The sequence below is a fragment of the Psychromonas sp. MB-3u-54 genome (assembly GCF_002836415.1).
Taxonomy (GTDB): domain Bacteria; phylum Pseudomonadota; class Gammaproteobacteria; order Enterobacterales; family Psychromonadaceae; genus Psychromonas.
The window spans coordinates 1-57,671 of sequence record NZ_PJBP01000175.1 but is presented as its reverse complement, the minus strand read 5'-3'; the positions used below and the strand labels follow the sequence as shown (position 1 = coordinate 57,671).

The following is a 57,671-nucleotide window of genomic DNA, read 5'->3' as shown; positions in this document are numbered from 1 at the left end:
TCCTCTATATAGATAAGGAAATCCTTTATAGGCTTAGGGCGCATAATACACTCCTTAATATGAACGGTTCGAATAACCTCTACTATAGAAGTTATCATTAATTTTGCCGCTAAACAGGAGTAAGTTCTCAGTACCGTAAAAAACAGTTATATAAAGTTTAATTAAGCTTTTTTCATTTAAACATCAAAAATATCAATATATACTCGATTTTCACCTTATATTGATACAACTGCCTATGCTATCTCTAGGCGAGCGTAAGCGGTCATTAACCATTTACTGCCGACACCCATGAAATTCACTTGTAAGCGACTGTTTTCTCCGCTGCCTTCCTGCGCAATAACAGTGCCTTCTCCAAATTTAGGATGTATTACCTGCTGGCCAATATTAAAGCCTGAAACCCCCTGACTTTCCCGAGTAAATGCGGGCTGCTTAATGCTTGGTTGCTGGACTCTTCGTACCTGAGTTTTAAGACGAATATATTCAATATCCTGTTCCGGCAGCTCGCTAATAAAACGCGAAGGAGAATGAAATTTTTCTTGTCCGTATAAACGGCGGCTTTCCGCATGACAAAGGGTCAGTTTTTGCATCGCTCTGGTCATACCAACATAACAAAGGCGACGTTCTTCGGCTAGACGCACTTCATCATCGGCGGATTGCTGCCCGGGAAACATCCCTTCTTCGACACCCACCATAAAGACTTGCGGAAATTCCAAGCCTTTTGCTGCATGCATCGTCATTAATTGTACGGCATCATCAAACTCATCGGCCTGATTATCACCTGATTCCAGCGCTGCATAGGCTAAAAATGCTGTCACTTCACTCATCTCCTGCTCTTCGGCAGGGATCACAAAGGATTTAGTTGCGGAAACCAGCTCTTGTAAATTTTCTATACGGCTGCGTGATTTTTCACCTTTTTCATTTTCGAACATGCTATGCAGACCGGAGTGACGGATAACATGATCAACGGTCTGAAATAAAGGCAGCTCAGAGGTTTCACTTTCGAAACGCTTTATTAATTCAATAAACCCGGATAATGAAGTTTTCGCACCCGCACTCAGTTGTTTTTGTTCAATTATAAACAGACTCGCCTGCCACATGGTATAACCCTGCTCGCGGGCACAAAGTCGAATCTTATCAAGGGTGGTATTACCAATTTTACGTTTAGGTTTATTGATAATACGTTCAAATGCCGCATCATCTTGATGATTATTGATTAAACGCAGATAGGCGATACTGTCTTTTATCTCTAAACGATCAAAGAAGCGCTGACCACCATAAATATGATAGGGGATCTGCTGTGCCATTAACTGTTCTTCAAAAAGACGAGATTGTGCATTGCTGCGGTATAAAATGGCACACTCAGCCAATTTTTTACCGCTATTTTTCCATAATTTTAGCTGCGAGGTAACATAACGTGTTTCATCATAATCATTAAATGCGCTGTAAATGGCAATCGGCTGGCCATCTTCGCCGCTGGTCCATAACTCTTTCCCCAATCTATCACTATTATTTTTAATCAGCTGGTTAGAGGCATTTAATATATGCCCCGTTGACCGGTAATTTTGCTCTAAACACACGGTGACCGGATTGTGCTTTTCTCTTAAAAAACGTTGAATATTCTCAACGTCAGCGCCGCGCCAACCATAAATTGACTGGTCGTCATCTCCGACTATGGTCAAATAACTGTTGTTCTCGGTCAGCAGGTTTAACCAGGCATATTGAAGTTTATTGGTATCTTGAAACTCATCGACCAGCACATGACGGAAACGTTGCTGATAATGTAATAACAGAGAAGGGTTATTTAATAACAATTCGTGGGCACGTAATAATAATTCTGCGAAATCAACTAATCCGGCAAGTTGGCAGGCCTCTTCGTAGGCTTGATAAACCTGCAGGCGTTGTTTTTCTTGCTGGCTATAACCAACCTGAATATGTTCTGCCCGTAAACCCTCATCTTTTTTATCGTTGATGTACCATTGTAGCTCTTTAGCGGGGTAATATTTTTCATCTAAATTAAGACTTTTGATAATACGTTTAACCATTTTTTTCTGATCATCGCTATCAATTATTTGAAACTGTTCAGGTAAATTGGCTTCTTGATAATGCAGACGCAATAAACGGTGGGCAGTGCCATGGAAAGTACCTATCCACATCCCACCTATCTGTTGCGGGCAAATATCGGTAATACGGCCACGCATCTCCTTGGCGGCTTTATTGGTAAAGGTAACCGCCAAAATAGAATATGTTGGAATGTTTTCTACCTGCATCAACCATGCGATTCGATGCGTTAATACACGTGTTTTACCACTACCGGCACCGGCTAAAACCAGCATGTTTTGCTCGGGTGCGGAAACAGCAGCACGCTGGTGATCATTTAAATCATCAATTAAGTAGGAAACATCCATAACAAAAGACCTGTTTATTTATTCAGTAAAAGAAAATTATAGCAGTTTATATAGTTGATCTAAACGACTGATTTCCACCGTTGGCAATAACATCGCACCACTCAGAGACTGCTTATTCGGATTAAACCAAACGGCTTGTGCTCCATTGTTTTGAGCGCCATAAACATCACTGATTAAATGATCACCGACATGTAAAATATCACTGACTTCAATATTCAAACGTCTAGCCGCTTCAATGAACAGATCGGCTTCCGGTTTGGATTTAAAACCATTACCGGCTTTTAAAATAAACTTAAATTTATCATTAAGTTGGATTTTAAATTCATCAACATTACCATTAGTAATAGCGATTACCGGGTAAATTTTTGCGAGCTTATTCAATAGTTGTAAACTGTCTTTTGGGACTACAAAATCACTGCGCAGTTTTAGAAACTCAGAAAATGCATGCTGTGCGTACTTTATGGCCTTATACTCTGGAATCCCGTAAATGATCATGATTCGAGTCAGTGTCTGGGTTCTCCATAAAGAAACATCATGTCTTATTTCGGGAAATTCCGCCACTTCAATTTCTTTGTATAATAACCACTGTTTTTCGGTCAATTCTGCCAGTTCAGGATAGGTCTGGTTAAGGTGCTCAATAATAGATTGATTAGCTTTTTTGATGATTGGGTGGTTGTCATAAAGGGTATCATCAAGATCAAAACTAATGGCTTTAAAAGGTCTAACTGTTCGGTAGTATTTCATAGTGACGTATCCATCTCTGTGGTTATTTTTTACGTTTAGCACGCGGGTGTGCCTGGTCATAAATTTTGGATAGATGCTGAAAATCCAGGTGGGTATAAATCTGAGTTGTGGCTAAATCTGCGTGACCTAGCAAGGTTTGCACTGCACGCAGATTACCACTTGATTCAAGCATATGGGTGGCAAATGAGTGGCGTAATTTATGCGGATTTATATGGCCCGGCAAGGCTTGTTTTAATCCCCATTTTTCCATTCTAGCCTGTACATTACGCGCTGATATGCGCTTTTTTTGTTTAGAAACAAACAGTGCTTTTTCGTCCTTTATACAAAATTCAGGACGGATTTTAAGCCAAATTTTAACAGTCGCAACCGCTCTATCGGTAATAGGTAATAATCGTTGTTTACTTCCTTTACCCGTTACCATGACCTCTTTTGCAGATAACTTTATATCTTGTAAATTAATACCCACTAACTCACTCAGGCGTAATCCAGAAGAGTACATCAGTTCCATCATGCACTGATCACGGATACTGAGCGGATCTTTTTCATCTATATCAAGCAATTGAAACATATCATCAACGGACACATTTTTAGGCAGTGGTTTATCCAATTTAGGTGCTGATATACCCTTTGCCGGATTGTTGCTTAAAATATCAAACTGCACTAAATAGTCTAAAAAAGAGCGTAAAGCGGAAAGTTTGGTTGCAATGGAACGGGCTTTAAGGCCCTTTTTATGCAGCGTTTTAACCATTAAGCGCACCAGTTGACCATCTAGCTCTGTCCAGCAGCCTATTTTGTTTTCATTTAATAAGGTAACAAATTCAGCTAAATTACGCTGATAGTTTGTGATGGTAACCGGGCTCAAACCACGCTGGCTGGCAATATGATTTAAGTAGTTATCAATAAGAGGTTGTAAAGCACTCATAGTTTTATTCCTGCCAAAATAAAAACATTTAAGTCATCTTGGTTTTGGAGAATGAAAGCGTTATTGCTGGTGATATCAATTTTATTATTTATAACCGAGTTAAACAATAAACTCTAACCAATTTATTGTTCTTTTGGGCTTAATAACTGAATAATTTATAGGGGAAACGGGAGAGCTGAAGCCATGCATGTTCCGCATGGGTAATTTCACGGTATTTTTCTGCCCCATGTTCAGATTTTGATCACAATTAGTTTTTTTTTAACCTGATATCAGGTTTTAGTTCGTTTTTTATACATAATTTTCACACATAAAATCAGAACCCCTTGCTGGTAGACTGTAAAAAATTATTTTCCAGACGGATAACGTGATCAAACTCTATTTATAAAGAAGTTAATACAAATATATTTTTTTTTAAAATCCATTCCATGTTACTTTCTAAAGAGAATTTTTATATTATTTTTTTATATGAAAATGGTTTTTTATATCTTTTTGATATAATTGATTAATTGCTTTTTCTGTTACCTCATCAGCTGAGTCGCAGAAGTTAACATTATAATTTACTGGAGGATAATATGTCTATGAAAGACAAACGTTCAGGTTCAGTTGCACCTAAAGAGCGTATTAATATATCTTATAAGCCAGCGGTAGGTAACGCTAAAGAAGCCGTTGAACTTCCTTTCAAACTGCTAGTTTTAGGAGATTTCACTCAAAATCAAATAGTTACTTCTCTGGAAGATAGAAAGTTAATTAATATAAATAAATATAACTTCTCCGATGTCATGAATAGCTTTGATCTTAAAGTTCAATTTAGTGTAGAAAATAAAATCACTAAAGGAAATGATGAGCCAATTGATATATCTCTAAACATCAACAAGTTAAGTGATTTCGAGCCTGATAGCATTATCCAACAAGTCGATGAATTGAAAAAAGTGCTTGAGCTTAGAGAGGCTTTAAAAGCATTGAAAGGTCCAATAGGTAATTCCCCTCAAATGCGTAAACAAATACGCCACCTTTTAAGCGATGAAAAATCACGAAATGAGTTAAAACTTGAGCTGGGTTTATCTGCTAATAAATAATTAGGATATGCACCTGTAAGTGGATGAAATTATTCTATTGCTGATCGGCCTAAACAGATATGGCTTAGCAGATAATGACAAAACATCGGTGCCTCTTAGGAGTAAAAAATGGTAGCAATAAAAGAAAAATCATTAATTGGAAGTATATTAGGTTTAAGCAAGCTTTTAAGTGACCAATATAGTTATGATATTGCAAGTCAAGGGATGGAAACTCTGCTTACCCAAGTACTTGAAGCTGATTGCGATTTTGATGATCTAAGAGTCGATAAACGCTATGTTGAATCTCTAATTGATGAGCTTGATGAAAAACTCAGCAAGCAAATGGATGAAATTATCCATAATAGTGTTTTTCAAGCACTGGAATCGCCATGGAGAAGTTTAAAACTGCTAACCGATAGAACAGATTTCAATGAAAATATAAAAGTTGAAGTCTTATCCGTATCCAAAAATGAGTTACTGGAAGATTTTGAAGATGCGGCTGATATAATTGAAACAGGCCTTTATCGTAAGGTCTATACCGATGAATTTGGGCAATATGGTGGCGATCCCTATGGCGTGATTATTGGAAATTATTATATTTCCCCTTCAGCTCCTGATATGAATTTACTGAGTCATATGTCCAGTTTAAGTGCGATGACACATGCTCCATTTATAACAAGTGCAAGTGAAGCATTTTTTGGACTGGAAGATTTTTCAGAATTGCCTGAGTTAAAACAATTAGAAGCTATGTTTGAAGGCCCGCAATATTTAAATTGGCGTAACTTTAGAAGCAGTGATGATGCCAGAAATGTCGGCCTTACTTTACCTCGATTTATGTTGAGGCGAACATATGGTGAAAATATTCCGGTAAGTGCTTTTAACTATAAAGAAAGTATTAATAATAAGTCAGAGTACCTGTGGGGCAATGCGGCATTTGCTTATGCAACTCGATTAAATAACAGTTTTGCAAAATATCGTTGGTGTCCAAATATCATCGGTCCACAATCAGGTGGTGAAGTAGCTGATTTACCTATTGATATCGTTAATGATAGCGGCACAGATAAAGTTTTCGGACCGGTGGAACTTAAAGTTTCAGATAGGAAAGAATTTGAATTGTCTGAACTTGGTTTTATTCCTTTTACACTCCGAAAAGACTCTGACAGTGCGGTCTTTTTCTCCTCTAATTCAACTCAATTGCCTAAAAAATTCACCAATGATGATGAAGGACGACAGGCTGAAATTAATTTCCGTTTAGGTACACAACTACCTTACTTATTTATAGTAAACAGGCTGGCTCACTATATTAAGGTATTACAACGCGAAAATTTAGGCAGTTGGAAGAGTAAAACAGAGCTAGAAACAGAGCTTAATAAATGGATAAGACAATATGTTGCCGATCAAGATAATCCTTCTGCAGCAACAAGAAGTCAACGACCATTAAGAAAAGCTGCAATTTCAGTTAGTGACATTGATACTGAAGTAGGTTGGTACTCTGTAGGTATGGAAGTTACTCCTCACTTTAAGTTTATGGGAGCCAGTTTCACACTATCTCTCACCAGTATTTTAGAACGAGCTTAATTTTGTGCGACTTAAAAAAATAAAGGAATAATTATGCCAACTGAAATTTATATGTCTATTAATGACCCTGATGGGTGTTTAACTGAAGAATCTTGTTCAAAAGAAAGTATCGGTTCATTCTTTAAGGCCGATCATGAAGAAGAATCGTTAATTCTAGCTTACGATCATAAAGTAAGTGTACCAACCAATTCATTAACGGGACAGGTGACCGGAACAAGGAAACATGAGTATCTGGAAGTCAGTAAATTTATAGATAAAAGCTCCCCTTTATTACTGAATACGGTGACTTCTCCATCCGAACTGGAAGTCATTTTAAGATTTTTTAGAACCCCGGATGAAACCAGTGCAGGTGAACCCGTAGAGTATTACAACATCACTTTGCAGCGCGCTAAAATTGTAAGTATTAATACAATATCGCCTAATATTTTAGATGAGGCAAATGACGGTTTAATGCCCTATGAAAAGGTCAGGTTTACTTATGGGCAAATTCAAGCAGATCATGTGGTTTGTGGAACAACTGCGATTGATGATTGGTCCGGGGAAGGCGGTTAGGTTATAAAGTATGAATAATTTCATTTCTAACTCATCAATATGGATACGCATCACTTGCATATCTATATTGCTGAGTGGCTGTAGTTTATTGCCTAGTAGTTTATTGCCTAATAGTCAGGTGAAAGTACAGGAAAAAGATAATCTTGATTATTGGTCTGATAGCGCCGGATCTTGGCAAAACTGGGATGAAAATCATCCCAGTAATGAACTTGTGACTTGGACATATGATAAAGATGGCATTCAAGTCAATTTCGTTGCCAGTCCAGAATTAAATATATTTGGACAACGGTCTCACACATTAATAGTCAAAGTTGTTCAGTTATCTGAAGTTACTGGCATCAATACGCTTTTTCAGACGAAAGAAGGAATTGCCGCTGCGTTAACGCAAGCAACTGAAATGATACCTAACGCTGTATTTAGTGAATCATTTGTTTTGGGACCAAGGCAAAATGTTATGTTCAGGCTAGCCCGTCAAGAAAATGCTAAATATATTGCTGTTATTGCGGGGTTTGCTGATCTGGATAGACGGCAAGCGGTACGTGTTATTCCTATTTCTGTTAATACTACCTTACAAAAGCCGATCGATGCCGAGTGGACTACTTTTGACCAGATAACCCTTGGCTATTTTGTAGAACAAGAGCCTCAACCCGATATTGTCAGACCCTCAAATATTAAGCTTAATATTAACTTTGGTGAAAACAGTATTACAAAGTTCACCGCGACAGCTAAATAATTTGGAGATTGAATAATGGATTCAATGAAGTCGATATATTGGAATCAGGGGTTATTTTTAAAACCTCAGCATTTTCAACAGGTGGACAGATATACGTCCAGCATGTCTAATCTGTATTCTAAGGTTAGAGGGGGTGCAGAATCAGGTATTTCTGAATTAAAAATTGATCAGACTGCTTTGAAAACAGGCTTATTAGTCATTGAAAAGTTGGAATGCATATTAGAGGACGGCACTTTAATTATATACCCTGGAAATTGTCAAATTCCACCATTAAGATTAGAAAAAGATAAGTTTGATAACAGCGATAATATAGATATATTTATTGCTTTAGCACCCATTTCTGCAGAGCAAAATAATTTAGTTTCAAATTCATCACCCAATGCTCGCTTTAAGCTTGCTGCTGATATCAATAAAAAAGATATCTTTGATAATAATGAACAAGCAACATTATCAATGTTAGATTTTAATTGTAATTTAGTCGCAAGTTATAGTTTGAAAAGTACCTCCGGCTTATCTCTTCTTAAGGTAGCTGAAATATTTTTATCTGTTGATCAATTCGGGCTTTCAGAAACCTTTATTCCTAAAATAATATTATTAAGCGCTTCTGAAGTACTTAAAAATTTAGTCAAATCAACTAAACAAAGTTTAATCGGACGATTTGAACAACTTCAAAATATAACCTCTTTTGAATCCGGACTTGTAAATAGCTCAAATAACTTATCTGTCGGTTTAGCGATGATGTCCATTAGCAATAAGATTGCTACATTTATCCAATTTGAAGAAAATCCATCAACACAAGTCTCTGATATTTATCTGGCTTATCGACAATTAATCTCACAATTGAGCATGTTTTCGACAGAAGTTTCAGTTATTGGTGAAACCCTTAATGATAATCATGCCGTTATCCCGTTTAATCAAAATAATTTAAGCGATTGTTTTTCTAAAGTGAATAATCTGACAACTAAATTATTAAACGAATTGACCGTTCAGCCTGAGCTATTAGTTAATTTAATTTATCAGGGTGATTCAAAATTTGTAGCCCAACTATCGCGTGAATTCTTAGATCCTGGTTACCGGATTTATCTAAGAATTAGAACAAAAGAAAACCTAATTGATCATTTAGATAATATTCTTAATTTTCTAAAAGTGGGGGCCGATGGACAAGTTGATGTTTACTTGAAAAGAGCACTTCCGGGTGTTCAATTGTCGTATTTAGATAAAAAACCCCAAGGTGTTGCTACTGTACCTAACAGCTATTATTTTGATCTTGATAGGCAGTCCTTCCAATGGCAGAAAGTAATAGAGTTAAGCCGAATTGGTGTTATTTGGAGTGACTATATAGAAGATGTTGTTATTGATTTGATCGCTGTTCAAGGATAAGTTATGAAACTAATAGATAAATTTATTCCTGTTTTTCAAGTAATTAAAAATTTACCTCAAAACATATCTGATGATTCAGAGATGACATTAATCGATCTCGAGCAACAATTTAAAACATTATTATCTAATGTTAAGTGTTCTGGTTATTCAAAAGAGCAGAATCAACATGCTCTATTTTCAGTTTGTGCACTGGTCGATGAAATTATTTTAGATTCAGAGTGGAAGCATAAAAATGGATGGGCGAAATCCCCATTACAAAAAAAGTATTTTGATACACATAAAGCAGGTACCGAGTTTTATGAAATCCTTGATACGTTAAATGAAAACGACCTTAAAGACCAAGATGTAAGGGAAGTTTTTCTTTACTCATTAGTTCAAGGCTTTTCCGGTTGTTATTTTGAGAGTGGAGAAGAAAGTGTTAAACAAGAAATTATTCAAGCAAATTATGCTCTTTTATCAAAAGATATAAAAATAAACTTATTTTCGCCACAGGTTCCCATCCGTCGCTCTCATGAAATAAGTAACGCTAATAGAAAAAAACAAAAAGAGTTGCTCACTACATTCGGTCCAATAGGTGTTCTTCTCTTGTCGTATTTTTTCTTGAGAAGCAATATTCTTGATAGTGTTTCCCAAATTTTAAGCCAGATATAAGTGGTATTCTAATAATGAAAAAATTCCTTAAATTTTTACTCGTCGTTTTTATTTGGTTAGTCCTCTTTGGCGTTTGTGTAGCTGGATCTTTATTATTAGGCGCCACTGAAGTTGAAGGCATACAAGTTTTCTTCGCTATTTTCATCGCCTGGTATGGTATTAAATTTTGTATCTATCTTTATAAGCGCTGGCAAGCAAAACAACGAGTTGAAAAATTAATTAATATTGATGCGTCAACCAATGAGAAAACAAAATTATCATTTTTTCAATTCTTATTTCCGAAGTCCATTGATAAGCATATCAAACGAGTCCTAAATAGAATTAACCGTAATGTCAGTGCCGATGAAAATCAGCAAGAAGCGGATTTTGTTATGCATATTAAAATGGATAATAAACATGCAGACTGGTTACACAGTGAAACAGTAAACAGACCTCAAATAGCCGATCCAATTTTCAGCGAATATAAATATATTCAATGGATTGTTCTTAATCATCTTGTGATTCTGGATGTTGACTCGTATTTAATTAAAAATGCTGATTCTGCCGCTAATAATGAATGGCTGCAGTTACTGCATGGTTTAGCATCAAGCGAAAAATCAAAATCCTTAGATGGATTATTAATCTCGATTCATGTTGCTGATTTAGCTGATCCTGCCACTAGAAACCAGATTGCAGATCAACTTCGAAAAAAATATGAAGAAATTAAAGAGTATTGTGGTGTAGAAATTCCTTTGAATATCACACTTCTTGGATTAGAAGAGCGCAAAGGAGTTGATGACTGGTTAGCACAACTGAGTAATGATTGGAAAACGCAAACATTAGGCATTATTAACCAACAGCAAGAGCCGGTAAAAAACGTTGTTCAAAGCTGTTTTTCGAAAATCCAGACTATTTTTAAACAAGGATCTTTAGATTACATTGTTAATCAGGGGTTCGATCAAACCGTTGCCAATTTACCTCATAAAATCAAAGATATTGAAGACTCTGTCGAATTATTCTGCTCGCGTTTATTTTCAAGCAATAGCTTTCAAGGTAAACCGATTTGTTCAGGTCTGTTTCTGGTTATGAGCGAAGAGAATAAAGCGGTCTTTGTTGATGATCTGTTAGAGCAATCTGCCCTGTGCTGGTTGCCTGCAATTTCAGTGAATAAAAATACTGTGAGTGATATTGAAAAAAACAAACGCACACTGACTTATTTATCTGCAGCAACAGTGCTGGTTGTTCTGTTGGGGGTTCTGTATAACGCCGATAAGAATAATATTGAGCAAATATATAAAAATTACCAATCGCAACTTTCAAAATCTGAAGATCAGGTAAAAGTGAGAGAAAATCTTGAAAATAGATATCAATTAATCACTAAACTAAATGATGTTAATATAAGTTATTGGCTACCCCTTTCAAAGAGTGTTTTTAATATACCTATGTTAAAAGCTGAACTGGCGAATGATATTCAGGATATTTTAATATCTCCGGTAGATAAGCACTTTCAAGATAATATCAGACAATTATCGAATAAAAATATCGATGGTAAAGTTGATTATTTGACAATATTAATGCGCAGAATAAATGTGCTAAATGCAGCAAGTCAAGGGGCTTCATTAACAGATTTAACGGAATTACCCCAGCCTTTTGATAGCGCATATATTGATAATATGTCACCTGATATGATTGATGGATTAAACAGTTTATATATTAAAAGCTTATTTATGAGAAAAGATGCAAATGATGCAAGCTATCTCAAAAACTGGCAGCAGCAAATAGTAAAGTATCGTAATGATATTTCTACCTTATTATTATCTTCAAATGGAACCATGGACTGGTTAATTGATTGGGTTAATCACAACGGAAAAGTTGATTCGGTACAGCTTAAAGACTACTGGCAAGGTTCTAAACATATCCAATCACCTGTTTCAATTGAAGGTGCATATACGCTGGCAGGTAAAACCATTATTGATGATTTTTCAGAGCAAATTTTATATGCTCTGGGGGAGGAACACCCATTTTTGTTAAAGTTTTTACCTGTATTTCAACAGCAGTATCAACATAATTATGTCGCAAAATGGGGGGCTTTCTTAAAAAATTTCCATACTGGAACGGAGACACTGAGTAGCCGAACAGAATGGTTAAATGTGATCAATAATTTAACCACCGGGCGAAATATTTTTTTCAAATTATTAAATGATGCTGATTACCAATTAACACCTTTTAATACTTTAGAGGAGAAGCCTGATTGGTTTGATTTCTCCCTTTATTACCAAGATATGTTAGCCCTGGGTGAAGACGTCGCCCAATCTAATCCTAAAAAGAATAAAGTATTTACCAAGTTAGCTTTAAAGGTGGTTGGCTCATTAGGTCCAGTAGGTAAGGCCATTTCAGGTTCCGGGAAAAAGGCGTTAAAAACCAAGAAAAAATTGGATAAAGCGAGTGGTTCCGGTCCGGGAGCATCTGAAAGAGAGTTAAATTTACAAGCCGCCGGTAAAAGCCTGGATGAATATAAAGGACTCATTGCCGATTTAGTATTCAATATTGAACAGCAAAAAGAGTCACAAAAAAGCATTCGCGCGTTTTTTGAGTTTGAAAATAACCCGATAGACGAAGGCACTGTTTTAGCCAATGCGAAGCTTAATATTATGAACCTGCAAGGGTTAATAGGTAAAGCGGGTAATTCTACGGAATCATTTTGGAATATGTATATTGGCTCTATTTTAGTGCTAGAAAACTTTATGCTTGAAGAAAGCGCCTGTTTGCTTGAAAAATCATGGGAAGAAGATTTTCTTTATGAATTAGAAGGGGTACCGGATTATAAGCTGGATGAGTTTGCTTATGGTGAATCAGGTGTTTTATGGTCATTTTTTGATAATACATTACAGCCCTTTATTCAAAATAAGCGCGGGGGAGGTTATAGCTTCAAAAAAGTGGCAGAGAAAAAAATTCCTTTGTCACCGGATTTATTAGATTACTTAATCCGAGCTAAAGACTTAAAAAACCGTCAGAAGTTTGAATCCTTTGATTTATTGATGACTGCAAAACCAACAGATACAAATGCAAACTCACTATTATATGTATCAAAAACAGATATTAATCTGATTTGTGAGTCAGAAACACAAACGCTAGTAAATAAGAACTATATCGTCAATAAGCTTTTTAGATGGGATGAAACATGTCGTTCTGTTAGCTTAAAGTTCAAAGTGGGTAACAAGATACTTGAGAAAGTTTACAGTGGTGAAGATGCTGTATTCAATTTCTTAAATGATTTTAAATACGGCGTTAAACGCTTTGAATTGGAAGAGTTTCCTGCCTATTTTTATGAATTAAACAGTTATAGAATTGAATACTTTGACGTTAAATTAGATATCAAAGGTGCCGATAGATTAAGACAAGCATTATCTATCAAACCACCTAAACCACCTGAATCAATCGCGCAATGTTGGATGTAAAGTATGCTTGATGTCAAACACATTTCATTTTTGCCGAAGCAGGGAGGTACTGTTCCCTTTAAAACATTAATCCTTGCTCCGCTTAGTGGCCGTAATGCTATTGAGCAGTTGCTCGAACCAACTGAAATTAACATCCGTAATTTTGATACTGTAATCAAAGAGTTTTCACCGACTGTTGATATAGATATAGTTAACTCTGGACTGTGCCAATTACTGAATGTGAATAAGCAAATAATAACCCTAAGTTATACTATTGATTGCTACTCAGATTTTTCACCGACGGCAATCATCAAAAAAGAACCTTCTTTACGGGAAGTTTCACAAATTATCAATGCCATACATCGACAACTTCAGCAAGATGGAACGACTTTTAGTACCGCTCCCTTTGAGCTTCAGCACGTAAAAATAGCAGAGTTTGAAAAAGAGTCAGTTAAAAGGTATGAACTTGAATTAATTGTTTGTGAATTAGAGTTAATTCTATCTCGAATATTAAACCAAATTTTGCATCAAGCTGATTGGCAACTGCTTGAGGCATCTTGGCGCGGTATCTATTGGCTATGCAAAACAGCAGAAAGCAGTCAGTCTTTGATTATTGAATGTGCCTCTGCAACTAAGCAGTTACTTTGGGATGATCTTTTCACTAATGCTGACTTACTCGATTCAAATTTATATCAGCAGGTTTACGTTGATAGTATTGGTCAATATGGCGCGGTTCCCTATGGTGCTTTATTAATTGATGATTATTTTTCCGGCGTGGGTTCAGATCTTACTTTGCTTAAAGCCATTACTGAGGTGTGCAGCAAAGCGCATCTACCTGTTGTCACGGGCGCAAATGCGGCCATGTTTGATGTTAATGACTTCAATACATTGCAGGATTCAGATTATATTTCTGAAATTCATGCTGGACACCGATATATAAAATGGCGCAATTTTATATCAACAGAAGAAGCCAGTTTTCTTGCTTTAACAATGCCGAGGTTATTATTTAGGAATGCCTATGATAAAGGTGATCTGGCACTAAGTTGGTTTCAAGAAAACATAGGTGATAGTCACGAAGACTGCTTATGGGGTAATGCAAGTTTTGGATTTGTTGATAATTTGCTTAAAAGCTTTCAAGAAAGTGGTTTTTGTACTTTTATTTCGGGTATGGAAGGTGGCCGATTAGATTTGTCGGCGGTGTTAAATAAGTCATCTAACCTGCCCATTGAAATTGCTTTTTCTGAAGAGAAAGAAGCCGAGTTAATAAAGTTAGGCTTTAATCCTGTCTGTACAAGGGCTTATCACAATATATTACTCTTTGAGTCAGCAAATTCTGTTCGTTGGGGCAATATAAAAATTAATTACCAAACCCAAAACATTGACACCATTGCCAGTGCCCAATTGCAGTATTTATTTATTGTTATGCGCATTATTCATTGTTTAAAAATCATCTTCAGAGAAAGTGTCGGTGCGACGACCAATTCAACCGAGTTATCTCATATTTTAAATCGCTGGATCAGACAGTTTGTTTCCGATGTTGAAGCTCCTTCTAAATCATTACGTGCACAAAGACCGTTAAAAGATGCAAAAGTCCTAGTCGTTGAAACAAATAATATAGGATGGTTTGAGATTGAAGTAGCGCTAAGCCCGCACATGAAATACTTAGGCAGTACCATCGCCATTAATACGCTTATTTTTATGAATGAAGAGGTCAGCTAATGGAATTTTCTGGTTATATGAAAATTGAAGGTGATGTTCAGGGAATTATTGAAGGCTCTTCAATTAGAAAAAACCGAGAAACGAGTATTGATCTTTTTTCATTTAAACATGAAATTAAATTACCCACTAATGCGCAGTCAGGTATGGGAAATGGTCCGGTTATTCATCAGCCGATTGTATTATTAAAAGAGGTTGATAAAAGTACTCCAAAGCTATATCGCGCATTGGTTGAAAAAGAACGATTAAATAAAGTTGAATTCGAATGGTTTCGATATACGGCACAAGGTGAAGAGCTTGTTTATTACCGTGTTGAATTAGTAAATGCGCATATTATATCAATCTCTCCCTGGACGCCTGCATTAGAAAAGTCTGAGTCAGAATACTTACGTTTTATGGAAAATGTAACATTAGCCTATGAAGGTATTACCTGGAGTTGGGGGCCGGATGGTGATGTTACTTATCAAACCAATTGGCGGGGTGAGCAATAATGTTAAGGCTTTCTGAAAAGCTTAACTTGCTGACCGTTAAAAATGAATCAGCTAAACAGCTTGAACCATTAAATATTGCAACATCGGTGCGTAACTATTTACAAAAAATACTCAATACACGTCAGGGTAGTGTACTGAGTGCGCCCGATATGGGAATGCCTAAAATTGACCTTAGTGAAGGGATTGTTGAACAAGCAGATAAGCAAAATGTGCTTAATATGATCAAAATCTTACTTGAAAAGTATGATCCCAGAATCGAGTCGCTACATACCGAATTAAAAGAAAACAATAATATAACGGTTATTTTGTCATTTCAATTATTGGTGACAACCCGATCAAAACATGTCGTTACTCTCTTTGGAAAATTACAATCCGATAGTACATTTGAACTGGAATTACAATAATGGATTTAGCAGACCTATACCAACAAGAGTTAAAGCTTTTAAAAGAATCATCACAGGTTTTCAGTAAAGAATATCCTGCCATTACAGAAAGCTTAAATAGAGATATAGTTGACCCTGATGTTGAGATGATCTTACAGGGTGTTTCCTATTTAACGGCGCAATTTAAAAAAGAGTTAGATGATCAGTTCCCCGTTGCACTGCAGGCACTCTCACAAGTATTAACACCGACCTTAATGCAGCCTATTCCGGCAGTCAGCATTCTATCGTTAATGCCTAAAGTAAATTTAATCTCTCCTTTAATGGTTAAAAAGGGGACTGGGTTTGATTCTTCTCCTGCAAAACTCGATGAAGAAGGGCATGAACGGATATCTTGCCGATTCAGTAGCGCTTGGGAGGTTGAAGTCTTGCCGGTACGTGTTGCAACTTTAGTGATGCAGCAGGTTGAAAAAACAATTAATCGAGTACAACAGAAAGTTGTTGAACTAAAGGTGGGTTTTACATCAGAAAAAAATGATCTCGCTAATTATACTTTTGATAAACTGCGTTTTTACATTAATCAGCCGGCAAGTGATGCTTGTATTTGGCTACAGATGTTTGCCCAAAATTTGCAGTCAATTCAGATTACAAGCTCCGCTGGTATTACTGACATTTCAGTAAAGAATTTACAATTAACAGGGTATGGCGTCGAGCATAATATTTTTGATGCCGGCAATTCATCAAATCAGCATAGCCTTTTGCAGGAGTATTATACTGTTCCTGAAAAATTACAGTTTTTTGAAATTAACCTGCAGCAGTGGCAGCAGCGCAGTGGTGATCAATTTTCAATTGCTTTTCAATTTACCTCTCCTACTTGGAGCCTGCCTGAATTTAAAAGCGATCACCTAAAACTATATTGTACACCGGTGATCAATGAATTTGAGCACTTTGCTGAGCCGATGGCGATGAATGGTATTCAACTTGAATTCCCATTAACCGCTCAACAGCGTAATTTATCCACTGAATTCGTTTTGCCTATTGTTGATGTTCTGACGGTTGAAAGTATCAAGCGAGAACGGGAAAAAAATAACCGCTATCAGAATGTTATAAGCCCCGGCAATACAAACAGTAAAGCGGGTGGCTTTTATTATTTTAGAAAGCATGGCGTTCATGACGGGGACGTAGCCAATTGGTTATCACTCGAATTTGAAGCCGGAACAAGACCTGAAAGTCGAGAAGTACTACGTGTAAAGGTCAAATGTTGCCATGGTGAGCTTGCGGCTAAATTACCTCCCGATGAGATTAATGTACCGACCAGCAGCAGCCCTGAATTAGTTTCTTTTACCAACCTGACAACCAGCAGTGATTATCTGCCCGCGCAAATTATTTCTAATGAAGCTTGGCAGGTGGTATCGGACCAGGCATTAAGTTTACAAAATATAGAAACCGCGGATCAGCTTAAGCAACTTTTACGTCATCACCTTCCAGCACAACTTAAAAATACGGCAAAATATAAAACGCTGGAGCATCGAATTGCTGCGGTTAATGATATTAAAATAACTGCTAAGGATCATTTTGAAAAAGGATTATTGGTTCGGGGAGTGGAGTATTCAGTTCATATAAACAGTGACCATTTTATTAACCAGGGGGAAATATTTTTATTTTCAGCCTTGCTGAATCAATTATTGGCATTACAAGTGCCTATTAACAGTTTCAGTCAATTAATGGTAACTGAATCCCGTACCGAGGAATCTCAACGCTGGGCAATTAATTTTGGCGGTATCGCTAAATGATCGAAAAAGAGTTACTCAGCAATGCGACCCAATACAGTTTCATTGAAGTCTATAAGCTATTATGCGAACTGGCGTTAAGCAATAAACTTGATCCGCTGCATGCTATACGCATCAGGCCGGTATTAGGCTTACAACATGCCCGTACTCAAGTGGTCTCTGTGACTAAACAGGATCAACCGTCTTTATATTATCTGAACGTTAATCTACCCGGCCTTTACGGTAACGGTTCCCCCTTACCCAAGTTTTTTACCGAAGAGTTGATTCAGGCATCGCATAAAGATCAAAACCAAACACGCCTGTTTTTAGATATTATTCATCAGCGTCTTTATCAGCTCTTGTATGCGGCAAACACTCAGCAATCCCCGCATTACCTGGATCAAGGGCGTAAAAATGTTTATCAGTTTATGCTTGCCATGATTGGCTTTAAAGATGCATCTTGGTTAAAAGATTTCCCTGATCAAGCCTTTATTTTAAGAAATGTTAATATTATTCGTCATCAAAAAGGTACCGTTGTCGGGCTGCAAAAGCTGCTGCAGAACCTATTTAAACAAGCGCAGATAAGCATTGAGCAGTGTGTTAACCGGGATGTCAGTATCGCAGAAGAGCAAAAACTGGCCTTAAACCAACAGGCGAATCAAATTAGTTTCAGTGCTGTGCTCGGCGGAAAAATGCAGGATATTCAATCTAAAATCATTGTCTCTATCTCCCCCCTGAGTGCGAAAGAATATAAACAATGGTGCTTAACGCCTGAATATTGGCATGCATTACAAAATATGATCAAGTATTTTATCGGCCAACCTTTGTTGGTGGACTTACGTATAGATGTGATAGCCGATACTAAATTTAACTTAAGCTTAGTGCCAGAAAACGAATTTTCTTTAGGCCGCAATGCATGGTTAAAAAGTAGTAATACCGAGCAGCACATAACGGCTTCCATAAAACTCCTATAACGAATGGGTGTCGTTCTTTTGAAGCGACGAAAAGTGTTTAATAAACATGCACAAAAGCCACACTTGGTTGTTTTTTGACCTAAAACATCACTACAAACGAATTAAACTGTTTACTGAATAAAGGATCTCTGTGTATGAGTCAATATCATTTTAAATTCATCTGTCAGGATCATGATTCGCAGGACAGTGAGCTGACATTATTGAAATTTTCCGGTCAGGAAGGTATCTCCAGATTATTTAATTTTACATTGGAGCTTAAATCCAGTGATCTTAATTTAGATGAAGACAGCTTACTGGATAAACCCTGCCGAATCGAAATTTATGATGGCGAGCAAGCTAAACCTATCCGTATTATCCATGGTTTAGTCAATGAATTTGAAGATATTAACTACCTGCCTGACTGCACCTTATACCGCGCTAATATTGTACCGAGAATCTGGCAGTTGGGGCTTTTTGAAACCAATGAAGTGTATCTAAACGAAACTATTGAGCGAACGCTGAGCGTTATATTAGAGGAAGCCGGCTTTATTGAAGGGCAAGACTTTCGCTTTGAACTTGCCCGCACTTACCGTAAATGGCCCTTCAGGCTGCAATATAACGAAACCCATTTAGATTATCTGCAGCGCATTATCGAGCGTGAGGGTATTTATTATTATTTCGAACAAAGTGATAACGCCGAAGTGATTGTCTTTGCTGATAATAACCAGGCGTTGCCGTCAATTGCCCAGCCCGACCAAAGTAATAAAATTGTATTTCAGGCTAATAGCGGTATTAATGTCGCAAGCAAGGCTTGCACAGTGACAAATATTATCTGCAAGCGTCAGACGCTGCCGAAAAAAGTGACATTACGTGATTTTAATGACGAAACCCCCTCCTTAGATATCCGCGGTGAATATATTATTAATAATCGGGGCATGGGAGAAATTAACCTCTACGGATTAAATATAACCTCACCCGAAGAAGGTCAGCAATTGGCGGAAATACATGCCAATGCTTATTTAAGCCGTCAAAAAGTTTATATAGGTGAGAGTGATGCGGCTACGATGGCTGTAGGTCATACCTTTAAGCTTGCCGATCATCCCAGGGATAAGTTTAACCAGTTAACCTATTTGTTGGACAGTATTGACCATGAAGGTACCAATTTAAATCAATACCAGGAATTACATCCGGAAACGGATCTTGTAGTGAATTACAGCAACAGCTTTACCGCGCTTTCAACTGAGCATGAATTTGCCCCTAAAAGACAAACGGTCGCCCCGGAAATTAACGGTACGCTTAATGCGGTTATTGATGCTGAGGCGGATTCCGGCTATGCAGAGCTGGATACGTTTGGCCGTTATAAAGTAAAATTGCCCTTTGATAGAAAAGATCGCAATGGCGGCAAAGCTTCACATTGGGTACGTATGATGCAGCCCTATGGCGGCGCAAATGAAGGCATGCATTTTCCGCTGCGCAACGGCACGCGGGTATTATTGGGCTTTATTGGCGGCGATCCGGACAGGCCTTTTATCAGCGGCACTATTAATGACAGTGGCGAGCAGCAAAGTATTGTCACCGCTGAAAATCAAACCAACAATCTTATAAAAACCGCCTCGGGTAATAAAATAGAGCTGGAAGATAAAGAGGGTAAAAACCGCATTAAACTGCAGACGGGTGATAATAAAACCTATATGCATTTAGGTGCACCCAATCACGCTGGCTCTGGTTTTGTTTTAGTTACTGCAGGCATAGAGCGTATCGATGTCTCAGGAGGTCTGCGCCATACTTACACCGTTGGATCTAGCAACTATATTGCTTTACCTTCTTTTTTAGCGGCTGAAACCTACAAACAAAATGACAAAGTAAAATTCCTTAACAAAGTTTATAAATCTCTAACTGCCGGCAATATTGATAACTCGCCGGATACTGCAACAACCCATTGGCAGGAGCAAGTTAGTTATGATTTAACAGCGATTAGAGACCCAGAAGATAAGACCAGTATGTTTAACTTTTCTAATAAATCTAATATAACTAATGCAGGGGGAGAGCTGCTCAATACAAATAAAGAAATATCTGGAAAGTATTTGGTGGAGCGTAAAAGTGGCCCCCAATATAACTGGAATAGTGGTGAGCAGTATAATTTTTACTCAACGGGTAGAGATTATTTTCCAAATAATCAGAGTAGACACTATTATTTTGGAAATCACTGGGAAGTGTCTTGTTCTCGTTTAGATGAAGAGGCAGAAGTGAGCGGGCCAAGTGATGTAGTTAACACAATGATTAGCTTTGGTCTAGACGGTATTAAACAATACGAGAAGAGTGGAGATATTCCAATTGATGATCTTGATACGGTATTAACAACCAAAGTTACTAGCGTATTTGATCTTGCTAAAACAGAATGGACGGCAGTTGTGTCGGCTCTAGCAACAGCTAGTCCGCAAATTGATCTCGAATGTGTAAACAGCGGGATGGATGCTATTAAAAATGCTGCTGGTGTGAGTCTGCACACAATTATGAGTGGGGCGCCAACTCATTATTATCAAGAATCTGAGCATAGCCCTTACGTTCTTCACTACAAAATTTCAAGTGAGCAGAAACACAGTTTTACTATTATTCAAGACAACAATGTCGAGAGTGTGAGAGGTCAGTTTAACTCACTCAGTACGATTCATGGTCGAATAGCGGCTAAGCTTTCAGAAATATTGGATGCTAAGATAACTGCCGCACCTGCAATTACCGCAGCGGAAATAACAGTGCCAGGCTATTCAGTCGATGTGGTGAATGCGCGTTTTGATGAATTAAAGCAAGCATTAAAAACGCAATGCTTGGGAAATATTGGCGGAGTATTGATGCCTATATTTCAAGATGAAGGCGACGATGATAATGAGGCAAAAGACAATGTCCTTGGATTTGAGCTGACATCACGGAGCAGAGAATGCTTTACAGCAAGCGGAATAACAGCTAAGAAAGACGACTATAGGGCCTTATTTGAAGGGATTAAGACGGGAGCTATTACTCATATTAAAAGTAACTTAAATAATATTTTTAGTAATGAGCAAGCTGCTAAGATTGAAGATCTGACTAAGTGGAGCAAGCTTTTATCTTGGTCAAAGGTGCAAGTTGCACGGACTGATTCGTTTAATTTACAAGAAGGAAATATTTTTGACTTCGGTGGTTATTGGAACTACAACCTTGGCAATTCTTATGCTGAAAATTACATGGCACAATCTGTCAATATAAACCAAAAAGAAGATCGAGATCTTACCGATGTTGGAGGGCCTGACTGGAGCAAGTTAACCATTCCCCGATCTTACTTTGATAAAGTTACGCCGCCCTCTAATATGAGCTGGTATTGCAGCGATGGAGTTTGGGTAGAAAAAACATTTGAAGGAAAGTCATACGAATTCAATTACAAAAAACATTCAATTGAAGTGAGTAACCGTTGTAATAGTGTAGAGGTCTCAATAGGAGGTTCAAGCCATGAGGTGAAATTTAATGGCAATGACGTAAAAACATTTGAATCAAAATCAGGTGGTGGTATATCAGAAGAGTGGAAAAGCACGCCAACAGGAAGTCGTACTGAATATGAAAAAGTAGATATGGCCGAAGGTGGTGCTCCAGGCAAAGTAACAGAAACCAGAGTGAGTACTTATGGTAATCCAACATCCTATGAAATAGTAAGTGAACCGGCTCCCGGAAGTAAATTTAGCTTTAAAGGGGATGGTTTACCGACTTTAGAAATGAAAATGGAAATTGATGTTGGATCAACAGTATTGTCTACCCACATTGGAGTAATGAATAATTCAGTAACAATGGATGCTACAGCCATGATCAACTCAGTGTCGATCGATGCTGCAGTTATGAAAAACGAAGTATCAATTTCAGGTTGTCCACTCGAAACCGAAATAGGAATCGGACCTGCGGGACTTAAAAAGTTTGAAACAGATTTACCAGGTTTTAAGTTAACAGCAGCTATGGTAGCTCTGAAGGTGCGACAAGAAGCAGCAGTAGACATAGCTGCTCATAAAGTGGTTATAAAGCAAAAACTAGCTGAAATTGATAAAGGCACTGTTTCATTGGGTGCTAGAGCATGTGATTTAAGGAATAACTTAATCACTTTATTAAACTAAGTTCACATTAATTAATTGCTCATAATTAATTGCTCATAATTAATTTTTTCTGGTTAATAGTAAATTCTTATTGTCAGTCATTTGAGGAGTAGTGCTTTATCGGTTTTATAATAAAATACAGACGGTTTTTAACTAATTGGATATTCATTTAAATAATGAAAAATATTAAAAGCTTACAGGCTTCATTATTAACCAATACTTTTAAGTATCAACAAAAATACTTTTTTGTTGCATCGACTTTATGGGGCTTCTATCTGGATTCGGGAGAAGCTGTCCTGGAGCAGACTTTATGGCCAATTATTGCTGCTAATCTGGGTAAAGATAATCTGTTTGATGAGGCTATCAATAAAGATAGCAGTGAATTTTTGGTGTTTGCCGATGCCTTTGCGCCTCAGCTGCAACCCGCTCCCCGAGTGGATGTGTCCGTTAGTTTGGCCGAGATTACAAAAACCTTAAATGTTTATGGTGAGCGCTACTGGCAGGGGTTAGGGCCCTCTGCAGCAGTGCCTTTCACGCAAATGCCGCTCAGTTCTGAGCATGCCTATGGCGGCAAAGCGCACCTCTATAATAAAGACGGAAAAGGCCTTCCCGGCAATGATTCGAATGAGGTTTTAAGCTTTTTACCCAATATTGAACACCCTTATTTTCCTGTCATCTCTAAAAGAATCCCTGAACATAAAAGCGCCTATACCCCTCAGGGTTTTGCTGCTATTAATAGCGAGTGGCCACAGCGGAAAAAATTAATCGGCACTTATGATGATGATTATCTGCAAAACCATATGCCGGGTTTAGCGGCGGATATTAATTGGGATTATTTTTACACTGCGCCGCCGGATCAACGCTTTGACCGTTATTTAAAGGGTGATGAACCCTTTTGCATAACCAATATGAATGAAACCAAGGCTGAAATTAAAGGAAAGTTACCCGCTGTTGTCGGTCGCTGTTTTATCGAACAAGAGATCTCTCTAAACAAGCTTGAGCAAGAAGCGTTAGAAAACTATTCAGATGCACAAAAACGTGATGACAAATTAGTCACCTTTAAAGAAATACCTTTAAATTTAGACACGGTTTATTTTTTTCCCAATGACAATATTGGCATTGTTGTGCACCGTGGCACGATCGAGATCAATCATCCGCAGGCTAAAGATATTAAAAAGCTGTTAGTGGCGCATCAAAGCTTAACTGAACCCACTAAACCCGGCGCTTTTTATCAGGAGCAGATGCAACTGCGCTCTGACCCTGAAGACGGGTTTAAATATATGATGTATTCGGCGCCTTTAATTCCGGAAGGAGTGAGGTGCGGTTTTAAACAGCTTCTAGGTGATGAAGAATATAAGCAGGCGATGGACGATAATATGAGCGCCTTTGCCGAGGGAAAAAAACAGCAGGCCGAGCAGAAAATGGATGAGGCTATCGACAAACAAGTGGCGGAATTAAGAGCCAATGGCATGGACAAGCAAGCCGATGAGTTAGTCGATAAAATAAAAAATCCGACTCAGGATATTGAACTGCCCGAAGATGCCAAAAAACTGCAGGCCTTAACGGATAAAATATTACCGGGGATAAGCGCGATGAAAGAGGCGCCTAAACTCGATGATCTCGACCTGACTAAGCTAAACCTCAAAGCCATGGATGAAGTGCAGGCACATATGGAGGCGATGGCTGAAAAACAAAAAAAAGAAGCGTTATTACAGGTCGAGCAGCAGCTTGACGAATTAAAGCAGCAAGCCATCCAGCAGCCTGAAATGGCAGAGCAGCTCGATCCGTCAATAAAACAGCTTGAAGAGATGTTGGCAGGTATTGATACTATTCCTGTCTTAGCCCGTCCCGATACTATTGAGCAAGATACTCAGCTAAGTGCTCAGCTTGCACAAGCCGCAGAGCAGTTGACCGAACAGAAAAAAATGATGGCGGAGCATAACATTCAGTTAAGCGAGGAGCAGCAGCAACAAATGAATGAGCTGGAACAGCTGTTAGATAACAAAGAGCTGTCGGCGCAAATGCAGGAGGCTAATGACTTTATTAATGACAGTTATTTAAAAGGGGCGCATTTTATAGCAGAGTCCAGCTCTCCCCATAAAGGTCAAGAGCCTGAGCTGGTGGCGGCGCTGTTAGCCGGCTATAACACAAAACAAGTGATCACGGCGAAAGATTTCGCCTTTTGTAAGCTAACGCAGCAGAAATTCAAACAGATAGATTTAAACCATGGTTTTTTTGAATACGCTGAATTAAATAATATTGTCTTTGAGCAGGCTGATTTAACGGCCATTAATTTTGCTCATGCCAAATTATCGAATGTGAGCTTTGATAACTGTGCGATTGAAGGGGCAAATTTAGGCGCAGCAGAGCTCAGTGCTTGCCGGTTTAAAAATATGAAGCTGATTGAGATCACTGTGGCACATTCGAGTTTGACTGATTGTGAATTTACCGATTGTGAATTTGGTGAGCGCATGGATATGCTGCTGGAAACCAAGCTGCGCCGTTGTAAATTTATAAATTGCACCTTTCCGAAACTAAATTTTATTGAACTGGATTTAACCGGCTGTGAGTTTATTGATTGTGATTTAAGCGAATGTAATTTTATTAAACCGATTTTGACCGACGGGAGCTTTACAGGCTCGACCTTAAATGGCACCAACTTTGTAACCGCAGAGCTTAATAACAGCTGTTTTGAACGGGCAATAATGAAAAACACCCGTTTTGTTGGCGGTTGTTTATTAAATGATGCCCGTTTTAATTTTGCCACCATTAATGAAACCAATTTACGGGATTGCCAGCTAAACAACTGTGATTTTTCCGATGCGGATATCAGCAAAAGCGATTTTGGTGAATCGAGTATTAAAAACAGCCAATTCAAGCGCACTATTGCCAAGCAGGCACAGTTTATCGACAGTAACTTAGCTGGCAGCCAGTTAAAAAAATCGGATTTTATGGAGGCTAATTTAATGCAGGCGGATATTCGTGGATGTGATTTTTCAGGCGCGAATCTTTATGGTGCCAGTTTTTTAAATGCCACCCTGGGCAGCACTTCATTTTATGGCGCTATATTAGAAAACACCCTATTAAAAGATTGGAGACCCTAACGGATATGGCTGAGCAGACAAAGCTTTCTAAACAAGCCTTACAAAATAGAATTAAAGGTTTAAGTGAAGAACCGCCCGCGATAAGTGAGGTTGATTTTTCGAATCAGGATTACCGTGGTATTGATCTTTCCGGCGGCGCTTTTAGCCAAGTTAATTTTACAGACTGTGATTTTAGCGACGCTAATTTACAACAAGCTAATTTTGTTGAATGTAACTTAAATAATGTGGATTTTAGTCGCAGTCAGCTTGCTGGTTGTAATTTTGTTAAGTGTACGGCTAATAAAGCACTTTTTAATTCGGTCACGGGTGAAGGCGTTAATATTATTGAAAGTGATTTCAGTCTTGCTGTATTTGATGGCTGGTTATGTAAACAGTTGAATGTGGTTGAAAGTAATTTGAAGGGGAGTGGTTTTCAAGGATGCCATCTCTTTGAAGCCAACTTTATCACCTGTCAGCTAAACAGCTCCCATTGGGTAAACTCAGTGCATTATCGCAGTAACTATATTGACTGTGAATTTGATCAGGCTAATTTTGACCATGCTGAGTTAGAGCTGGTCTTTTTTCAAAATGCTAACTTTGATAACTTTGATTTCACTAAGGTGGTGATTAAAATTTGTCAATTTAGAGAAAGCAGCCTGCAGAATGCTAATTTTTCGCACTGTAATTTAACCCAGTGCGGCTTTATGGAAGCCAAGCTCAATAGAACCAATTTTAACGGCGCGATTGCCAATAATGCCATGTTTATCAAAGCACAAATTAATAATAGTGATTTTAGAGATTGCCAGCTGCAACAAGCACTGTTTAATGATGCAAAAGTAAGACAAAGTAATTTTGCAAAGGCAAAATTAGCGCAGGCACAATTTACCGATGCCGATCTTTCACAAAGTAGCTTTGATGGCTGCGATTTAACCTATGCCGATTTTTCTAATGCAAATTTGAGCGGCGCGTTAATCAGTCATGCCAGCTTATATCGAACTAACTTGCATTGCATTATTGAAGAAAAGACTAATTGGTTTGGCAGCAATAAAAGTATCGCATTAGCCACAGACAAAAAGAAACAGGCGGCTGAAAATTTTAGTAAGTAGTCAGTCTGTAAATAGTTTATAAAAAATAACCTAAGGAAATGATTATGCTTAATAATGTTATTTCAATGCATTCACCAACAACCGCTTCTCTGTTTTCTGGTTATGTGAAAAAAGAAGTAAAAGATGTGTTTATTGTGCAATCGGTGAGTGGTGTTTTTCCGGCTAAACATGCTGCAAGCTGTTTGCTGCAACCGGAGATCGATGACAAAGTGTTGCTGAGTATGACCGATGGTGAGCTCTATATTCTTGCTATATTAGAAAAGTCATCACCGAAAAGTAAGCTTAAATTTAAAGGCGATGTCTGCTTGGAAAGTGATGCCGGCCTCTCGTTAAGCAGCGCTAAAGCACTGCAATTAACATCGTTACAATCAGTTTCTCAAATTGCACCAGAAATAAATGCATTGTCAAAAAAACACAGCTTAACCACAGAGCAGTTATCGGCACACAGTCAAAAGATGACCGTTAAAAGTGAGCAGGTGCAGGCGCATGTAAAAGAACTGCATGGTATGTTTGAACGGGTTTATCAAAAAGCGGATCAGGTTATACGCTGGGTTGAAACGATTGAAACCCTCAATATTGGCAACTGGGTGCACAATATTAAAGGCACGTTGAATTCTCGCGCGCAAAATCAGGTGATCACCGCAAAAAGTGATATAAAAGTGGATGCTGAACGCATCCATATGGGGTAGGGCAGTTTATGTTTGCAAAAACTCAAATGGGCGGAATGGATTTTGCCATGCCCGATGTGTGTTTAACCCCTATTCCATCGCCTGCAGGCCCTATTCCGGTTCCTATTCCATACCCGAATATTTCAATACCTATGATGGCAATTCCTACTCAGTTTAAAGTCTTGACCGTTTGCATGCCTAATCATAATTTGATGACTATTACCCCTATGTCAAACGGGGATAATAGCGGTTTAATGATGAATCCATTATCGGGCATGGTAATGGGACCCAGTAAAAATTTAATCGGCAGCTTTAAAACCTTTATAGGGGGAATGCCAGCCACCACCATGCTTAAACCTACTGGGCAAAATGGTATTAGCCCGGGTGCCTTTGGCATGAGTTTAGCGCCTAGCCAGGTCAAACTTCTGATTATGGCGTAGTCCGTAATGTCAGCAATAATCCTTAATAACAGTACGGAAGGACTTAATAAATGAAAACCTCTTTTGGGAAAAAATTTGGCATATTGATGCTGTTTGCAATGATGGCATTGGTCGGCAGCATGCTGGTGTTTTTTTATCATTATAGCAATACCATGATGAAGAAAGATCTTCAGGATAAGATTCTTGATGTTACACGCACAGGAGCTTTTATTTTAAAAGAGGAAGATCGTGACTTAATTGAGAAGTTTCGTGATCAGGTTTATACCCTTTTACCGGCTGATTATGAGGATCGAGTTGATCGTTATATTAATAAAGAAGGAAAAGGCGAACTTTTAGATTCTGATGTTTATGAGTCGCTGGAACATGAGCTTGACTTTCATTATATAGTGCAATTGTTGCGACGTATTAAGGAAGGAAGCAAAGATCAAGTTAATAAGTTATCTATCTTGCCTCAAAAAAATATTCATGAAGCAGGCGCTTCAAAAATAGCCTGGACTTATCTTTTGGTGAAAATCCCAGGTATACCGGTTGAAAAATCAATGATGTTTCTCGCCTTGTCTTTTTATTTGGCAGATGATAATTATGCAGCTACTCCGATTAGCACCTTATATACTCCCGATGATGCATCCTTAACGGCAATTAAAGGTAAGCTTGGTATTTCTGATGATTGGTACGTAGGTGCTGAGTCTGGGGATACTGTTATGTCGGCGGTCATTCCGCTAAAAAATGAACAGGGTGAAGTTATTGCTGCATTAGGGGTAGATTATCTTGTTGGTAGTTTTAGGGAGCGTATTGCTGAACAGAAATTCATTAGCATTATTGTGTTTGTTGTCGCAATTGCTATTGCTTTGGTTTTAACCTTTTTTATAACCGCTTGGATTTCAATTCCACTATCAAAACTACGGATAGGTGCAGAGCAACTTTCTAAGCATGATTTTGAACACCGAGTTGATATCAAAAGTAATGATGAATTTGGCCTGTTGGCGAATACCTTTAATAAGGTGAGTGATGAGTTAGGGAGATTTACTCAGGATTTGGATGGTATCGTTAAGGCAAAAACAGCACGATTAAGTAAAGCTCAGGAAGAGGTACTTGCCCTAAATAGTATTCTTAATCAAGAAAATGCCCACCTTGGCGCAGAGGTAAAAAATCTTATTGCATTAAGAGAGCGTACTCTTCCTTATTTAAATCAAAAACTAAAAGTGAATGGCTATGAAATCACTTTTAATTATTTGCCTTCTCAGGCTGTATGCGGTGATTTTTGGCAAGTCAGGCTTGATGGAGACAGTGTTGATATCGCCTTAGGGCTTGTTTCCGGTTATGGTCTTGAAACCGCTATGATAGCGATGCAGGTTCAAGGGTTATTAAAAGCGACCGGTGGAGATATTAAGCAGCGTTTTAATACCATTAATCAATATTTATTTGAGCAAGATAAATCTATTAATTTAAAGCTGTTATGCAAGGTTTTATCGCTACAAATCCATAAAGATAAAATCAGCTTATCCGGGAGTGGGGAAAAACCAATAAAATATGCTCCAAATAGATCTCATTTTATTGATCTGGCCAATCCGCTACCTCTTGGTGTTGAGCCTAATATCGCCATAGATAATATTCAGATGACCTTAGTTAAGAATGAAGGGATATTATTATTTAGTCATGGTTTTAAACATGCATTAGCCAAGCTAAATAACTTAAATATAAATGAATTACAAGCGGAAGATATAGTCAGGCTAAGTGGGCTTTATGATCCTAATAGTGCTGAATTATTAGATAAATTTAAGGCTCAACCTTGGTTTGATGATTTTAACCAGGATATTAGCTTTATCCTTATTAATCGTAAAGGAAGCTAATGATGCATGCTTTATCAGTGAATGATGGTTATCTGTTTATTGAAGGTGAGCTGAAGTTGATTTTTCAACCTGATGTGAGCTTATTCCAGTTGAGCTCTATTAAGAAGGCGCACGATTTTTTAAAATTTCTTAAGCGTAATAAAGTAACGGTACTGCAACTGGAAATAGATAAACTGCAGACACTTGATTCCAATTGTGAGTCTTTCATTTATCAGATAGGTTGCTATTTTGCAAAGGAGAAGCAGAGCAGCTTTTTGATTCAGGCTGATGGTGATAATGAAATACAAAATAACTTAATTCGTAATTTGTTAGTCATAACTCCTGCTGCAAAAGTGACTTTTGTTATAAATTGAAGAAGAATGTTTGCGTTAATTAATATTCCTTAAAGCTTTTTGTTGTGCCAAGTATTAGATCAATATAAGTTCTTAATTAGCTTTTTTTACGGGTCGCTGTCGCTTATAAACCCCAGAAAAATCTCATCTTTAGTGTGCTCAGTAAAGCATTTTACAGTCGAAAAAGTCATGAAAAAAGTGTGGAATTAAGGCATGAAAGTGGCTGTAGCTGTATAGGCCGCTTACAAGAGGTAAATTGTTAATGATTTTGATCTATGAAAAGGGAGCGAAAGAAAAATGAAAATAACATTAAAAAAGCTAAAAGTATTTTGGGCTGCTTCAGCAATTATTGCGCTTTCGCTTACTCTTAATTTTCTTCTTAATATGTCGTCCTTTGAGGATGTTTATAAGAGCACTTTAATTTCGAAATACAAGCAGATAAACAGAAACTTAGATACAAAACTAGAAGCTGGCGTTAGTTATGGTAAACCTTTATATAAATTTAGTGGAATTGATGATCTTATAAATGAAATTATAAGCAAAGAAGAAGATGTCACAAATGTTTTTGTAACACTGAAATCAGGAAAAGTTTTGTACAGTTTTGATAAAAAATATATCGAAAAACATGTACTAGATGAAATTATTCCTGGGGAAAAAGAGTTGAACTCTAAGGAGAAAGTAAGTGTTTTTAAAATAGAGAATAATTACTTTCTTTCTTCGCCGATTTATTATGAAAATTCTGAGATAAAAGGTTTTTTATATATAGAATTTAATACAAAAGTCATTAGCGATAAAGTAATGGTGGTGGTTAAAGAGAGTTTTAATTTTGTTGCTATCGTTCTTATTATCTCAATGTGTCTACTGCTGGCTCTTATAATACTGCTTGATATGAAAAGCCAACGGAAAAAATTTATAGTCATAATGGCAATTATCACTGTTTCACAGTTTTCTTATTCATATATAAATATTCAACATTTTGAAAACCGTTATCTGCAGCTTTTAAATCAGAATGTGTCAAATTTTGCAGAGAATATTGAAGACGAGATTGTTTATTTTAATAATTTGGGGCTGCCTATTGAAAGACTGAAAGGGTTTGAAAAGTACCTCGCGAAAGAAATTCAGGAAGTGCCTGGGGCTTTGGAGGTCTACGTTACAGATGAAAATCGCAACGAGCTTTTTTATGCTGATGCAAATGGAGGTAAGAGAAGCAGGTATCAGAGTAAACAGGGAGAAGTTTTTTACGATAAAAATCAGGCAAAGTATTACCAAACACTCAGGGTTGATCTTGCAGGCCAGGATAGTGGAAATATTATACTGCGATTAAATGATTCGCTTATCAATAAAAAAATAACAGAACAAATACTGGATGCTGCAACCATTCTTGTAATATCTCTTATCATAAGTTACAAGATTCTCCTGCTTGTTTCAATACAGAGAAAGCAGACTTTAGATGAAAGTAAGGAGGAAAAAAACAGTCCGAAAAAAGATACAAATGTTGTAATACAGCTTTTGGCATTTATTTTTTATTTTGGTGAAATGCTGCCAATATCTTTTATTCCGTTGCTGGCTGCTGATATGTACAAAAAAGAATCGCTCGGTTTCTTGGGAATGTCGGAAAATATGATTATAGGGCTTCCTATCACTACCTATATGTTGGGAGCGGCCATTTTTGTCCTTGTTATTGGTTTCTTCGCAGGAAAAGTCTCAGAGAAGAAAATATTTGTGGGTTGCTCTTTATTGCTTGTGATCGGTGCTTTTGGTGCGGCATTCTCGAATGACATCGGGCTATTATCGTTCTTCAGATTTATATCAGGGCTTGGATATGGTGGAATCTCAATAAATGCCACTTCATTAATTCTTCGTATATTCAAAAAAAATGGCAATGTTGCAACAGGTTTTGGTTATTGGGCAAGCGGATATGGTGCAGCAGCGATATGTGCACTTCCAATCGGCGGAATACTTGTATACCGATTTGGATTTTTTTATGCACTTGGAATATCTGGCATCATTAGTGTAATTCTGATGTTATTTGCCATCTTCTTTATACATTTTCAACAAAGAGAACAACCTAAAACTGAACCTAAAACGGAAAAAACCAAACTTCATCTAAATATATTTAATGATAGGAATGTATTTGCAAACTTTTTTTTCAGGCTGGTTCCTTTTCACCTTGTGTTTATAGGGATATTTCAGTTTATCATGCCGCTTACCATGAATAAGGAAGGAATATCCGAGGCAAATATTGGAAGAATTCTGACAATATTTGGGTTGGTCTATCTGCTTATGCCCTTTGTGAGCAAATTAGTTAATAAAGTGAAAAATGATAGAATGTTTATTGCTTTTGGAAGTATGTTGATAGGTGCAGTACTCTTGACGCTCAAATTTTCGGATAATATTGTTGCATTTATATTTGTCATTGCTGGGATATCACTTGGAAGTATGATCGCTGATGCAGCAGAAGAGTCATTTATTACTTCAACAAAGAAAGCAAAAGAGATTGGAGAAGTGAAATTTATGAGTATATATAATTCGTATGAGAGGCTCATAATGGTTTTTGCACCTTTACTCTGTAGCTTTGCTGTAACGCAAATAGGTTTTTCAGATAGTATCTTTTTTATTGGTTTGTTCACAATGGCATCATCAGTCGTTTATGTATTTGTAAGTAAAAACGTTCAACAAGAGGCTTAATTATTATGTCAGATAGAAGAATGAAAGTAGCGGTTGTTTTTGGTGGTAAATCTACAGAGCATGATGTGTCTGCTATTTCCGCAATACATATACTTGCAAATATTGATATGGAAAAATATTTTGTTGAACCATTTTATGTGAAAAAAGATGGCACATTTGCAAATCACGAAGAACTAACGCTTTGCTTGGAAAATCGATTAAATGAGCAGAGAGATAAAATATTTCCAGCAGGAAAAAAAGGTGAAATTGAGCTGAAAAAGTGGATAGCCAAAGGTGCTTCTTCAGATTTTTTAGGCGCAATTACCGAGAAAAAAATTGATATTGTGTTTCCTGTGTTTCACGGACTAAACGGAGAAGATGGAACCATTCAAGGAATGCTTGAATTCATGGGAGTACCTTATGTTGGATGTGGTGTAAGTGCATCTGCTTTTTGTATAGACAAAGAAGCCACTAAGGTAATATGCCAGGTAAATGATATACCGGTGATGGATTATACTGCAGTAAAAAAATATGAGTGGGAAAATTCAACCGAAAATATAATTAATGATATTCAGAATACGATTAATTACCCGTTTTATGTGAAGCCTGCGAGACTAGGTTCTTCAATTGGTATTTCAAGAGCGGAAAATGCTGTTGAGCTGAAAAAATCACTCAGAGACGCATTTAAATATGACAGTAAAGTACTAGTAGAGCAAGGCGTTGAATCTCCCAGAGAGCTTACTATTGGTGTAATGGGGGTGGATGACCAAGTATTATTAAGTGCAATAGGTGAATTTAGCCGTGGGGGTAAGTTGTATTTTGATTTTGATTCAAAATATGGCGGGACCAGCGAGAAGGGGGTTGTACCGGCTCTGCTGGAAGAAAATATACAAGAAATCATAGAGAAATATTCCCATCTGATTTTTAAAAAATTTGAGTTGTCAGGTTTTGCAAGAATAGATTATTTTTTATGTGGTGACAAAGTTTACCTGAATGAGATCAATACGATGCCGGGATTTGAAACGGGTGATACTTTTATGCGAATCTGGCAAAACAAAAATATGGACATGAAAACAATTATTGATAAAGGAATAGAGTACGGGGTTTTAAGCTTTCAGAGCAAATCAACAAGGTTATATGAAGTGGAGCTTAACCGGGTTAACTAAATATATATGAGTCGTTCAGCAACCGTTTATGGATACCTGATACAGTAAATTGAATGCTCTATTTAGCCTTTACGTAGGCAACAATCTTATTCTTGTGGGAAGAAATAACTATGTCTGTCAGGTACTCAATGAGCAAATCTTGTTTGCTCAGGTGCAGGGAAAGTCTTCATCGCAGGTCTGATGATCTTCATTAAGTAAAAAATTAAGTATTTTAAAAGATCACTGGTATATTTCATCTGCACTTCTTATAATATCAATAGGCAGGTCATACCCTAGTTTTTCTGTCGTTTTAAGGTTTATGGAAATTTTCGGCATTTTTTCATACCTCTGATCTAAAGTACTCGGTGTTTCCCCCTTTAAAATACGTGCAAGTTTTTTTGCATTGTAAAGGCCAGATTCTTTTCCCGACACCCCTATCATGACACCTTTTTTTACAGCTTGAGCCCCTTCCATTGTAAACGAAGGCAACTTGTAATCAATCAGCTTATTTACAACATTTGGAAGGTTTTCAGGTTCCAGTCCGCCAGATATCCCAAGAAACATGGCTTCAACTTTTGGAGATACTCGGTCCATTGCACTCAGGTACATATCGTAGGCTTGATGGTACTGTTGTTGTGTAGGTTCAGTCATCACATCGTTATCTACTACCAGATCTATCCCATTCTCTTCTGCTACTTTCTCCACATCATCCACAGCCGCATACCATCTGCCATTTTCACTATTTTCATATATTATTCCCAAGCTTTTAAATCCGATCACTTTATAAAATAGCCTTACCTGTCTGATGTACTGATTGGGATCAATTCTAGCGGTTAAGAAATCTTTTCCTGATTTATCTATTGATTCAACAAACCCAGAACCAATAGGATCAGACACTGCATCCATTAAAGTTACTGTTCTGTATTCCTTATTCTCAAGCACCTTATGACTTGCAAGTGTCCCCAGTAAAATTACTGCATCAAATTCTCCGTCTATTGCTCTTTGCATTACTTTTTTAAACTGCGGATCTGCTGCATTATTTTCATCTGCTCGAAAACTAAAAAACGTGTCCGGAGAGAATTCTACATAGTCACTATAGTCTTTCCCATTTATCCCGTTAATAAGCTCTCTGTTGGAAGTGTAGTGATCTTTGACAACGACATTATTTTCTTTTATCCAGCCGGTAAGCTGCATCCCTTGGAGTATTGCGGTAAGTACTTCATAATATTCAGGATAGTCATCACTCTGTATGACAGCTATTTTATACTTTCCGCCACCCAATTTCTGTTCCGGACTAAAAGAGTCTTTCGTTTTATCTGTCTTTTTTATTTCAGTTTGGAATTTTAGGCTATCTTCTTTAAAAATAGATTTTATAGAGTCTTCCGAGTTGCAGCCAAATAAAAATACACAAAAAACTGTAAATAAAAGCTTTGTAAATTTATTCATTTTATTTCCTCTCTTTGCTTTGACGTGTTCTGTGTTCAGTGAGAAACAGTGTTTCTTCTGATGCAAAAGGTTATATTCCATTTTCTACACTCTAAGCTCAGAACATGGGACATAAAAAGTGACCATGTAAATTTGATTAAGTTAGTGTGAAAAATAATTCTGTTATAGATATATACCACTGATTGTCAATATGTTGCATAGTTTTGCTGATTTATATTTTTCAGAGAAAAACAAAATTCAGCAGTAAAGAGGAAAATGACACTTAATAGGTGCCCGTACCCTGTTCGAAGGGGTCAGGCATAAGCGGATAAAAGGGATGTTAAATTTGAATTTGTCCATCAAAGACAAAGTCAGCCGTGCCGGTCATTTTTACACTTTGACCAGGTTGCCAAAATAAGCGCAGTTCACCGCCGGTTAATTCAATCGTACAGTGGGTATTTAATTTATCCTGTAATTGACCCACAACTGCTGCCGCACAAGCACCGGTGCCACAGGCTAATGTTTCACCTACACCTCGCTCCCAAACTCTTAAGCGGGCATGATCACGGCTTTTTATTTCTAAGAAACCGACATTTACCTTGTTAGGAAAACGTTCATGATTTTCTAATAACGGACCTAAGGTTTCAACTGGCGCGCTATCAATATCATCAACCAACACCACACAATGTGGATTACCCACGGAAACCACTCCGCATAGAACAGTATGGTCTTCTACACGTAAGATATAAGTTTTTTCTTCTTTCTGAGCTTCAAAAGGTACTTTTGCAGGCTCCAGAATAGGTTTACCCATATCCACGGTAATATTACCGTCATGTTCAATTTTAAGCTGAATTTTGCCCTTAGCGGTACTGACGTTAATCACCCGCTTTTGTGTCAAACCTTTCATTTTAACAAAACGGGCAAAACAACGCGCACCATTACCGCACTGCTCGACTTCACTGCCATCTGCGTTAAAAATACGATAATGAAAATCAAGCTCAGGATCATAGGGGGGTTCAATCATTAATAATTGGTCAAAACCAATCCCAAAATTACGATCCGCCAAACGGCTGATCGTATCTTTTGAAAGGAATACATTTTGCGTGACGTTATCAATGACCATAAAGTCATTACCCAAACCGTGCATTTTTGAAAATTGAATATTCATTATTTCTCGTTGTTAAAATTAAGCCAAAGCCGGTTTTATTTATGGAATCTATTATATTGGTAAAACGTGCTCTCCGCGCCATAAATCTTTAAGCTCTTCGCGTTCACGCACAACAAAGGCTTTTTGGTCATCGACTAATATTTCTGCCGCCCGGCAACGTGAGTTGTAGTTAGAACTCATGGTTGAGCCATAGGCGCCTGTACTACGGATTACGAGATAATCACCTTCAGCTAAGCCAAGCAGACGATCTTTCCCTAAAAAATCACCCGTTTCACAAATCGGACCGACAATGTCGTAGCTGCGCACGGGGCGATCTTTACCATCTTTATAGTCACTGTTTAGCGGAATAATATTTTGCCATGCACTGTATAACGCCGGACGGATTAAATCGTTCATCGCCGCATCAACAATGGCAAAATTTTTGTAGTCATTCAGTTTTAAAAATTCAACTTTAGTAACCAGTACACCCGCATTGGCCATAATTGCCCGGCCTGGTTCAAAAATAAGTTTGAGACTACGACCGGCCATTCTATTAATGATTGCGGTCATATATTCAGCAGGCTCTGGTGGCGTTTCATTATCATAAGGAACACCTAAACCGCCGCCTAAATCCAGGTGAGAGATAGTAATGCCTTGCTGTGCTAACAAATCGATTAAAACTAACAATTTGTCTAACGCTTCAATAAAAGGCTCTATTTCAGTCAACTGCGAACCGATATGGCAATCCACGCCTTTTACTTCTAAAAACTCAAGATTTTTCGCTATTTGATAAACGTCTAGCGCTTGTTCAATTTCGATACCAAATTTATTCTCTTTTAAACCGGTAGAGATATAAGGATGAGTACCTGCATCAATATTAGGATTAATGCGGATTGAGATGGGGGCTTTGACATTTAGAGTCTTTGCAACACTATTAATGCGGTACAGTTCCGAAACAGATTCAACATTAAAACACATAATATTTGCTTGTAGTGCCGCTGATATTTCGATTTCCGTTTTACCTACGCCTGAGAAGACGATTTTTTTCGGATCGCCACCGGCTTGAATCACCCGCATTAATTCACCGACAGAAACGATATCAAATCCAGATCCCATTCTCGCCATCAGGTTTAATACCGCTAAATTAGAGTTTGCTTTAACAGCGTAACAGATCAGATGGGGATGCTTTCCTGCCGCGCTATCAAAAGCTTGCCAATGACGCTCGATGGTTGCACGAGAGTAGATATAGGCAGGTGTCCCTGTTTTTTTTATAACTTGCTCTACAGGTAATCCTTCAACAAAAAGACGGCCATCATTTTGATAATTAAAGTGATCCAATTGTAAATCCTTTTTATTTACTTAAATATGTAAAATCAATGTATTAAAAAAGCAAATTTCTTTTATTCGTTTGCATTGATTTTTGTAGTGTCGCTGTCAGCTATTTCTGGTGATGATTGTACATTTTGTTGTTTAACAACAGGTGCCGGTTCGGGGGTTCTATACAGCGGCCCGGTTTTACCACAACCCGCTAATACCCCTGCAAAAAACAAGACTGTCATAAATAAATTAATGTTTTTCATGCTTTTTCCCAGCGAGTGATTGTTGCGCCACCTTGATAATGATATTTTTGCACGCAAATGGCTTAAATAGTCTGATTTCTGCATCTTTATGCAGTTTGCGTATATAATCGCATTTCATTGTTAAAAAGCAAAGGGGAAGTAATGTGAATGATAGTGAATTTATACAATTAGCAGATCAGCTCTACCAAAAGATAGAAGAGAAAATTGAAGAATCCGGTGCCGATGTGGATTATGACCAAAATGGTAGTCTATTAACACTTGAATTTGAAAACCATAGCAAGTTAATTATTAACCGTCAGCAACCCCTGCATCAAGTTTGGTTGGCGACATTAGAAAATGGACATCATTATGACTACAATGATGGCAAATGGATAGATGATCGCAGCGGTGATGAGTTTTTAACCTTTTTATCGGCGGCTATTTTTAAACAATCAAAAGAAACGGTCGATTTTAGCTGAATAAAAGGCATTGTTCTGCGGAATCTATTTAGAAATACCCCAATCATTGCTGCGCGGTAGATTGTTATGTTTTTTATATGAAATATAATCTGTATTGGGTTGTTTCTTTTGTTTTTTAAAGTAAATAATCGCGAATATTTTCAATGGAGTGAATAATGTTTAAATTCTTTTTTGTTTATCCGGCTATAGCATTAATTGCTATTTGGCTGGCAAGTGATACTGAAGTCGGAGCTTCGCTGTATGCACTTGAGGATAATTATATTAAGCTCGAATTTCCAAAGGAAAGTTTGCGCTCGGCCAACAATCCCGATCCTTGGTACAGCTTTTATTGGAATGCAGGTTCTGCCCGTGAAGGTTTAAATAAAATTAATGATGCTGTGGTTAAGTAAATGTAATTAAGTAAATATAATAATGATGTTAATGATGCTGTGGTTAAGTAAATGTAATTAAGTAAATATAATAATGATGTTAATGATGCTGTGGTTAAGTAAATGTAATTAAGTAAATATAATAATGGTTGAATCAATATGAAAACAGTTGTTTTTCCCGGTTCATTTGATCCGGTCACATTAGGTCATATTGATCTGATCAGCAGAGCCAGTAAACTCGCGGAAAGAGTGGTTATTGCCGTGGCAATCAACACCAGTAAAAGAACTTTGTTCAATTTAAATGAGCGTTGTGATTTATTATCCAAAGCAACGTCTCATTTAAGCAGTATTGAAGTGATCCCTTTCTCGGGTTTATTAGCAGATTTTGCTAAAGAGCATAATGCCCAAGCCCTGATTCGCGGGATACGCGGTACGACGGACGCGGATTATGAATTGCAATTGGCGCAAGTGAATAAAGCCTTAAATACAGAATTAGAAACCATTCTGTTACCCGCCAATGCCGCCACCGGTTTTATTTCATCAACAGTGGTTAAAGAGGTCTTTAAGCATGATGGAGATATTGACCCGTTTGCACCACCTTGCGTGAAACAAGCGTTATTGATAAAACGCTCCGAGAATAGTTAACTCAGCCTTCGGCATGACACTATTTGTAACATCTTGGTTGTTTGTAAGCGTTCGCTTATAGCGAATGGTTAAACTTTCATTGTTGGTTTTCCGCCCTGACGGCGGGTTAGATGATGAGAAACCGAAACGCAGTTTCGCAGTGCGAGAGAATCATGCTCTTTCAACAGCAAAAGAAAACAGGTCACGCGGAGCTTAGCCCGCACGTGATAATATGCTGTCGCATAACTCGCCCAAAAGAATGCCGTATACAGGGACGGCTGGGCCTGTCCTGCTCATACGCCTGAACTGGCGTTCAATTCGCTCATTTTTCCACTTGCTAAAGGAATTAATTGATCAAGAAAAATGGTCGAAAATTGCCTAAGCACTGTGGTTTGGCATTATTCATATAACGGGTGTTATGGTAAATGTAGAGATACGTCTAACTTGCTTTGAGGCGTAAATGAATCACAAAATAAACAAAGTATTACAGTAAAAAGCAATACTTGCCCTTTCCACTTGAAAGCTATCTTAGTTTACTAGCACTCTTTTTTGGATTCGCATCCATCAGTATAATATTAAAATAACTTTTACCTTTTTTCTTACCGTCTTCAATGAAAGAAAGCAACTTACGGTATGAGTTTGTCGAATGACCCGAGTCAATGACGACGTATATACCTTTGTTTATTTTTTCACTGATTAGGTACTGCGAAAGCTGCCTTGTGTAGCCTTCAAGTGCGCTTAGACTCGAAGATAGCTTAAGCTCGACGCAGACTTTTGAATTATTTCCTTGAGAAAACTTAAAATCAACATTTCCCCTACCACTGCTTGGCTCAGGTGACATATCAACGCCAAATAATTCACTGACTCGACCAAGAACAGCAGCAAATACATTCTGAAAGTGCTTCTCTGGTTCGTTTTTCAAGCTCTTCCAAAGCCCTTTTTCTTCAATCTGATGCTTGAAAGATTCAATCTCAACCAAAAGCCAAATATATAGTTCGTCTTCGTCCATTTTTAGCTGAAAGTATGAATTTTTCCGATCCATAAGAAAGCCAACGTTATCGTCAATAATATTCAAATGACTTTGGATGCCGATAAAGTTTTTGGTTTCGATTCTTCTTGCGATCTGCTCTCCAATTTCAAATAAGTGGTCAAATAACAACCATGAGCTAAAAATACCATGGTCAATATCACCACTAAACTCATAGTCTGCGATTAATCTATCTTCAATTCCCCCCTCTTCATCGTAGACGTTGAAAGGGCTTAAGATTCTATCTCTCGCATATTCTTTCCTGTTTTGGTTGAAGTGACATCTGATCTTCCTAGTTAAAAATTCATAGAAACTAGGTATGTCTTTCACTTTTGCTTGGAGATTACCATATTGGTTCGAATGGTAATTATCATATCTGTCATTACTAGTAGCTCTATCGTATTCAAGGAAAACTGCCTTCGCTTGAGAAGATTGAGGATGTGTCAAAGAGGAGGTGTACTTAAATATATGGTTTCTCTCCTCAATGACAGATGACTCGATATATATTTTGAGTTGTTTAATTTCATCAGTCATATTTAAACTATTCCATATTATCTAAGCTTTGGTTGGTTATACATATAAATTTCAATACATTAACAGATGTAAGACGAAACCATTAGTTACTTCTTTTTAAGTTTAATAGGCATAGTGAGCTTGGCCCTCTAACAGGACAACCATATATGCTTCAAAGTGATTAGAGACCTACAAATTTGTAGCCTTAGTGTGTGTGCGTAAAATACCTATTATGTTAAGTCGTGGATTTTTCTTATGAAAATAGCAGTTTCAGTATTAAATCAACGTAAAACGTTTAAAAGTAATGATCAATCAACCAATATCAAGCTTGAAATGGCAAATCGAAAAAAAATTTTTTACGAATATTTTTTGAGCATAAAAAGGATTTTTCCATTTGTGGTTTTTCTAAGCTCAAATAACTAAAAGAGTCTGCTTTGCGTTTAGATCACAAAGGCTGGGTATCTATTTTTACATTCCTATGAACTTTTATTTGTTATGTAATTCAACTTATTAGAATACCAATCCAATGCGGCGACGTATTTCCCGTCCATTTTTCTTGCTCAATCAATTCTTTTAGCAAGAGAAACCTTGGATGGTTTCTCTAAGCGAGCGATGCACATGGATGTGCATTCGAGCAGGTGCGTTAAAAAAGAATTGATTGAGTAAGATTAAAAAAATGGCTCGGGCAGCCTTTCTTTTGGGCGAGTTATGCGACAGCACATTGTCACGAGCGGGCTAAGCTCTGCGTGACCTGTTTTTTTTGGCTGTGCAAAGAGCATGATTCCCTCGAACTGCGAAACTGCGTTTCGGTTTCTCATCATCTAACACGCCGTCAGGGGCGGAATACCAACAACAAAAATTCAACCATTAGCCCACAAGCGAAAGCTTACTGCAAATCAACACGGATATATTCTTGCTGTTGAGAGAGCATAACTTCCTCGAACTGCGTTTAGCTTGATCATCGCCTACAAGCCGTGAAGGGTAAAAGACTAGCAATCAGAGTTAAGGGTAAGCATCCACAAGCGAAAGCTTACTGCAGGCTAATACGGCGTGTTTATGCAGGTATATTGGATAAAAACAATCATCAAGGAAGCTAGCTCTGGCAATTTGGGCAGTACACACTGGCTCTTGCGGCTAATTTAACGGCTTTTAAAGGCGTTTCGCAGTGCGGGCATTGCTGACCCGTTTTACCGTAAACCTGTAGCGTCTGTTGGAAATAGCCGGGTTTACCGTCACTGCCGACAAAATCTTTCAGGGTGGTGCCGCCTTGCTTTATCGCTTGTTGTAAAATTTCTTTAATTGCAGCAACCAATACTTGATAGCGTTTTTCAGAGATATTGCCGGCCGCCCTTAATGGTGAAATCCCACTGTTAAATAAGGCTTCAGTCGCATAGATATTACCGACACCGGTTACGACTTTTTGATCCATAATAAATTGTTTTACCGGCAGTTTACGTTTTGCAGACCGATCGTATAAATACTTCGCACTAAAATCATCATCGAGGGGCTCAGGGCCTAGTTTATTTAGCAGCGAACAGTTTTCCGGTGTTAAACCTAACCATAAAATGGCCCCGAAACGGCGCGGATCCGTATAACGTAATAAACAATCGGTGAAAACAAAATCGGCATGGTCATGTTTTTTTGGCGGGCTATTCAATGGGCAAATTTGTAAACTGCCCGACATGCCCAGATGAATTAACAAGGTACCGCTGCTAAAGTTGAAAAGCAGGTATTTAGCGCGGCGATCGATAGAAAGTAAAATTTTATGGTTAATTTCTGATAATAAATCCTGCGGTATTTTCCAGCGTAATTGTGTATGCCGCAGCACAACATCCTGGACAGATTTATTAATAAGGTGCGGGCTGATCCCTTTTCTGCTGGTTTCTACTTCCGGTAATTCGGGCATAAAATTCTCTCTTTGAACTGATATTCTCAGTGTACTGACTCTTCGAATAAAATCTATGCTTGGTTTATCTTTCGGAATATAAATAGAAGGCATTGAGAGGAAGCGGGAAGCGTTATATTTGTCACTAAACCGAAGGGAGCGGAAATGCAATTTTCCAGATGACTGAAAATGCACATGAATAAAAAAATCTCTGTTTTTATGTTACAAAATATAAGTGAATGAGTGCTTAAAATTAATGACTATCGGAATGATTTACGGATAGAGAATTTTTGAATTTGACTGAGCGGAGGTAGTATTAAAAAACAGATATCAAGTTTACGGGAGGGGTTTGTTATTTTACGAATGATAGGTTTATCGTCTATTTTAGACAGAAAAGTCCGGATTAAGTCTTTTTTAGATATAAAAAAACCCAGTATAAACTGGGTTTTTGCAGACTAAATCAAGATCACTTGATTTTGCCTTCTTTGTACATAACATGCTTACGTACAACAGGATCAAACTTTTTGATCTCAAATTTTTCAGGCATAGTCTTTTTATTTTTATCAGTAGTATAAAAATGGCCAGTACCAGCACTTGAATTTAAACGAATTTTATCACGCATTTTAAAGCTCCTTAAACTTTTTCACCCTTGGCACGGATATCAGTTAATACTGAATCAATACCTTTTTTATCGATGATACGCATCCCTTTAGTAGTTAGGCGTAGTTTCACAAAACGGTTTTCACTTTCTACCCAAAAACGGTGTGTTTGTAGGTTAGGTAAAAAACGACGTCTTGTCCGGTTCTTTGCGTGTGATACATTGTTACCAACAGCTGGACGCTTGCCTGTAACTTGACATACTCTAGACATGTCGTGATTCTCCAAATAATAGTTTTACTCGAGCAAAATAGTCGAACACCTTTTTTAGCCGTCGCCAAAGGCGTCGAGGGCGCATTTTATACATGATTGAGTATGAAAGATCAACAAAACTCTGAGTTTATACCTTAAATCCACCCATTTTCTGCAAATGAGGTACATTTTCTGTGCCCAACGACCAAATGATCTAAAACTCGGACGTCTATTAATTGCAGTGCAGAAACGATTTTTCGAGTGATTATTTTGTCCGCTTCGCTTGCTGAGGGATCGCCGGAAGGATGATTATGGACCAGAATAATTGCCGCTGCATTTTCAGATAATACTTTTTGCGCGATAATTCTGGGATGGACTGTTGCGCAGTCGATTGACCCAAAGAAAAACTCATGGAAGCGAATAATACGATGTTGTGTGTCTAATAATATGGCCGCAAATACCTCATAGGGTAAATTGTGCATCTTAGCGATTAAAAAGGCTTTGGTTTGTGTGGCGCTGGTTAAAGCATTACCTTTACTTAAGGGTTCTTGTAAATAGCGGCTGGACATTTCAAGGACTGCCTGCAATTGCACATATTTTGCCTGTCCTAACCCTTTTTTTTCACAAAAATCCGATTCTGATGCCGCAAATAAAGCATGTAAAGAGCCGAATTCACTGAGCAGCTGTTTCGCGAGTGTGACAACATCAACACCGCGGCAGCCAGTACGTAAAAATATGGCGAGTAGTTCCGCATCGGAAAGTGCTGCTGTGCCTTTTTGCAGTAATTTTTCTCGCGGCCTTTCCTGATTAGGCCAATCTTTTAATTTTGTCATGAGCTAATATTCCGATAATTAACTATTGTGGCTATAGCTTGGCAGCAGTGAATGCGGGAAAGGCAGTAAATAAATTGCTATTAAGGCAATTTTTGATAAGTATAGCGCAGCCATTAAATTGCGATTAAATCTAGTCGATTTATTCACATTTTGCTTAATTACTTTGCTATTCTATAGCCTTCTTATTTGTTATATTGAGTCTCGTAAATGTCTGATAATCCTATTTTGAGCGGGAAAAAAATATTACTTGGTATTGCCGGTGGCATTGCTGCGTATAAATGTGCAGAATTAACGCGCCGTTTAAAAGATCAGGGCGCAGATGTCCGAATTGTGATGACGGCTTCGGCGAAGGCGTTTATCACGCCTCTCACTATGCAGGCTGTCTCCGGACATGCTGTTGCCGACGATTTGTTAGACCCTAATGCAGAATCCGGGATGGGGCATATCGAGTTGGCCAGATGGGCGGATCTTGTTTTGCTTGCGCCTGCCACTGCAAATTTAATCGCGCGCTTACGTGCGGGCATCGCGGATGACTTATTAACCACGTTATGTTTAGCGACATCCTCTCCTATTGCCGTTTCGCCGGCAATGAATCAGCAAATGTATCTGGCACAGGCAACACAAGACAATATCAGCGTATTAAAGCAGCGCGGGGTACTTATTTGGGGGCCAGGACAGGGCGCGCAAGCCTGTGGCGATATAGGGCCCGGCAGAATGCTTAATCCGGCTGACATTGTGGATCACGTAATGGATTATTTTAATGACAAAAACCGCTACCTCACGGGTGTCAATATCACTATTACGGCTGGACCTACCCAGGAAGCCTTAGATCCTGTTCGTTATATCAGTAACCATAGTTCCGGTAAAATGGGTTTTGCATTGGCGCAGGCGGCACAAAAAATAGGGGCTAATGTGACTTTAATTAGTGGCCCGGTGCAGTTGAGCACGCCGAGCGGGGTGACTCGATTAAATGTGACAAGTGCATTAGATATGCACCAGGCCAGTTTATCCTGCCTTAATAACTGCGATATTTTCATCGCTTGTGCGGCTGTTGCCGATTATAGAGCTGAGACGGTTGCTGAGCAAAAAATGAAAAAACAGCCGGGTATTGATGATTTAACTATTAAGTTAGTAAAAAATCCGGATATTATTAAAGATGTCTCAAATCATCAAAATCGTCCTTTTTGCGTTGCTTTTGCTGCAGAAACACAGGATCTTGAAGTTTATGCAAAAGACAAATTAAAACGTAAAAATGTAGATTTAATTGCAGCGAATGATGTTGGAAAAAATGGCCAGGGTTTTAACAGTGAAAAAAATGCGTTAAGCGTATTTTCCTGCGAAGAGCGATTTGATATAACGCTTGCCGATAAAAAAGTGGTTGCCGGGCAGCTACTTAAAATAATAAGCCAACAATACGCTTTGAAAAATAAAGGATTGAAATAATGAAACAGATAGAGCTTAAAATTCTCGACCCCCGCATTGGTAACGAGTTTCCGCTTCCTGAGCATGCAACAGCGGGATCTGCCGGGATGGATCTGCGTGCTTGTATTGATAAAGCCTTAATTATTAAGCCTGGAGAAACGCAGCTAATTCCTACTGGTATTGCAATCCATATTAGCGACCCTAAACTGGCAGCAACTATTTTACCGCGCTCAGGACTTGGCCATAAGCATGGTATTGTTTTGGGAAATTTAGTGGGTTTAATTGACTCGGATTATCAAGGTCCGCTAATGGTTTCTTGTTGGAATCGAAGTACAGATAGTTTTTGCCTTGAACCGGGTGAGCGATTGGCGCAGTTGGTTTTTTTACCCGTCGTACAGGCAACATTTGAAATTGTTGATGAATTTAAGGGGTCTGAACGAGGTGAGGGTGGATTTGGTCACTCAGGAAAACATTAATTTCAGTTCAAAACAGCAAGGGAAGTTGTAAATTATGGTGGCAAAAACAACTAAAAAGAAAGTAAATCGCAAGGAAGATATTTTACACGCATTGGCTAAAATGCTTGAAGGTCAACCTGGCCAGCGTATTACAACTGCAAAATTAGCAGCTGAAGTCGGCGTTTCGGAAGCCGCATTATATCGCCATTTTCCAAGCAAAGCGCGTATGTTTGAAGGATTAATTGATTACATTGAATCAACCATTTTCGCCCAAATAAATTTAATTAAAGAACAGCAAAAACAAACATTCGTACGTATTGAGCATATATTATATTTTTTATTAGGTTTTGCAGAGCACAATCCGGGTATTACGCGCATTTTAACCGGGGATGCTTTATTGGGGGAAAATGAGCGCCTGCAAACCCGTATTGAACATGTTTTTTCAAAGTTAGAGTCACAACTCAAACTGATTTTGAGGGAAAAAGCCATTTTTGATGGCGGTAAACTGAGTATTGATGAGGCTATCGTCGCGAACTTATTACTTGCTTACGTTGAAGGGCGTATGAGTCAATTTGTACGTAGTCAATTTAAACAGAAACCAACACAATATTTTAATACTCAATGGCCATTTTTATACCGGCAGCTGCAACAAAGTTAATCATAAATAAAGCGTTAAACTGCGTAGAAGAAGTGAATTACAGGCTGATCATCTGCACAGTTTAATTTTCTATTTTTTCATTAACTTTTTAACGCTTTCCGGAATGCCTGTGGCTTGATTTTTATCAAGGTCTCCATCTTCTGGCAGCGGTTGTCCAGTGTACGCATGTAAGAAAGCTTCACATAATAACTCACTGTTAGTCGCATGGCGTAAGTTATTTACTTGACGACGGGTGCGTTCGTCGGTCAATATTTTAAGGACTTTAGTGGGTATGGAGACTGTTATTTTTTTTACTTGCTCACTTTTTTTACCGTGTTCAGCATAAGGGCTGATATATTCACCATTCCATTTTGTCGACATCTTTATTACCCCATAAAACTAGAAAGGTTATTTTACCTTTTGTTGCTTATTTTGGCAATCTATACGTAAAGAGGGCTAGATGTCTATGGCTCATTTTCTTTAGTTGTACTGGTAAATGACGATAAAACAAGCTCTTTATTGTCAGATAATTCAATTTCATAAAACTGCGGTAAGTTGAAGTTGATTCTGTCATCTGGCTTGTTCATTTCATTGTTATTTGAAGCATAAAATCGATTTACGTTTTGTACCAAATCATCTTTACCACCCGTAAAACTATGCAGTGTTTCTATCTCATTATCAGCATTGGCAATATACACATTAAAACCATCATGATAATTTTCAAAAAAGAACTGCACTATACCTTCACTGATATGTGAGCCAATAACTGATACTGTTTTATCAAAATAGGTGTTTTTTAAATTAAGGGCACTATTAGATACTTTTTTATTGGAAATATGGCTGTAAATATCAACAAGGTTTTTTAAATGTTGTACTGAAACGCCCGTTTGTTCAAAGTAAAAGGCAAAATTTTCTTCGCCTGTTTTTAAGGTTTGCACGGATCGCTGACTGAGAGAGTCTAAACGTAACTGTATGTATTCATTTAGTTTTGAGCTAAATGCCTGACTTATTTGAGCCTGAAACTGGCAACTGTAACAAAATAAGTCTATTTGCTCCGGAGGTTGAGCCCCTTGATGCATTTTCCCCAAAATAGTATGCAGCGCATCAATAACGGATTGATTACTATTAAAGTGTAAGGTGCGCACCTCATTCCAAGAGTTTCGATAAATAAGGTCAATACTGCCAATTAAACACTCTTTATCTTCACCGTAAGAAAAAACATCTCCCAGTTGATCATCTTCACTTTCGGAGGTACTTTCCCAGTGCCGAGTGGGATCCCTTTCAAGATTTAAAAAAATGGTTAAGTGTTTAATCTCACAAGGGCGGCTTAATGCATTGTTGCTTGCTTTGGGAATATAAATAGGAAAAACCGAGTAAAGATCTTGAATAAACTGGTTTAGTTTTTTATCCACAAGATCAGACCCTTGATTATAGATATATAATTGTGTCTCCTCTTCGTACAATCCATTCATATGGCACCAGGCAACTAATTTGGCAATATATTTAGCATACATTAATGTCGGTGTATTGATCAGGGTAAAGCTATCAAGAGAGCAGTTATACAGGTACCATCCTGCCGCATTTTTTCTATTCTCAGGCACTTGAATAAAGCTCAGATTGGGCTCCGATAGATCCGGTGATATTTTAGGATTAATTAAGTCTACTTTACCCGGTAGGCTTTCGTGCGCGGCATAAAGTTTGCGCGACAGTATACCTAAATCTTCAGCACTGATTGAACCTTCAATATTATTATCACGCGCGAAGCGCAGTAATTTACTGTAACTTGCCATCAAAGTACCAAGCAATATATCTTTAGCGTTACTGACCGCTCTCACTTTCCATTTTTTTCGATTATCTAAGTCTGCAATATGATCCTTATTCCAGTCCCATCGTTTGACAAATTTCGTTAAAACTTGGCGCCGCCAGGACGGTGGATCAATAGTACAAATTTTTGAAAGATTTTCTTCCGTTTTTAGATAAAAGCAAGCGCGTACCACTTCAAGGCGTTTAAAGTCGTTAATTTTATTTAAATACGAGGTTACTTTTTCCAACATTAAGCAATAGGGATCCAGATATTCAAGATCCGTCTGTTGTTCTTGAAAGCGTTTTTTATAATATAATGCAATCAGTTCAGTATTGGGATATTCCCAAGAATAAGCTTCCATAAGAATGGTTTTTAATACGGCTTTATAGGGTGTATCTATGCCCTTGTAAAGTTGCCAAAGTGTTGCGCCAAAATACTCTTCAGCTGGAATGCGGTCAAATCCGCCTAGATCTAACCAGTCATCGGGATTTAATCCACCGTTATCATAGAGTTTTTGCACATATTGGTTGTAATTTTTTTCATGTTCAAAGGGGACTTGCCACCATAAAATGCGTTTTCCAGCGATATGCAGTTCAGTGCGATAAAACTCATCAAGTAACAATAAATGCTGCGAAGTACCACATGCATCCATGGTCATATCGGATTTATTATCAATCCGAAACTTGTTATCAGGAATTAAAAAAAAGTTAAGTTCGACCCCGTAACCCTCAGCCCAATGGGTTATTAACCAAGATTTATTCTTTAATAGTTCGACACGCTGTGCATCCATTTGATGGGGATAACAAATCCAAATGTCCAGATCACTTTCGGAAGATTGACCTATTGAGGCCGTACTGCCCATTGCATATAAACCAATGATGTCCGCTTGCGAAGCTTTTTTTTGTGGTTCATCTTGAAATGACAATAAGTTATTCAGTTGTATTTTTAAGTTTGCTGAGTGAGCTTTTTGGGACTCTTTTAGATATAAGGGTGATTTATATGCTTTGGTTTTTAAGTCAGTTACTTGAGTTTTTTTCTGTGGCTCATCTTTAAATAATAATAAGTTATTTAGTTGTCTTTTTAAGTCTGCCGGTGTTGCTTTTAAGACAGTTGCTTGCGCTTTTTTTTGAGGCTCTTCTTGATAGGAAAATAATTCACCCAGTTGTTTTTTCTGTTTTTTCGTAACATTAAATTGATGTATACCAACGGGAGTATCACCCTTAGTATATCCTGGAAGGCTGGGGTGATTATAATGGAATAAAAGAGGGAAAGTATGAAACACAGTAAGGGTGTCTGCATCCATCAATAATTCAGCTGATTGTATTCGCAGGCGAGTTAATTCGTCAGCTTTATCACGTAATCTTTTTATTTCTGGATTCAACGGAGAGCCTGCTACCCATTTCATTAATCAATGAACAAGGGAGTAAATGAAAGTGTGATAAGCCTAGCATTTTTTAGTGCAACGGTAAATGTCAACTTTTTGTATTCTACTGCAATATAAAGTCAATCTTCTTTATAAAGAAGGACTTAATAAGCAAATGCACAACGATTAATAAAGAAACAGATTTCTTACCTGTTGTGCATTTTAGCTGAGTTATTAATCGTCTATTTCATAGGGGAGAGGAGCATAATAAAGGGTTGAACCTTCTATGCCTTGTATTTGATAAACACTTTGTGAATCGCTGTTTTTTGGTAAAATGGCTAATACTTCGATATGTCCATCGCCGTATTGGCACCCGGAGATGATAGTACCCACACGCTTCCAATTATTGTTTAATGAAACTTGTACATTTTGTCCAGCTTGGGGGGCTTCAGTTGCTTGGCCAGTGAGAATAAAGAGTGCCCTTTTATTTGCTCCTCTGTATTTTGTCCGAGCAATGGTTTCTTGACCAATATAACAACCTTTAGTGAAACTGATACCATTAAGGGCCTGCAGATTGAGCATTTGAGGAATAAACAACCCAGATGTTTCCTGCTCGATAAAGGCGATTCCTGAAGCAATATTCATCGCGTTCCATAAACTATCATCATAAGTACTGGCCTGATCTTTTAGGTCTTCAGTTAACTGCGTTGCTTGCTGGTTTTTTACAATCATTAAATAACGTAATGATGGATAGGGTTGTTTGATGATAACGCCCTGGTCATCATCTAGCAGGCTACTCTCTTCATGAGTCACTGACATATCGAAATTCTTGGCAATATAAGCCGCCGATTTACAGCCGGCTAAACCCAATAATTGGTATTCAGTTTCTTTTTTTATTTCAACTTTCGAAAAGGTCGCATATTTTTGTAATTCAGGTAGCTGTTTTGCCGTTACTGATTTCGGCTGAATCAGTAAAATTCTATCATTTAAAACAATGACTCGAAAAATACTCCACACTTTACCCTGCGGGTTACACTGCGCGGCCAGTGTTTGCTGTCCTGGTTTTAAAATCGTCAAATCACATGTGAGCTGTCCCTGTAAGAAGGTGATACGATCTTCACCTGTTACGCTGATTAAGTCCCAGCTATTTAGTGGGCATAATACTAAGTCGGGTAACTGGCTAATATTATTGAGTTGACTAAGTTTAAACATTTTAGGCCTCATCTCTCTAGGGTTATGATATTTTACCATGGTATAGCTCACAACATAATTTGTCAGTAGTTGCTGTTAATAATTTATTATTGTTATGATGTATACCCATGTTACTTAAAGATGCATTTTCAAGTAATTTGGGTATTTATACCCATGTCACTTCAAAATGCTTTGTCAGGCGCAAGGTCGGAGACCAGAGCAAGACGCAACATGAGGTAATGGTTATTCCCTTTTCGATTGGTGCAACGCAGCGCTGGTTTTCGACCTTGCGCCCCTTAGGGCAAGGAAAATTGTGCCAATCTGCGTTGTTATAAAATCTCTATGTAGAATAACTATACTTCAATTTTATGCCTAGCATCTCAGCACAATTTTTCTTGCTGACTTTGCATTTTGAAGTATCATGGGTATATGCACTTTATTTTAAATAGGAAAGCAAAGAAATGGCTGAAGCCGTCAATAAATCGCGTTTATTATGGGCATGTCGCCGAGGTATGTTAGAGCTCGATGTGTTATTTATCCCTTTTGTGAAGGAAGCTTATGATGACTTATCTGATCCGGATCAGCTGACCTTTGAACGTTTATTGACCAACGAAGATCCGGATTTGTTTGCCTGGTTCATGGGCCATAAAAGCTGTCCCGATGCCGAACAGGCCAAGATCATCGATGTCATACTCAAGCGCGTTAAAGTATAACATTTGTGTAAACACCTCACTCTACGGAGGTGTTTTTGTTTTTACCTTGTACTCTTCCCTGATTCTATTATTACTGCTGGTTGTTGAACTAACTTGGCTAAGCATTACGTTATCTCTTTTTTTACTGGGAATTGCGGCCTATGGCGGGAAAAAATCCTATGCCGATACTTACAATATAAAGTTAAGTGATACCGGAAAAATGGAGGTGGTGTTTGCTGATAAGGAGTTGATCAGCGGCGAAATTGGGGGCTCTTCGTTTTATAATGGTTTTTGTTTATTTATTCATTTGCAAAGCAGACCCACTGACTTAATTACCCGGAAAAAGCCCTTCAAGAAATTTATTGTGATCTACAAAGATGCCGTTAAAGAAGATGAGTACCGGTTATTAGCCCGATTGATTAAAATCGGGCGGTAGTCAATGTTAACTGTCTTTTTCGGGACTGAGAATGGTGGGTTTTGGATTGTCCAATTGTTCGGGGTAATCAAGATTGTAGTGTAAACCCCGGCTTTCTTTTCGTTTCATTGCACTTTTTATTATTATTTCAGCAACTTGTACTAAATTTCTGAGTTCCAGCAGGTTGTTGCCTACTTTAAAGTTACTGTAATATTCATCGATTTCTTGCTGCAATAACTGTACGCGTCGCAGAGCTCGTTCTAAACGTTTGTCGGTTCGAACAATACCAACATAATCCCACATGAATAATCGCAGTTCATGCCAGTTGTGCTGAATGACGACCGCTTCATCGGAATCATCTACTTGACTCTCATCCCATTCAGGAATTTTTGCAAATTTTCGCTCTTTATAAAAAGGAAGTCGGTTAATAATATCTTTGGCGCAGGCATGTGCATAAACAATACACTCTAATAACGAATTAGATGCTAAGCGGTTTGCGCCATGCAAGCCGGTATAAGAGACTTCTCCAATCGCATATAATCCATCTATATCCGTTTGCCCATGGTGATCAATCATCACACCTCCACAGCTATAATGTGCTGCGGGCACAATAGGCATAGGTTGCTCGGCCATATCGATGCCGAGTGACAAGCAGCGATGGTAAATAGTTGGAAAGTGTTTAACGATGAATTCTTTGGATTTATGGCTGATGTCTAAATACATACAATCTGCACCTAAACGTTTCATTTCATAATCTATTGCCCGCGCAACAATGTCACGAGGAGCGAGCTCTGCACGTTCATCAAAATCAAACATAAAGCGTGTACCATCCGGCCGCAGCAGATAAGCCCCTTCTCCGCGGAGCGCTTCAGTTAACAAAAAGTTTTTAGCATCAGTATGGTATAAGCAGGTAGGGTGGAACTGATTAAACTCCATGTTGGCAATACGGCAGCCACTGCGCCAGGCTAAAGCAATACCATCACCGCTGGAGACATCTGGATTACTGGTATATTGATAAACTTTACTGGCACCGCCTGTTGCCAGTGTTACAAAATTCGACTTAATGATTTCAACTCGTTCGGCTTTACGGTTCCAGACATAAGCACCTAAAATGCGGTTTGCCGGCAGGTTTAATTTTCGGCTGGTGATTAAATCAACCGCATTATAACCCTCCATCAGGTTGATATTTTTATGTTTTTTGACGGCGCTTAGTAAAGTCGTTTCTATCTCTTTTCCCGTCGCATCAGCAGAGTGCAGAATACGGCGATGAGAATGCCCGCCTTCTCGCGTGAGGTGGTAGTGTGTTTGCCCATCCCCATCAATTTCAGTATCAAAACCCACGCCGGTATCAATTAACCATTGAATACTCTCTTTCGCATTACTGACGGTAAAGCGAACAGCTTCTTCATCACATAAATTAGCGCCTGCGATTAATGTATCCTTTATGTGATCTTCAATACTATCGTTATCCGAAAAAACAGCAGCAACTCCCCCCTGGGCGTATAAGGTTGAACCTTCAGAAAGCTTACCTTTACTTAATACATTGATTTTGGCGTGCGGGGCGAGCTTTAATGCTAATGAAAGCCCGGCAGCGCCAGCGCCAACAATCAGGACGTCACAAGTATGTTGCTTTTCACTTATTGATTTACTTTCTGTCATAGCGTTATATGCTCTGTTATTAAGGTCATTTGTTAGTATGAATTTCATTTTGATATCAGTCACTTTAAAATGAGAATCTATACTTTTCAACTACTTTAGGTATATTAAAGACAAAGTCAGTCCAAAAAAATCAATTTTTTTCATTTTTTCGGAACTTTATTTTTTATTCAAAGTCATAAGTGTGGGTGCTAATAGGGCTCACCAACATTATTAATAGGTAGAGAAGCCCTAATGAGTGAACGAGATTTAGATTTACAACTGGTTCGGCGTATTCAAAACGGGGATCAAGTTGCTTTTACATTGTTAGTTAGAAAATACCAAACTCGCGTTGCAAATATTTTAACGCGTTATGTGCGTAATACTGGCGATATTGCCGATGTAGCCCAAGAGGTATTTATCAAAGTACACAACTCTCTGCCCTCTTTTCGTGGAGATAGTGCTTTTTATACATGGTTATATAGAATTACAGTGAATACAGCTAAAAATTATTTAACAAGTCAAAGCCGTCGACCGCCAGCATCTGATATCGATGCAATGGAAGCCGATAGTTTTGATGGCAGTGATGCATTAAGGGAAGTTGACAGTCCTGAGGGAATATTAAGATCTCAGGAAGTAAAAAAAGTAATTTTAACAACTATTGAGCAATTACCCTCAGAACTAAAAGCGGCGATTACGTTTAGGGAACTTGAGGGTATGAGTTATGAACAAATAGCAATTATCGAAGATTGTCCTATCGGTACAGTTCGATCTCGTATTTTTAGAGCTCGTGAAATGATAGATAAGCATCTGAAACCTCTATTAGTAGAAGATTAATTGGGAAGCAAAATGAAAGATGTGAATGAACAACTGTCAGCGATTGTTGATAATGAATTTATTGATGAGAAGTTAATTGATGAACTACTGATTAATAAAGATAAACAGGATCAATTTTGTCGTTATCATTTAATTGGTGATGTGATGCGTGGTGATGTTACGGATCAATTCATTAATTTTGATATTAGTCAGCAAGTCATGGCTGAGATAGAAAAGCCTGCTAAAACGGCTCCTGTTGCGGAGTTTGATAGCAGTACAGCAACAGCGCTGCAAAAAGGTGAAAATAACGTTATTTCTTTTGTTAAACGTTTTGGACAATACGCGATCGCCGCATCTGTTGCGGGCGTAGTAGTGTTAGCAAGCCTTGTTACTTCTGAACCAGCCTTTGAAAATAACAGTGTTGGACTTGAAGTGTTAAAAACGGTGCCGATGGGCGCTGCAAATCCGGTCAGTTTGCAAACAACTAAAAAACAATCGCAACTGGAAGTTAAAAAACATAATGACCGATTAGAAGCGTTATTAAATGATCATCAATTACAATTACAAACACAACCTTAAATAAGGTAGTGCTATTAAAGACTTGCAGTTTATGTAAACATTTAAATAACCTAAAGATACAACTGCAAACACAGGCTTAATTACTGCTGTGTTAATATTTTCTGCTCAAGCAAGCGAAGACAAACAGTCAAAAAAGATAACCTAACTGCTATTAAATACTAGCAGTTTATTAAAACGGCTTATAAAGATTTAAATTATGAAATATTATATTTAAATAACCTGAAATATACAGCTGCAAACACAACCTTAAGGTAAGTAATGAAATTGATCGTATATTTTAAAACGTTAATTACTGGGGTGTTAATATTAATTGCTGGTGCCGCATTTTCTGTTCAAGCAACAGAAATGAGCAACGATCAAGCAGTCAAAGAAGATAATTTAACTGCTATTGAATACTTGCAGTTTATGCAAACTGCCTATAAAAATTTAAATTATGAAATATTATATTTAAATAACCTGAAAAATACAGTTGAGCCGAAACAATTACTCCATGGTGTTATTAACCAGGAAGAAATTGCATATTTTCGTTATTTAAACGGTGCAATGCGTGAGTCTTTACAATACTTGCAAAAAATAAGTTACTTTGAACAAGGCTCACAACCCTATACGTTGCAATCTACTCGCAACCAAAGTGTTTTTGCAAATATTGCTAATTTTAATTATGAGAAGGGGTTAGAGTCCTACGAATATATTATTTTAGGAAAAGGGCGCATTGCAGGTAAAACAGCCATGGCAATACGCATGATAAGTAAAGATCAATATCGTTATAGTTATATCATTTGGGTAGATCTTGATACCCATTTGCCATTACGCTTAGATACTATTAATAATTCAAATATTATTCTCGACCAGATAATGGTTGTTTCATTAAAAGTCAGTGAGCAGGTTAATCCATGGTTAGAAAGTTTAAGTAATCAAAAACTGCCTGAATTATTCCATTTATCGCAAACATCTAATCTTCAGGCGTCTTTATGGCAGGTCGATTGGCTGCCTGCTGGTTTCAATATTGTTAAAGATGATCAGCATAAATTAGTGATGTATAAAAACGAACCAGTTTCCTACATAATGTTAAACGATGGTATTGTTTCTGTTTCTATTTATATATCAGCTAAAAAAACAACATCAGAGCAGCAAAAAACAATTCAACGCGGCGCAACGGTTTTATATACCGATCAAAAAAATAATTTTGAGATTAATGTAATTGGTGAAATACCGGTCGCCACTGCCAAGCGTTTAATAGAGTCAATTTCAATAGTGGAATAAAAAATGGTAGCTGAACAAGGGAAAATAATCGCAATAGAAAAAAGTGAGGGTGAAACCCTTGCTCATATTGAATACATTTCAAAATCTGCCTGTTCCTCATGTCAAAATAATGATACCTGCGGTGTGGGTGTCGTATCAAAATCCTTTTCAGACAAAGCGCTTCAATTTACCATCCCCTATGCAGAGGAAATGGCAGTTGATAAGTTTGTTGAACTGAATATTAACAATAATGATTTAATAAAAAGTGCCATGTTAGTCTACCTCGTCCCTCTGCTCTTTTTTATCACTAGTGCATTGATAGCCAAACAGCTTAATATAACCAATGAAGCCTTTATTATATTAATAGCAATTAGCTGGGCGGCGGTTGGTTTTGTGATAACCCACTTCGTTAGTAAAAAATTGTACCCTCAAAAATCTATCAACCAGCTAATCAGCAGCAAAACAATACAATAACGGCTAACTAAAGAACATTTTGTTGGTTAATTAACCGTTCGCGCATTTTATTGAAATAATAGTCAATAAAGCCCTTGCCAAGGTTCATAAAA

51 protein-coding genes (1 of these 51 running past the window's edge) are annotated in these 57,671 nt (G+C 37.9%); 34 read left to right on the top strand and 17 right to left on the bottom strand.

From position 1 onward, the window contains the following. The 4 genes from CXF72_RS15240 to xerC all read right to left on the bottom strand — a co-directional run. Positions 1 to 44, bottom strand: partial view of a hypothetical protein gene (locus CXF72_RS15240; protein WP_101040210.1) — the beginning only. The gene continues 412 nt to the left of window position 1, outside the view; 44 of the gene's 456 nt are visible here — the first part of the coding sequence; its start codon is at positions 42 to 44; its stop codon lies off the left edge, out of view. A gap of 189 nt (positions 45 to 233) precedes the next feature. Beyond that, positions 234 to 2,405 (bottom strand): DNA helicase II, encoded by a 2,172-nt coding sequence (gene uvrD / locus CXF72_RS15235; protein ID WP_101040208.1) that lies wholly within the window; start codon positions 2,403 to 2,405, stop codon positions 234 to 236. Between the two features lie 36 nt (positions 2,406 to 2,441). Next, positions 2,442 to 3,149, bottom strand: coding sequence for an HAD-IA family hydrolase (locus CXF72_RS15230; RefSeq protein WP_101040206.1), 708 nt, complete (start codon positions 3,147 to 3,149; stop codon positions 2,442 to 2,444). A gap of 22 nt (positions 3,150 to 3,171) precedes the next feature. After that, positions 3,172 to 4,071, bottom strand: a complete 900-nt coding sequence (gene xerC, locus CXF72_RS15225) for a tyrosine recombinase XerC (RefSeq protein ID WP_101040204.1) — start codon at positions 4,069 to 4,071, stop codon at positions 3,172 to 3,174. 578 nt (positions 4,072 to 4,649) lie between these two features. Here xerC and tssB point away from each other — a divergent pair. From tssB to CXF72_RS15120, 21 genes are all read left to right on the top strand, one after another. Beyond that, complete coding sequence (tssB, locus tag CXF72_RS15220; RefSeq protein ID WP_232785001.1) at positions 4,650 to 5,147, top strand: type VI secretion system contractile sheath small subunit; 498 nt, start codon at positions 4,650 to 4,652, stop codon at positions 5,145 to 5,147. Positions 5,148 to 5,255: 108 nt separating this feature from the next. After that, complete coding sequence (gene tssC / locus CXF72_RS15215; RefSeq protein WP_101040200.1) at positions 5,256 to 6,704, top strand: type VI secretion system contractile sheath large subunit; 1,449 nt, start codon at positions 5,256 to 5,258, stop codon at positions 6,702 to 6,704. Between the two features lie 33 nt (positions 6,705 to 6,737). After that, the gene (tssD, locus tag CXF72_RS15210) at positions 6,738 to 7,256 is read left to right on the top strand and encodes a type VI secretion system tube protein TssD (protein WP_101040199.1); all 519 of its coding nucleotides are present in this window, start codon (positions 6,738 to 6,740) and stop codon (positions 7,254 to 7,256) included. A gap of 10 nt (positions 7,257 to 7,266) precedes the next feature. Continuing rightward, positions 7,267 to 7,989 carry a type VI secretion lipoprotein TssJ gene (locus CXF72_RS15205; protein WP_101040197.1) on the top strand — a complete coding sequence of 241 codons (723 nt, stop codon included), beginning with the start codon at positions 7,267 to 7,269 and terminating at the stop codon, positions 7,987 to 7,989. A gap of 15 nt (positions 7,990 to 8,004) precedes the next feature. Further along, positions 8,005 to 9,369 carry a type VI secretion system baseplate subunit TssK gene (gene tssK, locus CXF72_RS15200; protein WP_101040195.1) on the top strand — a complete coding sequence of 455 codons (1,365 nt, stop codon included), beginning with the start codon at positions 8,005 to 8,007 and terminating at the stop codon, positions 9,367 to 9,369. 3 nt (positions 9,370 to 9,372) lie between these two features. After that, on the top strand, positions 9,373 to 10,020 hold the full coding sequence (gene icmH, locus CXF72_RS15195) for a type IVB secretion system protein IcmH/DotU (protein WP_101040193.1): 648 nt from the start codon (positions 9,373 to 9,375) through the stop codon (positions 10,018 to 10,020). A 14-nt stretch (positions 10,021 to 10,034) separates the two neighbouring features. After that, positions 10,035 to 13,457 carry a type VI secretion protein IcmF/TssM N-terminal domain-containing protein gene (locus CXF72_RS15190; protein ID WP_101040191.1) on the top strand — a complete coding sequence of 1,141 codons (3,423 nt, stop codon included), beginning with the start codon at positions 10,035 to 10,037 and terminating at the stop codon, positions 13,455 to 13,457. Positions 13,458 to 13,460: 3 nt separating this feature from the next. Then, positions 13,461 to 15,155, top strand: a complete 1,695-nt coding sequence (gene tssC, locus CXF72_RS15185) for a type VI secretion system contractile sheath large subunit (RefSeq protein WP_101040189.1) — start codon at positions 13,461 to 13,463, stop codon at positions 15,153 to 15,155. Next, complete coding sequence (gene tssD / locus CXF72_RS15180) at positions 15,155 to 15,643, top strand: type VI secretion system tube protein TssD (RefSeq protein ID WP_101040187.1); 489 nt, start codon at positions 15,155 to 15,157, stop codon at positions 15,641 to 15,643. Before tssC (CXF72_RS15185) ends, tssD (CXF72_RS15180) begins: the two co-directional genes overlap by 1 nt. Next, positions 15,643 to 16,047 (top strand): GPW/gp25 family protein, encoded by a 405-nt coding sequence (locus tag CXF72_RS15175; protein WP_101040185.1) that lies wholly within the window; start codon positions 15,643 to 15,645, stop codon positions 16,045 to 16,047. Before tssD (CXF72_RS15180) ends, CXF72_RS15175 begins: the two co-directional genes overlap by 1 nt. Next, positions 16,047 to 17,816 (top strand): type VI secretion system baseplate subunit TssF, encoded by a 1,770-nt coding sequence (gene tssF / locus CXF72_RS15170; protein WP_101040183.1) that lies wholly within the window; start codon positions 16,047 to 16,049, stop codon positions 17,814 to 17,816. Before CXF72_RS15175 ends, tssF begins: the two co-directional genes overlap by 1 nt. Next, on the top strand, positions 17,813 to 18,766 hold the full coding sequence (gene tssG, locus CXF72_RS15165) for a type VI secretion system baseplate subunit TssG (protein WP_101040181.1): 954 nt from the start codon (positions 17,813 to 17,815) through the stop codon (positions 18,764 to 18,766). The genes tssF and tssG overlap by 4 nt, the downstream gene beginning before the upstream one ends. A gap of 134 nt (positions 18,767 to 18,900) precedes the next feature. Further along, positions 18,901 to 22,875: a type VI secretion system Vgr family protein gene (locus CXF72_RS15160; RefSeq protein WP_101040179.1), complete on the top strand. Its 3,975-nt coding sequence runs from the start codon at positions 18,901 to 18,903 to the stop codon at positions 22,873 to 22,875. 155 nt (positions 22,876 to 23,030) lie between these two features. After that, on the top strand, positions 23,031 to 25,958 hold the full coding sequence (locus CXF72_RS15155; RefSeq protein ID WP_101040177.1) for a DUF2169 family type VI secretion system accessory protein: 2,928 nt from the start codon (positions 23,031 to 23,033) through the stop codon (positions 25,956 to 25,958). A gap of 5 nt (positions 25,959 to 25,963) precedes the next feature. Continuing rightward, the gene (locus tag CXF72_RS15150) at positions 25,964 to 27,043 is read left to right on the top strand and encodes a pentapeptide repeat-containing protein (RefSeq protein ID WP_101040175.1); all 1,080 of its coding nucleotides are present in this window, start codon (positions 25,964 to 25,966) and stop codon (positions 27,041 to 27,043) included. A 44-nt stretch (positions 27,044 to 27,087) separates the two neighbouring features. Beyond that, positions 27,088 to 27,732, top strand: coding sequence for a DUF3540 domain-containing protein (locus CXF72_RS15145; protein ID WP_157823271.1), 645 nt, complete (start codon positions 27,088 to 27,090; stop codon positions 27,730 to 27,732). Between the two features lie 8 nt (positions 27,733 to 27,740). Continuing rightward, positions 27,741 to 28,151, top strand: a complete 411-nt coding sequence (locus tag CXF72_RS15140) for a DUF4150 domain-containing protein (RefSeq protein WP_101040171.1) — start codon at positions 27,741 to 27,743, stop codon at positions 28,149 to 28,151. Between the two features lie 50 nt (positions 28,152 to 28,201). Next, entirely contained in the window at positions 28,202 to 30,001 is a 1,800-nt protein-coding gene (locus CXF72_RS15135; protein WP_101040169.1) for a HAMP domain-containing protein, read from the top strand. Beyond that, positions 30,001 to 30,354 (top strand): hypothetical protein, encoded by a 354-nt coding sequence (locus CXF72_RS15130; protein ID WP_157823270.1) that lies wholly within the window; start codon positions 30,001 to 30,003, stop codon positions 30,352 to 30,354. Before CXF72_RS15135 ends, CXF72_RS15130 begins: the two co-directional genes overlap by 1 nt. 276 nt (positions 30,355 to 30,630) lie before the next feature. Beyond that, positions 30,631 to 33,021, top strand: coding sequence for an MFS transporter (locus tag CXF72_RS15125; protein ID WP_101040164.1), 2,391 nt, complete (start codon positions 30,631 to 30,633; stop codon positions 33,019 to 33,021). A gap of 5 nt (positions 33,022 to 33,026) precedes the next feature. Then, positions 33,027 to 34,166: a D-alanine--D-alanine ligase family protein gene (locus CXF72_RS15120; protein ID WP_101040162.1), complete on the top strand. Its 1,140-nt coding sequence runs from the start codon at positions 33,027 to 33,029 to the stop codon at positions 34,164 to 34,166. A 219-nt stretch (positions 34,167 to 34,385) separates the two neighbouring features. Here CXF72_RS15120 and CXF72_RS15115 read toward each other — a convergent pair whose 3' ends face one another. The 4 genes from CXF72_RS15115 to lptM all read right to left on the bottom strand — a co-directional run bounded on the left by CXF72_RS15115 (position 34,386) and on the right by lptM (position 38,297). Next, positions 34,386 to 35,591 carry an ABC transporter substrate-binding protein gene (locus CXF72_RS15115; RefSeq protein WP_157823269.1) on the bottom strand — a complete coding sequence of 402 codons (1,206 nt, stop codon included), beginning with the start codon at positions 35,589 to 35,591 and terminating at the stop codon, positions 34,386 to 34,388. Positions 35,592 to 35,910: 319 nt separating this feature from the next. Continuing rightward, entirely contained in the window at positions 35,911 to 36,738 is an 828-nt protein-coding gene (gene dapF, locus CXF72_RS15110) for a diaminopimelate epimerase (RefSeq protein WP_101040158.1), read from the bottom strand. A 51-nt stretch (positions 36,739 to 36,789) separates the two neighbouring features. Beyond that, positions 36,790 to 38,055, bottom strand: a complete 1,266-nt coding sequence (gene lysA, locus CXF72_RS15105; protein ID WP_101040156.1) for a diaminopimelate decarboxylase — start codon at positions 38,053 to 38,055, stop codon at positions 36,790 to 36,792. A 62-nt stretch (positions 38,056 to 38,117) separates the two neighbouring features. Then, positions 38,118 to 38,297, bottom strand: coding sequence for an LPS translocon maturation chaperone LptM (gene lptM / locus CXF72_RS15100; RefSeq protein ID WP_101040154.1), 180 nt, complete (start codon positions 38,295 to 38,297; stop codon positions 38,118 to 38,120). Positions 38,298 to 38,440: 143 nt separating this feature from the next. Between lptM and cyaY the strand changes: the two genes are divergently transcribed. The 3 genes from cyaY to coaD all read left to right on the top strand — a co-directional run bounded on the left by cyaY (position 38,441) and on the right by coaD (position 39,768). Further along, positions 38,441 to 38,755, top strand: a complete 315-nt coding sequence (cyaY, locus tag CXF72_RS15095; RefSeq protein WP_101040152.1) for an iron donor protein CyaY — start codon at positions 38,441 to 38,443, stop codon at positions 38,753 to 38,755. 155 nt (positions 38,756 to 38,910) lie between these two features. After that, the gene (locus tag CXF72_RS15090; RefSeq protein ID WP_101040150.1) at positions 38,911 to 39,144 is read left to right on the top strand and encodes a hypothetical protein; all 234 of its coding nucleotides are present in this window, start codon (positions 38,911 to 38,913) and stop codon (positions 39,142 to 39,144) included. Positions 39,145 to 39,282: 138 nt separating this feature from the next. Further along, a complete protein-coding gene (gene coaD, locus CXF72_RS15085; RefSeq protein ID WP_101040148.1) occupies positions 39,283 to 39,768 on the top strand; it encodes a pantetheine-phosphate adenylyltransferase in 486 nt (161 codons plus the stop codon). Between the two features lie 502 nt (positions 39,769 to 40,270). On the opposite strand, the gene CXF72_RS15080 is transcribed toward coaD, so the two are convergent. From CXF72_RS15080 to radC, 5 genes are all read right to left on the bottom strand, one after another. Then, positions 40,271 to 41,308, bottom strand: a complete 1,038-nt coding sequence (locus tag CXF72_RS15080) for a hypothetical protein (protein ID WP_232785000.1) — start codon at positions 41,306 to 41,308, stop codon at positions 40,271 to 40,273. A 1,072-nt stretch (positions 41,309 to 42,380) separates the two neighbouring features. Then, the gene (gene mutM / locus CXF72_RS15075; RefSeq protein WP_101040144.1) at positions 42,381 to 43,193 is read right to left on the bottom strand and encodes a bifunctional DNA-formamidopyrimidine glycosylase/DNA-(apurinic or apyrimidinic site) lyase; all 813 of its coding nucleotides are present in this window, start codon (positions 43,191 to 43,193) and stop codon (positions 42,381 to 42,383) included. Between the two features lie 445 nt (positions 43,194 to 43,638). Then, positions 43,639 to 43,794 carry a 50S ribosomal protein L33 gene (gene rpmG / locus CXF72_RS15070; protein ID WP_011768487.1) on the bottom strand — a complete coding sequence of 52 codons (156 nt, stop codon included), beginning with the start codon at positions 43,792 to 43,794 and terminating at the stop codon, positions 43,639 to 43,641. Between the two features lie 11 nt (positions 43,795 to 43,805). After that, positions 43,806 to 44,042 carry a 50S ribosomal protein L28 gene (gene rpmB / locus CXF72_RS15065; RefSeq protein WP_011768488.1) on the bottom strand — a complete coding sequence of 79 codons (237 nt, stop codon included), beginning with the start codon at positions 44,040 to 44,042 and terminating at the stop codon, positions 43,806 to 43,808. Positions 44,043 to 44,176: 134 nt separating this feature from the next. After that, the gene (gene radC / locus CXF72_RS15060) at positions 44,177 to 44,854 is read right to left on the bottom strand and encodes a RadC family protein (RefSeq protein ID WP_101040142.1); all 678 of its coding nucleotides are present in this window, start codon (positions 44,852 to 44,854) and stop codon (positions 44,177 to 44,179) included. Between the two features lie 207 nt (positions 44,855 to 45,061). Between radC and coaBC the strand changes: the two genes are divergently transcribed. Genes coaBC through slmA form a run of 3 tightly spaced genes read left to right on the top strand, consistent with a single transcriptional unit; the run spans position 45,062 to position 47,389 of the window. Then, positions 45,062 to 46,297: a bifunctional phosphopantothenoylcysteine decarboxylase/phosphopantothenate--cysteine ligase CoaBC gene (gene coaBC / locus CXF72_RS15055; RefSeq protein WP_101040140.1), complete on the top strand. Its 1,236-nt coding sequence runs from the start codon at positions 45,062 to 45,064 to the stop codon at positions 46,295 to 46,297. Continuing rightward, positions 46,297 to 46,752, top strand: coding sequence for a dUTP diphosphatase (gene dut / locus CXF72_RS15050; protein WP_101040138.1), 456 nt, complete (start codon positions 46,297 to 46,299; stop codon positions 46,750 to 46,752). Before coaBC ends, dut begins: the two co-directional genes overlap by 1 nt. Before the next feature lie 34 nt (positions 46,753 to 46,786). Beyond that, positions 46,787 to 47,389: a nucleoid occlusion factor SlmA gene (gene slmA / locus CXF72_RS15045; protein ID WP_101040136.1), complete on the top strand. Its 603-nt coding sequence runs from the start codon at positions 46,787 to 46,789 to the stop codon at positions 47,387 to 47,389. Between the two features lie 69 nt (positions 47,390 to 47,458). On the opposite strand, the gene metJ is transcribed toward slmA, so the two are convergent. From metJ to ygfZ, 3 genes are all read right to left on the bottom strand, one after another. Then, positions 47,459 to 47,749 carry a met regulon transcriptional regulator MetJ gene (gene metJ, locus CXF72_RS15040; protein ID WP_011768493.1) on the bottom strand — a complete coding sequence of 97 codons (291 nt, stop codon included), beginning with the start codon at positions 47,747 to 47,749 and terminating at the stop codon, positions 47,459 to 47,461. Positions 47,750 to 47,832: 83 nt separating this feature from the next. After that, positions 47,833 to 50,553, bottom strand: a complete 2,721-nt coding sequence (locus CXF72_RS15035; protein ID WP_101040134.1) for a class I adenylate cyclase — start codon at positions 50,551 to 50,553, stop codon at positions 47,833 to 47,835. Positions 50,554 to 50,769: 216 nt separating this feature from the next. Beyond that, the gene (gene ygfZ, locus CXF72_RS15030) at positions 50,770 to 51,747 is read right to left on the bottom strand and encodes a tRNA-modifying protein YgfZ (RefSeq protein WP_101040132.1); all 978 of its coding nucleotides are present in this window, start codon (positions 51,745 to 51,747) and stop codon (positions 50,770 to 50,772) included. Between the two features lie 107 nt (positions 51,748 to 51,854). On the opposite strand from ygfZ, the gene CXF72_RS15025 reads away from it, so the two are divergent. From CXF72_RS15025 to CXF72_RS15015, 3 genes are all read left to right on the top strand, one after another. Then, positions 51,855 to 52,061, top strand: coding sequence for a hypothetical protein (locus CXF72_RS15025; protein ID WP_101040130.1), 207 nt, complete (start codon positions 51,855 to 51,857; stop codon positions 52,059 to 52,061). Between the two features lie 126 nt (positions 52,062 to 52,187). Next, positions 52,188 to 52,439 (top strand): FAD assembly factor SdhE, encoded by a 252-nt coding sequence (locus tag CXF72_RS15020; protein ID WP_101040128.1) that lies wholly within the window; start codon positions 52,188 to 52,190, stop codon positions 52,437 to 52,439. Beyond that, on the top strand, positions 52,411 to 52,854 hold the full coding sequence (locus CXF72_RS15015) for a hypothetical protein (protein WP_101040126.1): 444 nt from the start codon (positions 52,411 to 52,413) through the stop codon (positions 52,852 to 52,854). Before CXF72_RS15020 ends, CXF72_RS15015 begins: the two co-directional genes overlap by 29 nt. Before the next feature lie 6 nt (positions 52,855 to 52,860). Here CXF72_RS15015 and nadB read toward each other — a convergent pair whose 3' ends face one another. Then, on the bottom strand, positions 52,861 to 54,492 hold the full coding sequence (nadB, locus tag CXF72_RS15010; RefSeq protein WP_101040124.1) for an L-aspartate oxidase: 1,632 nt from the start codon (positions 54,490 to 54,492) through the stop codon (positions 52,861 to 52,863). Between the two features lie 231 nt (positions 54,493 to 54,723). Here nadB and rpoE point away from each other — a divergent pair, with 231 nt between their 5' ends. The 4 genes from rpoE (at position 54,724) to CXF72_RS14990 (ending at position 57,579) form a co-directional block, all read left to right on the top strand. After that, positions 54,724 to 55,305, top strand: coding sequence for an RNA polymerase sigma factor RpoE (gene rpoE, locus CXF72_RS15005; protein WP_101040122.1), 582 nt, complete (start codon positions 54,724 to 54,726; stop codon positions 55,303 to 55,305). Positions 55,306 to 55,317: 12 nt separating this feature from the next. Beyond that, complete coding sequence (locus CXF72_RS15000; protein WP_101040120.1) at positions 55,318 to 55,863, top strand: sigma-E factor negative regulatory protein; 546 nt, start codon at positions 55,318 to 55,320, stop codon at positions 55,861 to 55,863. Positions 55,864 to 56,121: 258 nt separating this feature from the next. Further along, on the top strand, positions 56,122 to 57,126 hold the full coding sequence (locus CXF72_RS14995) for a MucB/RseB C-terminal domain-containing protein (protein ID WP_101040118.1): 1,005 nt from the start codon (positions 56,122 to 56,124) through the stop codon (positions 57,124 to 57,126). 3 nt (positions 57,127 to 57,129) lie between these two features. After that, complete coding sequence (locus CXF72_RS14990; protein ID WP_101040116.1) at positions 57,130 to 57,579, top strand: SoxR reducing system RseC family protein; 450 nt, start codon at positions 57,130 to 57,132, stop codon at positions 57,577 to 57,579. Positions 57,580 to 57,671 lie beyond the last annotated feature (92 nt).

What these genes read in the sequence shown, in the direction of transcription:
- CXF72_RS15080 (WP_232785000.1), bottom strand. Translation starts at nt 41,308, where the DNA reads ATGACTGATGAAATTAAACAACTCAAAATATATATCGAGTCATCTGTC.
- lptM (WP_101040154.1), bottom strand. Translation starts at nt 38,297, where the DNA reads ATGAAAAACATTAATTTATTTATGACAGTCTTGTTTTTTGCAGGGGTA.
- rpmB (WP_011768488.1), bottom strand. Translation starts at nt 44,042, where the DNA reads ATGTCTAGAGTATGTCAAGTTACAGGCAAGCGTCCAGCTGTTGGTAAC.
- CXF72_RS15000 (WP_101040120.1), top strand. Translation starts at nt 55,318, where the DNA reads ATGAAAGATGTGAATGAACAACTGTCAGCGATTGTTGATAATGAATTT.
- icmH (WP_101040193.1), top strand. Translation starts at nt 9,373, where the DNA reads ATGAAACTAATAGATAAATTTATTCCTGTTTTTCAAGTAATTAAAAAT.
- CXF72_RS15205 (WP_101040197.1), top strand. Translation starts at nt 7,267, where the DNA reads ATGAATAATTTCATTTCTAACTCATCAATATGGATACGCATCACTTGC.
- CXF72_RS15115 (WP_157823269.1), bottom strand. Translation starts at nt 35,591, where the DNA reads ATGAATAAATTTACAAAGCTTTTATTTACAGTTTTTTGTGTATTTTTA.
- slmA (WP_101040136.1), top strand. Translation starts at nt 46,787, where the DNA reads ATGGTGGCAAAAACAACTAAAAAGAAAGTAAATCGCAAGGAAGATATT.
- CXF72_RS15140 (WP_101040171.1), top strand. Translation starts at nt 27,741, where the DNA reads ATGTTTGCAAAAACTCAAATGGGCGGAATGGATTTTGCCATGCCCGAT.
- metJ (WP_011768493.1), bottom strand. Translation starts at nt 47,749, where the DNA reads ATGTCGACAAAATGGAATGGTGAATATATCAGCCCTTATGCTGAACAC.
- CXF72_RS15015 (WP_101040126.1), top strand. Translation starts at nt 52,411, where the DNA reads ATGTCATACTCAAGCGCGTTAAAGTATAACATTTGTGTAAACACCTCA.
- CXF72_RS15175 (WP_101040185.1), top strand. Translation starts at nt 15,643, where the DNA reads ATGTTAAGGCTTTCTGAAAAGCTTAACTTGCTGACCGTTAAAAATGAA.
- CXF72_RS15150 (WP_101040175.1), top strand. Translation starts at nt 25,964, where the DNA reads ATGGCTGAGCAGACAAAGCTTTCTAAACAAGCCTTACAAAATAGAATT.
- CXF72_RS15130 (WP_157823270.1), top strand. Translation starts at nt 30,001, where the DNA reads ATGATGCATGCTTTATCAGTGAATGATGGTTATCTGTTTATTGAAGGT.
- xerC (WP_101040204.1), bottom strand. Translation starts at nt 4,071, where the DNA reads ATGAGTGCTTTACAACCTCTTATTGATAACTACTTAAATCATATTGCC.
- tssB (WP_232785001.1), top strand. Translation starts at nt 4,650, where the DNA reads ATGAAAGACAAACGTTCAGGTTCAGTTGCACCTAAAGAGCGTATTAAT.
- CXF72_RS15190 (WP_101040191.1), top strand. Translation starts at nt 10,035, where the DNA reads ATGAAAAAATTCCTTAAATTTTTACTCGTCGTTTTTATTTGGTTAGTC.
- mutM (WP_101040144.1), bottom strand. Translation starts at nt 43,193, where the DNA reads ATGCCCGAATTACCGGAAGTAGAAACCAGCAGAAAAGGGATCAGCCCG.
- rpoE (WP_101040122.1), top strand. Translation starts at nt 54,724, where the DNA reads ATGAGTGAACGAGATTTAGATTTACAACTGGTTCGGCGTATTCAAAAC.
- coaBC (WP_101040140.1), top strand. Translation starts at nt 45,062, where the DNA reads ATGTCTGATAATCCTATTTTGAGCGGGAAAAAAATATTACTTGGTATT.
- CXF72_RS14995 (WP_101040118.1), top strand. Translation starts at nt 56,122, where the DNA reads ATGAAATTGATCGTATATTTTAAAACGTTAATTACTGGGGTGTTAATA.
- tssK (WP_101040195.1), top strand. Translation starts at nt 8,005, where the DNA reads ATGGATTCAATGAAGTCGATATATTGGAATCAGGGGTTATTTTTAAAA.
- CXF72_RS15135 (WP_101040169.1), top strand. Translation starts at nt 28,202, where the DNA reads ATGAAAACCTCTTTTGGGAAAAAATTTGGCATATTGATGCTGTTTGCA.
- tssG (WP_101040181.1), top strand. Translation starts at nt 17,813, where the DNA reads ATGATCGAAAAAGAGTTACTCAGCAATGCGACCCAATACAGTTTCATT.
- tssC (WP_101040200.1), top strand. Translation starts at nt 5,256, where the DNA reads ATGGTAGCAATAAAAGAAAAATCATTAATTGGAAGTATATTAGGTTTA.
- rpmG (WP_011768487.1), bottom strand. Translation starts at nt 43,794, where the DNA reads ATGCGTGATAAAATTCGTTTAAATTCAAGTGCTGGTACTGGCCATTTT.
- dut (WP_101040138.1), top strand. Translation starts at nt 46,297, where the DNA reads ATGAAACAGATAGAGCTTAAAATTCTCGACCCCCGCATTGGTAACGAG.
- CXF72_RS15230 (WP_101040206.1), bottom strand. Translation starts at nt 3,149, where the DNA reads ATGAAATACTACCGAACAGTTAGACCTTTTAAAGCCATTAGTTTTGAT.
- CXF72_RS15160 (WP_101040179.1), top strand. Translation starts at nt 18,901, where the DNA reads ATGAGTCAATATCATTTTAAATTCATCTGTCAGGATCATGATTCGCAG.
- tssF (WP_101040183.1), top strand. Translation starts at nt 16,047, where the DNA reads ATGGATTTAGCAGACCTATACCAACAAGAGTTAAAGCTTTTAAAAGAA.
- coaD (WP_101040148.1), top strand. Translation starts at nt 39,283, where the DNA reads ATGAAAACAGTTGTTTTTCCCGGTTCATTTGATCCGGTCACATTAGGT.
- uvrD (WP_101040208.1), bottom strand. Translation starts at nt 2,405, where the DNA reads ATGGATGTTTCCTACTTAATTGATGATTTAAATGATCACCAGCGTGCT.
- CXF72_RS15155 (WP_101040177.1), top strand. Translation starts at nt 23,031, where the DNA reads ATGAAAAATATTAAAAGCTTACAGGCTTCATTATTAACCAATACTTTT.
- CXF72_RS15090 (WP_101040150.1), top strand. Translation starts at nt 38,911, where the DNA reads ATGTTTAAATTCTTTTTTGTTTATCCGGCTATAGCATTAATTGCTATT.
- CXF72_RS15125 (WP_101040164.1), top strand. Translation starts at nt 30,631, where the DNA reads ATGAAAATAACATTAAAAAAGCTAAAAGTATTTTGGGCTGCTTCAGCA.
- tssD (WP_101040187.1), top strand. Translation starts at nt 15,155, where the DNA reads ATGGAATTTTCTGGTTATATGAAAATTGAAGGTGATGTTCAGGGAATT.
- radC (WP_101040142.1), bottom strand. Translation starts at nt 44,854, where the DNA reads ATGACAAAATTAAAAGATTGGCCTAATCAGGAAAGGCCGCGAGAAAAA.
- tssD (WP_101040199.1), top strand. Translation starts at nt 6,738, where the DNA reads ATGCCAACTGAAATTTATATGTCTATTAATGACCCTGATGGGTGTTTA.
- CXF72_RS15025 (WP_101040130.1), top strand. Translation starts at nt 51,855, where the DNA reads ATGTTACTTAAAGATGCATTTTCAAGTAATTTGGGTATTTATACCCAT.
- CXF72_RS15020 (WP_101040128.1), top strand. Translation starts at nt 52,188, where the DNA reads ATGGCTGAAGCCGTCAATAAATCGCGTTTATTATGGGCATGTCGCCGA.
- tssC (WP_101040189.1), top strand. Translation starts at nt 13,461, where the DNA reads ATGCTTGATGTCAAACACATTTCATTTTTGCCGAAGCAGGGAGGTACT.
- CXF72_RS15145 (WP_157823271.1), top strand. Translation starts at nt 27,088, where the DNA reads ATGCTTAATAATGTTATTTCAATGCATTCACCAACAACCGCTTCTCTG.
- CXF72_RS14990 (WP_101040116.1), top strand. Translation starts at nt 57,130, where the DNA reads ATGGTAGCTGAACAAGGGAAAATAATCGCAATAGAAAAAAGTGAGGGT.
- ygfZ (WP_101040132.1), bottom strand. Translation starts at nt 51,747, where the DNA reads ATGTTTAAACTTAGTCAACTCAATAATATTAGCCAGTTACCCGACTTA.
- nadB (WP_101040124.1), bottom strand. Translation starts at nt 54,492, where the DNA reads ATGACAGAAAGTAAATCAATAAGTGAAAAGCAACATACTTGTGACGTC.
- CXF72_RS15120 (WP_101040162.1), top strand. Translation starts at nt 33,027, where the DNA reads ATGTCAGATAGAAGAATGAAAGTAGCGGTTGTTTTTGGTGGTAAATCT.
- dapF (WP_101040158.1), bottom strand. Translation starts at nt 36,738, where the DNA reads ATGAATATTCAATTTTCAAAAATGCACGGTTTGGGTAATGACTTTATG.